Origin of the sequence: Catellatospora sp. KI3, from assembly GCF_029948125.1 — a bacterium.
In the GTDB taxonomy this organism is placed as follows: Bacteria; Actinomycetota; Actinomycetes; order Mycobacteriales; family Micromonosporaceae; genus Catellatospora.
Map to the genome: position 1 here is coordinate 113,724 of NZ_JASAMB010000003.1, position 57,671 is coordinate 171,394.

The 57,671-nt window shown below is 71.7% G+C and carries 49 protein-coding genes and 2 pseudogenes (2 of these 51 cut by a window edge); 27 read left to right on the plus strand and 24 right to left on the minus strand.

Going from position 1 to position 57,671, the window contains the following annotated elements:
- The 3 genes in view from QEZ54_RS07085 to QEZ54_RS07095 are tightly spaced (at most 51 nt apart) and all read left to right on the plus strand, a layout consistent with a single transcriptional unit that may run on beyond the window.
- Window positions 1-2,372, plus strand: the 3' portion of a protein-coding gene (locus QEZ54_RS07085; RefSeq protein ID WP_281303666.1) for an amino acid adenylation domain-containing protein. Its footprint begins 1,057 nt before the window's first position; 2,372 of the gene's 3,429 nt are visible here — the last part of the coding sequence; its start codon lies off the left edge, out of view; the stop codon is at window positions 2,370-2,372.
- Window positions 2,373-2,423: 51 nt separating this feature from the next.
- Window positions 2,424-3,452 (plus strand): guanitoxin biosynthesis L-enduracididine beta-hydroxylase GntD, encoded by a 1,029-nt coding sequence (gene gntD / locus QEZ54_RS07090; RefSeq protein ID WP_281303667.1) that lies wholly within the window; start codon window positions 2,424-2,426, stop codon window positions 3,450-3,452.
- Window positions 3,453-3,468: 16 nt separating this feature from the next.
- Window positions 3,469-4,710 carry an alanine--glyoxylate aminotransferase family protein gene (locus tag QEZ54_RS07095; protein WP_281303668.1) on the plus strand — a complete coding sequence of 414 codons (1,242 nt, stop codon included), beginning with the start codon at window positions 3,469-3,471 and terminating at the stop codon, window positions 4,708-4,710.
- Window positions 4,711-4,748: 38 nt separating this feature from the next.
- Here the strand turns inward: QEZ54_RS07095 and QEZ54_RS07100 are convergent, their stop codons facing one another.
- Window positions 4,749-5,975, minus strand: a complete 1,227-nt coding sequence (locus QEZ54_RS07100; RefSeq protein WP_281303669.1) for an RNA-guided endonuclease TnpB family protein — start codon at window positions 5,973-5,975, stop codon at window positions 4,749-4,751.
- Window positions 5,976-6,109: 134 nt separating this feature from the next.
- Between QEZ54_RS07100 and QEZ54_RS07105 the strand changes: the two genes are divergently transcribed.
- From QEZ54_RS07105 to malQ, 8 genes are read left to right on the plus strand one after another with little or no spacing between them, the layout of a single operon-like run.
- The gene (locus tag QEZ54_RS07105) at window positions 6,110-8,377 is read left to right on the plus strand and encodes a non-ribosomal peptide synthetase (protein WP_281303670.1); all 2,268 of its coding nucleotides are present in this window, start codon (window positions 6,110-6,112) and stop codon (window positions 8,375-8,377) included.
- A gap of 37 nt (window positions 8,378-8,414) precedes the next feature.
- A complete protein-coding gene (locus QEZ54_RS07110; protein WP_281303924.1) occupies window positions 8,415-9,659 on the plus strand; it encodes a cytochrome P450 in 1,245 nt (414 codons plus the stop codon).
- Between the two features lie 18 nt (window positions 9,660-9,677).
- Window positions 9,678-10,454 carry a thioesterase domain-containing protein gene (locus tag QEZ54_RS07115; RefSeq protein ID WP_281303671.1) on the plus strand — a complete coding sequence of 259 codons (777 nt, stop codon included), beginning with the start codon at window positions 9,678-9,680 and terminating at the stop codon, window positions 10,452-10,454.
- Window positions 10,451-11,743, plus strand: coding sequence for a cytochrome P450 (locus QEZ54_RS07120; protein ID WP_281303672.1), 1,293 nt, complete (start codon window positions 10,451-10,453; stop codon window positions 11,741-11,743). Before QEZ54_RS07115 ends, QEZ54_RS07120 begins: the two co-directional genes overlap by 4 nt.
- Window positions 11,740-12,504: a thioesterase domain-containing protein gene (locus QEZ54_RS07125; RefSeq protein WP_281303673.1), complete on the plus strand. Its 765-nt coding sequence runs from the start codon at window positions 11,740-11,742 to the stop codon at window positions 12,502-12,504. The genes QEZ54_RS07120 and QEZ54_RS07125 overlap by 4 nt, the downstream gene beginning before the upstream one ends.
- Window positions 12,501-13,754, plus strand: a complete 1,254-nt coding sequence (locus QEZ54_RS07130) for a crosslink repair DNA glycosylase YcaQ family protein (protein ID WP_281303674.1) — start codon at window positions 12,501-12,503, stop codon at window positions 13,752-13,754. Before QEZ54_RS07125 ends, QEZ54_RS07130 begins: the two co-directional genes overlap by 4 nt.
- A gap of 26 nt (window positions 13,755-13,780) precedes the next feature.
- Window positions 13,781-15,157, plus strand: a complete 1,377-nt coding sequence (locus tag QEZ54_RS07135; RefSeq protein ID WP_281303675.1) for a glycogen/starch synthase — start codon at window positions 13,781-13,783, stop codon at window positions 15,155-15,157.
- Entirely contained in the window at window positions 15,154-16,641 is a 1,488-nt protein-coding gene (gene malQ, locus QEZ54_RS07140) for a 4-alpha-glucanotransferase (RefSeq protein WP_281303676.1), read from the plus strand. Before QEZ54_RS07135 ends, malQ begins: the two co-directional genes overlap by 4 nt.
- On the opposite strand, the gene QEZ54_RS07145 is transcribed toward malQ, so the two are convergent.
- On the minus strand, window positions 16,592-16,912 hold the full coding sequence (locus tag QEZ54_RS07145) for a DUF1203 domain-containing protein (protein ID WP_281303677.1): 321 nt from the start codon (window positions 16,910-16,912) through the stop codon (window positions 16,592-16,594). The genes malQ and QEZ54_RS07145 overlap by 50 nt on opposite strands.
- A gap of 158 nt (window positions 16,913-17,070) precedes the next feature.
- Window positions 17,071-17,481 (minus strand): helix-turn-helix domain-containing protein, encoded by a 411-nt coding sequence (locus QEZ54_RS07150; RefSeq protein ID WP_281303678.1) that lies wholly within the window; start codon window positions 17,479-17,481, stop codon window positions 17,071-17,073.
- 82 nt (window positions 17,482-17,563) lie between these two features.
- On the opposite strand from QEZ54_RS07150, the gene QEZ54_RS07155 reads away from it, so the two are divergent.
- The 8 genes and pseudogenes from QEZ54_RS07155 to QEZ54_RS07190 form a co-directional block, all read left to right on the plus strand.
- Window positions 17,564-18,496, plus strand: a complete 933-nt coding sequence (locus QEZ54_RS07155; RefSeq protein ID WP_281303679.1) for an NADP-dependent oxidoreductase — start codon at window positions 17,564-17,566, stop codon at window positions 18,494-18,496.
- A 278-nt stretch (window positions 18,497-18,774) separates the two neighbouring features.
- Window positions 18,775-19,494, plus strand: a complete 720-nt coding sequence (locus QEZ54_RS07160; protein WP_281303680.1) for a hypothetical protein — start codon at window positions 18,775-18,777, stop codon at window positions 19,492-19,494.
- A 120-nt stretch (window positions 19,495-19,614) separates the two neighbouring features.
- Window positions 19,615-20,934 carry a hypothetical protein gene (locus QEZ54_RS07165; protein WP_281303681.1) on the plus strand — a complete coding sequence of 440 codons (1,320 nt, stop codon included), beginning with the start codon at window positions 19,615-19,617 and terminating at the stop codon, window positions 20,932-20,934.
- Between the two features lie 213 nt (window positions 20,935-21,147).
- Entirely contained in the window at window positions 21,148-22,077 is a 930-nt protein-coding gene (locus tag QEZ54_RS07170) for a polyphosphate polymerase domain-containing protein (RefSeq protein WP_281303682.1), read from the plus strand.
- Between the two features lie 4 nt (window positions 22,078-22,081).
- Window positions 22,082-22,759 carry a DUF4956 domain-containing protein gene (locus QEZ54_RS07175; protein WP_281303683.1) on the plus strand — a complete coding sequence of 226 codons (678 nt, stop codon included), beginning with the start codon at window positions 22,082-22,084 and terminating at the stop codon, window positions 22,757-22,759.
- Entirely contained in the window at window positions 22,759-24,345 is a 1,587-nt protein-coding gene (locus QEZ54_RS07180; RefSeq protein ID WP_281303684.1) for a CotH kinase family protein, read from the plus strand. The genes QEZ54_RS07175 and QEZ54_RS07180 overlap by 1 nt, the downstream gene beginning before the upstream one ends.
- 790 nt (window positions 24,346-25,135) lie before the next feature.
- On the plus strand, window positions 25,136-25,366 hold the full coding sequence (locus QEZ54_RS07185; protein WP_281303685.1) for a hypothetical protein: 231 nt from the start codon (window positions 25,136-25,138) through the stop codon (window positions 25,364-25,366).
- Window positions 25,324-25,794: pseudogene (locus QEZ54_RS07190) on the plus strand (GGDEF domain-containing protein); the annotation flags it as partial. The gene QEZ54_RS07185 and the pseudogene QEZ54_RS07190, both read left to right, overlap by 43 nt.
- A 135-nt stretch (window positions 25,795-25,929) precedes the next feature.
- Here QEZ54_RS07190 and QEZ54_RS07195 read toward each other — a convergent pair.
- Window positions 25,930-26,100 carry a hypothetical protein gene (locus QEZ54_RS07195; protein ID WP_281303687.1) on the minus strand — a complete coding sequence of 57 codons (171 nt, stop codon included), beginning with the start codon at window positions 26,098-26,100 and terminating at the stop codon, window positions 25,930-25,932.
- 39 nt (window positions 26,101-26,139) lie between these two features.
- Here QEZ54_RS07195 and QEZ54_RS07200 point away from each other — a divergent pair, with 39 nt between their 5' ends.
- Entirely contained in the window at window positions 26,140-29,046 is a 2,907-nt protein-coding gene (locus QEZ54_RS07200) for a tetratricopeptide repeat protein (protein WP_281303688.1), read from the plus strand.
- Between the two features lie 41 nt (window positions 29,047-29,087).
- Here QEZ54_RS07200 and QEZ54_RS07205 read toward each other — a convergent pair whose 3' ends face one another.
- The 3 genes from QEZ54_RS07205 to QEZ54_RS07215 are packed head-to-tail and all read right to left on the minus strand — an operon-like array spanning window position 29,088 to window position 30,402.
- Window positions 29,088-29,870 carry a peptidoglycan DD-metalloendopeptidase family protein gene (locus tag QEZ54_RS07205; protein ID WP_281303689.1) on the minus strand — a complete coding sequence of 261 codons (783 nt, stop codon included), beginning with the start codon at window positions 29,868-29,870 and terminating at the stop codon, window positions 29,088-29,090.
- A gap of 12 nt (window positions 29,871-29,882) precedes the next feature.
- The gene (locus QEZ54_RS07210) at window positions 29,883-30,185 is read right to left on the minus strand and encodes a fibronectin type III domain-containing protein (RefSeq protein WP_281303690.1); all 303 of its coding nucleotides are present in this window, start codon (window positions 30,183-30,185) and stop codon (window positions 29,883-29,885) included.
- Window positions 30,186-30,240: 55 nt separating this feature from the next.
- On the minus strand, window positions 30,241-30,402 hold the full coding sequence (locus QEZ54_RS07215) for a hypothetical protein (protein WP_281303691.1): 162 nt from the start codon (window positions 30,400-30,402) through the stop codon (window positions 30,241-30,243).
- 504 nt (window positions 30,403-30,906) lie between these two features.
- Here QEZ54_RS07215 and QEZ54_RS07220 point away from each other — a divergent pair.
- Window positions 30,907-31,157 (plus strand): annotated as a pseudogene (locus QEZ54_RS07220) (trehalose-6-phosphate synthase); the annotation flags it as partial.
- Between the two features lie 100 nt (window positions 31,158-31,257).
- Window positions 31,258-31,437 (plus strand): hypothetical protein, encoded by a 180-nt coding sequence (locus tag QEZ54_RS07225; protein ID WP_281303692.1) that lies wholly within the window; start codon window positions 31,258-31,260, stop codon window positions 31,435-31,437.
- 224 nt (window positions 31,438-31,661) lie between these two features.
- Here the strand turns inward: QEZ54_RS07225 and QEZ54_RS07230 are convergent, their stop codons facing one another.
- Window positions 31,662-33,575, minus strand: coding sequence for a hypothetical protein (locus QEZ54_RS07230; RefSeq protein ID WP_281303693.1), 1,914 nt, complete (start codon window positions 33,573-33,575; stop codon window positions 31,662-31,664).
- Window positions 33,576-33,834: 259 nt separating this feature from the next.
- On the opposite strand from QEZ54_RS07230, the gene QEZ54_RS07235 reads away from it, so the two are divergent.
- The 4 genes from QEZ54_RS07235 to soxR all read left to right on the plus strand — a co-directional run bounded on the left by QEZ54_RS07235 (window position 33,835) and on the right by soxR (window position 37,660).
- Complete coding sequence (locus QEZ54_RS07235; RefSeq protein WP_281303694.1) at window positions 33,835-35,169, plus strand: PLP-dependent aminotransferase family protein; 1,335 nt, start codon at window positions 33,835-33,837, stop codon at window positions 35,167-35,169.
- A 79-nt stretch (window positions 35,170-35,248) separates the two neighbouring features.
- The gene (locus QEZ54_RS07240) at window positions 35,249-36,136 is read left to right on the plus strand and encodes a hypothetical protein (protein WP_281303695.1); all 888 of its coding nucleotides are present in this window, start codon (window positions 35,249-35,251) and stop codon (window positions 36,134-36,136) included.
- Window positions 36,137-36,385: 249 nt separating this feature from the next.
- Window positions 36,386-36,955 (plus strand): hypothetical protein, encoded by a 570-nt coding sequence (locus QEZ54_RS07245; RefSeq protein ID WP_281303696.1) that lies wholly within the window; start codon window positions 36,386-36,388, stop codon window positions 36,953-36,955.
- Window positions 36,956-37,177: 222 nt separating this feature from the next.
- Window positions 37,178-37,660: a redox-sensitive transcriptional activator SoxR gene (gene soxR, locus QEZ54_RS07250; protein WP_281303697.1), complete on the plus strand. Its 483-nt coding sequence runs from the start codon at window positions 37,178-37,180 to the stop codon at window positions 37,658-37,660.
- A gap of 2 nt (window positions 37,661-37,662) precedes the next feature.
- Here soxR and fdxA read toward each other — a convergent pair whose 3' ends face one another.
- The 6 genes from fdxA to QEZ54_RS07280 all read right to left on the minus strand — a co-directional run bounded on the left by fdxA (window position 37,663) and on the right by QEZ54_RS07280 (window position 42,915).
- Window positions 37,663-37,998, minus strand: coding sequence for a ferredoxin (gene fdxA, locus QEZ54_RS07255; RefSeq protein WP_281303698.1), 336 nt, complete (start codon window positions 37,996-37,998; stop codon window positions 37,663-37,665).
- 181 nt (window positions 37,999-38,179) lie between these two features.
- Window positions 38,180-38,332, minus strand: a complete 153-nt coding sequence (locus QEZ54_RS07260; RefSeq protein WP_281303699.1) for a hypothetical protein — start codon at window positions 38,330-38,332, stop codon at window positions 38,180-38,182.
- Window positions 38,333-38,395: 63 nt separating this feature from the next.
- Window positions 38,396-39,046 (minus strand): hypothetical protein, encoded by a 651-nt coding sequence (locus QEZ54_RS07265; RefSeq protein WP_281303700.1) that lies wholly within the window; start codon window positions 39,044-39,046, stop codon window positions 38,396-38,398.
- A gap of 237 nt (window positions 39,047-39,283) precedes the next feature.
- On the minus strand, window positions 39,284-41,071 hold the full coding sequence (locus tag QEZ54_RS07270) for a glycosyltransferase (RefSeq protein WP_281303701.1): 1,788 nt from the start codon (window positions 41,069-41,071) through the stop codon (window positions 39,284-39,286).
- A complete protein-coding gene (locus tag QEZ54_RS07275; protein ID WP_281303702.1) occupies window positions 41,056-42,672 on the minus strand; it encodes a DUF692 domain-containing protein in 1,617 nt (538 codons plus the stop codon). The genes QEZ54_RS07270 and QEZ54_RS07275 overlap by 16 nt, the downstream gene beginning before the upstream one ends.
- A 9-nt stretch (window positions 42,673-42,681) precedes the next feature.
- Complete coding sequence (locus tag QEZ54_RS07280; RefSeq protein WP_281303703.1) at window positions 42,682-42,915, minus strand: hypothetical protein; 234 nt, start codon at window positions 42,913-42,915, stop codon at window positions 42,682-42,684.
- A gap of 89 nt (window positions 42,916-43,004) precedes the next feature.
- Here QEZ54_RS07280 and asnB point away from each other — a divergent pair, with 89 nt between their 5' ends.
- Window positions 43,005-44,765, plus strand: coding sequence for an asparagine synthase (glutamine-hydrolyzing) (gene asnB, locus QEZ54_RS07285; protein WP_281303704.1), 1,761 nt, complete (start codon window positions 43,005-43,007; stop codon window positions 44,763-44,765).
- 111 nt (window positions 44,766-44,876) lie between these two features.
- On the opposite strand, the gene QEZ54_RS07290 is transcribed toward asnB, so the two are convergent.
- The 10 genes in view from QEZ54_RS07290 to QEZ54_RS07335 are tightly spaced (at most 58 nt apart) and all read right to left on the minus strand, a layout consistent with a single transcriptional unit that may run on beyond the window.
- A complete protein-coding gene (locus tag QEZ54_RS07290) occupies window positions 44,877-46,514 on the minus strand; it encodes a helix-turn-helix domain-containing protein (protein ID WP_281303705.1) in 1,638 nt (545 codons plus the stop codon).
- Between the two features lie 33 nt (window positions 46,515-46,547).
- Window positions 46,548-47,672 (minus strand): o-succinylbenzoate synthase, encoded by a 1,125-nt coding sequence (gene menC / locus QEZ54_RS07295; RefSeq protein ID WP_281303706.1) that lies wholly within the window; start codon window positions 47,670-47,672, stop codon window positions 46,548-46,550.
- Window positions 47,669-48,478 carry a GNAT family N-acetyltransferase gene (locus QEZ54_RS07300; protein ID WP_281303707.1) on the minus strand — a complete coding sequence of 270 codons (810 nt, stop codon included), beginning with the start codon at window positions 48,476-48,478 and terminating at the stop codon, window positions 47,669-47,671. Before QEZ54_RS07300 ends, menC begins: the two co-directional genes overlap by 4 nt.
- Complete coding sequence (locus tag QEZ54_RS07305) at window positions 48,475-49,596, minus strand: M20 family metallopeptidase (RefSeq protein WP_281303708.1); 1,122 nt, start codon at window positions 49,594-49,596, stop codon at window positions 48,475-48,477. The genes QEZ54_RS07300 and QEZ54_RS07305 overlap by 4 nt, the downstream gene beginning before the upstream one ends.
- Window positions 49,597-49,599: 3 nt before the next feature.
- The gene (locus tag QEZ54_RS07310; RefSeq protein ID WP_281303709.1) at window positions 49,600-50,988 is read right to left on the minus strand and encodes a serine hydrolase domain-containing protein; all 1,389 of its coding nucleotides are present in this window, start codon (window positions 50,986-50,988) and stop codon (window positions 49,600-49,602) included.
- 58 nt (window positions 50,989-51,046) lie between these two features.
- Window positions 51,047-51,817: an ATP-binding cassette domain-containing protein gene (locus tag QEZ54_RS07315; protein ID WP_281303710.1), complete on the minus strand. Its 771-nt coding sequence runs from the start codon at window positions 51,815-51,817 to the stop codon at window positions 51,047-51,049.
- On the minus strand, window positions 51,814-53,721 hold the full coding sequence (locus QEZ54_RS07320) for a dipeptide/oligopeptide/nickel ABC transporter permease/ATP-binding protein (protein WP_281303711.1): 1,908 nt from the start codon (window positions 53,719-53,721) through the stop codon (window positions 51,814-51,816). Before QEZ54_RS07320 ends, QEZ54_RS07315 begins: the two co-directional genes overlap by 4 nt.
- Window positions 53,722-54,723 carry an ABC transporter permease gene (locus tag QEZ54_RS07325; protein ID WP_281303712.1) on the minus strand — a complete coding sequence of 334 codons (1,002 nt, stop codon included), beginning with the start codon at window positions 54,721-54,723 and terminating at the stop codon, window positions 53,722-53,724.
- Between the two features lie 54 nt (window positions 54,724-54,777).
- On the minus strand, window positions 54,778-56,367 hold the full coding sequence (locus QEZ54_RS07330) for an ABC transporter substrate-binding protein (protein WP_281303713.1): 1,590 nt from the start codon (window positions 56,365-56,367) through the stop codon (window positions 54,778-54,780).
- 35 nt (window positions 56,368-56,402) lie between these two features.
- Window positions 56,403-57,671 carry the 3' portion of a serine hydrolase domain-containing protein gene (locus QEZ54_RS07335; protein WP_281303714.1) on the minus strand. 114 nt of this gene lie beyond the right edge of the window, so 1,269 of the gene's 1,383 nt are visible here — the last part of the coding sequence; the start codon falls outside the window, past its right edge; the stop codon is at window positions 56,403-56,405.

Sequence of the window (57,671 nt, forward strand, 5' to 3'; positions counted from 1 at the left end):
TGGCGCGCGGCTACCACGGCGCACCGGCCAAGACCGCGGCCGCGTTCGTGCCGGACCCGTTCGGGGCCGCCGGCGGCCGCCTGTACCGCACCGGCGACCTGGCGCGCACCCTGCCCGACGGCACGGTCGAGTTCCTCGGCCGCAGCGACAACCAGATCAAACTCCGGGGGGTACGGATCGAGCCGGCCGAGGTCGAGGTGGCCCTGCAGGGGCACCCGCAGGTGCGGCAGGCGCTGGTCACCGTGTCGGCCGACGACGAGCCCGAGGACCGCCACCTGGTGGCGTACCTGACCACCGCCGACGGCGTGCTCGACCAGGCCGGCCTGCGCGGGTACCTGGCGGCGATCCTGCCCGCGCACTCGATCCCGACCGTGTTCGTGGTGCTCGACCAGATCCCGCTGACCCCCAACGGGAAGGTCGACCGCCGGGCGCTGCCGCCGGTGACGGCGTCGCGGCCGGGCACCCCGTACGTGGCCCCGCGTCAGGGCACCGAGGCCGAGATCGCCTCGCTCTGGGCCGACGTGCTGAAACTCGACCAGGTCGGTAGTGCCGACGACTTCTTCGCCCTGGGCGGCAACTCGCTGCAGGCCGTCCGCATCGTCTCGCTGGCCCGCCGCCGTTTCGAGGTGCGGCTGCTGCCGCACGACCTGCTGCAGGATCCCACGGTCGCGGCCTTCGCCACCCGCATCGACGGCCTGCGCCAGGAGCAGGCGGCCGACGGCGGGCAGGGTGTGCCGGACTGGGCCGCCTGGCGCGAGCGGCGCCGGCAGGTCGAGCGGGAGCTGCATGACCGGACGGGTCAGGCCGGGGCGGGCCCGATCGCGATGTCGCAGCAGAGCCTGTGGATGCTGAGCAAGTTCATGCCCCGCATCCCGCTCTACAACGAGGCGTGGCAGTGCCGCCTGCGCGGTGTGCTGGACGTCGCGGCGCTGCGGCGGGCGCTGTCGGCGATCGCCGCGCGGCACGAGACCCTGCGCACCCGGTACGCGATGGTGGGCGGGCAGCCCGTCCAGGTGGTCGACGACGAGGTGGACATCCGGCTGGAGCACCGGGACCTGTCCGGAGTGGAGCCGGCTGATCGCCTGGCGGCCGCCCAGGCCGAACGCGACGAGCTGATCCTCACCCCGCTGAACCCGGCCGAAACGCCGCTGGCCAAGGTGTGGCTCTACCCGCTGTCCGAGGACGACCACCTGGCCGTGTTCGTGATGCACCACATCGTCTTCGACGGGATCTCCAAGGAGGTCTTCCTGGACGAACTCGTGGCGCTGTACGAGGCGTTCCGCACCGGCGCCGAACCCGAGCTGCCCGAGCTGCCGCTGCACTACGGCGAGTTCGCCCTCTGGCAGCGCGCGCACCTGACCGGCGCCACCCTGGACCGGCTGGTCGGCTACTGGCGCGACCGGCTGGCCGACCCGCCGCCGCCGCTGCCGCTGCCGCTGGACCGGCCCGCGCCGGCCAGCCAGGACTACACCGGCGCCAAGATCGTGGTGCCGCTGCCGCCCGAGCTGCGCGACCGGGTGATCGCCCTGGCCCGCGCCGAGAGCGTCACGCCGTACATGGTGCTGCTCACCGCGCTCTACGGGCAGCTGCGCGGCAGCACCGGGCAGCACGACCTGTGCGTGGGCTCGCCGCTGGCCAACCGGGTGCAGCCCGGCCTGGACGCGCTGATCGGGTGCTTCATCAACTCCATCGCGCTGCGGGTCTCGGTCGACGGCGACCCGACCTACCGCCAGGCGCTGGGCCGGGTCCGGGCCGCGTGCCTGGACGCGATCGAGCACCAGGAGCTGCCGTTCGACAAGCTGGTTGAGGAGCTGCGGCCGCCGCGCCACCCGGGGCGCAGCCCGTACTTCCAGGTGTGGTTCGCGATGTCGGACGACACCCTGCTGCGGCGGCAGACGCCGGGGCTGACCGTGGACGGGTTCGACGACCTGTCCACCGGGCTGTCCAACGGCATGGCCAAGCTCGACCTCAACTGGATCGTCGTGGACCGGGGCGACCACTACGCGCTGTCGCTGGCATACCGCACCAGCCTGTTCGACGAAGGGACGGCCCGGACCATGGTCGACCAGTTCACCCGGACGCTGACCGAACTCGTCACCGAGCCCGACGCGCCGCTGGCCGGCCCGCCCGCCGCGGCCGCCGAGCCGTCGGCGCAGGAGCAGCTGCTGGCCATCTGGCGGGAGGCGTTCGAGGTCGACGACATCGGCCTCGACGACGACTTCTTCGAGCTCGGCGGCTACTCGATGCTCGCGGTGCAGGTCGTGACCCGGATCCAGGAGCAGTTCGGGGTGGAGGTGTCGTTCGTGGACTTCTTCGAGACGTCGAGCATCACCGAGATCACGAAGTTGATCGAACAGAGCCGTACGGCCTGACCGCAGGTCCCCGCGCCGGTCCCGGCACGCAGAGTTGGAGGAGTCAGCACAGTGTTCGTCATCGAGTTGTCAGACGACGACCGCCGGCAGGTGGACGGCCTGCTGGACGAGGTCATGGACTCGTGCGCCTCGGTCGAGGCCGCCGAGCTGCTCGACGATCTCACCGTCCTGGCGCAGGAGCTGCCCCGGGCGGTCCGGCGGCAGGCCAACCGCTACCGGCTGCACGAGCCGTCGGGCGGCTGCCTGTTCACCGGCTACCACGTGCGCGACGACCGGATCGGGCCCACGCCCGCCGCGTGGAACGGGGCGGCCGAGGGTGCCCGCTCCACCCTGCGCGAAGACATCTACCTGCTGCTGTGCGGCTCGCTGCTAGGCGACCCGATCGGCTGGGCCACCCAGCAGGAGGGGCGGCTGGTGCACGACGTGATCCCGATCAAGGGGCACGAGCACGAGCAGATCAACTCCTCGACGGCGGCGCCGCTGTGGTGGCACACCGAGGACGCCTTCCACCCGTACCGGGCCGACTACGTCGGGCTGATGTGCCTGCGCAACCCCGACGCGGCCGAGACGACCCTGGCCCACTTCGACGACCTGGAGCTGGACGCCGAGCGGGCGGCGGTGCTGGCCGAGCCCCGCTTCACGATCCGGCCCGACGAGTCGCACCTGCCGAAGAACCGCAGCGACGGCCGGCTGGACGCCCCCGCCGACCTGATCGAGCGCAGCCTGGCCCGGATCGAGCGGCTCAACGCCACCCCGGAGCGCAACGCGATCCTGTTCGGCGACCCGCGCCGCCCGTACGGGCGGCTGGACCCGTACTTCATGGACGCCGAGCAGCTCGACGCGGTCGCCGCGGACGCGTTCGACGCGCTGGTCAAGCAGATCGACGACAAGATCGGCAGTGTCGTGCTCACCCCCGGCGACGTGATCTTCATCGACAACTACAAGGCGGTCCACGGGCGCAGGCCGTACACCGCCCGCTTCGACGGCGCCGACCGCTGGCTGCGGCGCATCAACATCGCACGCGACCTGCGCAAGTCCAGGGACGCCCGGACCGGGCCGGCCGCCCGGGTCATCTTCTGAGCCGAGAGGAAGCGCCATGTTCAAGTACCGGCTCGCGGTCCCCGGGCCCACGCCGCTGCCACCCGAGGTGGTGGCCGCCGCGACCATCCCGATGGAGGACGAGCGCACGCACAGCTACGCCGCCGTCTTCAACCGGGTCCTGGACAACCTGAAGCGGACCCTGCTGACCCGCAACGACCTGCTGCTGTTCGCCTCCAGCATGACCGGCGCGTTCGAAGGCGCCGTGCAGAACCTGTTCTCGCCCGGCGACCGGGTCCTGGTGGTCAACAACGGGGCGTTCGGGCAGCGCTGGGTCGAGCTGGCCACCACGTTCGGCCTGGACGTGGTCGAGGTCGCCGAGCAGTGGGGCCGCCCGGTCGACATGCGCCGCGTCGCCGAGGCCGTCGCGGCCCACCCGGACCTGGTGGCGGCCATCGCCGTGCACTGCGAGACCTCCACCGCCACCGTCAACGACATGCGCGCCTTCGGGCAGGCCACGCGCGGGATCGTCAGTGTCGTCGACACGGCCTCGGGGGTGGGCGCCTGCGAGCTGCGTACCGACGAGTGGGGCCTGGACGTGGTCGTCGCGGGCTGCCAGAAGGCGCTGATGACCCCGCCCGGCCTGGCGTTCGCCAGCATCAGCCCGCGCGCCTGGGCGCTGCACGAGCGGGCGGCGCTGCCGCGCTACTACTTCGACTGGGACCGCACTCGCGACGCGCTGCGCGCCGACATCGCCCGTACCCCCTGGACACCGGCGGTGTCGCTGATCAACCAGCTGGACGTCGCGCTGCGCCGCCTGCACCACGAGGGCATCGAGAACGTGTTCGTCCGGCATGTGCAGCTCGGCCGGATGGTCCGCGCCGGGGTGCTCGGCATGGGCCTGGAGCTGCTGTCGGCCGACGACGACCGCAACGCCGCGGTCACCGCGGTGACCCTGCCCGCCGCCATCGACGCCCGGGTCCTGGTCGACCACCTGCTCGACCAGTACGGCGTGCAGATCGTCGACAGCGGCGGCCCGCTGGCCGCCCGGGTCGTGCGCCTGGGCCACTGCGGCTACGTGGACCTGCTCGACGCGGTCGCGCTGCTCAGCGCGTTCGGGCTGGCCCTGCGCGACCTCGGCTGCGCCGCCGACGTCGGCGGCGGCGTGGCGGCGGCCCTGGCCGTCGCGGCCGCGCACCGCGAGGAAGCCCGCCGCGCCCCCGCGCTCACCGCCCAGCTGCGCCCGCACGACCGGGCCGACCGCGCCGACGCCTACGAACTCGTGAGGAGCCCAAGTTGACTTCCTCCCCGCCTGAAGGCGGCGGATTCCCCTCAGCCTCACAGCTGAGCCGCACGCAAGCGTGCGGTCGGGACGACTTCCTGCTTCACAGCCGACAGCCCTGTCCGGGAGGACTCCCGTTGAGGTCTTACACCAGCTCCACAGGCAGACACCGCCAGCCCGGCGGCCAAGATATTCCTAGCAGCGTTGACGTCCCGATCATGGGTGGTGCCACATCGGGGGCACGTCCACTCGCGGACGTTCAACGGCATCTTCTCGTTCAGGTAGCCGCACTCCGGGGTGGAACACAGCTTCGAGCTGGGAAACCAGCGGACCAGCGGGACGAACGTCCGCCCATGCCAGTCGCACTTGTACTCCAGCATCCTGCGCAACTCGCCCCACGCCGCATCGGAGATGACCCTGGCGAGTCTATGGTTCTTGAGCATGTTGGACACAGCCAGTCCTTCGACTACGACCACTTGGTTTTCGCGGACGAGTCGCGTGGACAGTTTGTGCAGGTTGTCGCGTCGCCGATCGACGATACGCGCGTAGATCCTGGCGACTTTACGTCGAGCTTTGGCCCGGTTGGCTCCGTCGCCTTCAGCCTTGCGGGCCAGGTCGCGTTGGGCTTTGGCCAGCCGCACCCGGTCGGCGCGTTCGAACTTCGGGTTGGTGATCTTCTCGCCGTCGGACAGGGCCAGCAGGCAGTCGATACCCACGTCGATGCCCACCGCCGCGTCCACCGGCGGCAGCGGCGTCACCTCGTCCTCGCACAGCAGGGACACGAACCAGCGCCCGGCCGCGTCCTGCGACACCGTCACTGTGGACGGCGACGCACCCGCGGGCAACGGCCGCGACCACACGATGTCCAGCGGATCCGCCATCTTCGCCAGGGTCAGCTTGCCGTCACGGAACCGGAACGCGCTGGTCGTGTACTCCGCCGAGCGCCGCGACCTCTTCCGCGACTTGAACCGCGGTTGTTTGGCCCGCTTGGCGAAGAAGTTGGTGAACGCCGTCTGGAGGTGCCGAAGTGCTTGCTGGAGCGGCACCGAGGATACCTCGCGCAGGTAGGCCAGTTCCTCGGTCTTCTTCCACGCCGTCAACATGGCCGAGGTCTGGTGGTAGTTGACCCGCTCGGCCCGCTGCTGCCACGCCTGGCTACGTGCCGCCAGCGCGAGGTTGTAGACCTTCCGCACGCACCCGAACGTGCGCGACAGCTCTGCCGCCTGCGCATCCGTCGGATGGAAGCGGTATTTGAACGCCCGCTTCACGTGCTTGGTCGTCACGGTCGCAACCTAACGACGGGGTGTGACAGACGACGGCGGCCCGCCGTGCAGGCGAATCGCCTTTCCCTGGCCCGCTATGCGGGCAGTCCGATTCCTCCCCGGTCTGAAGGCCGGGGCCTCCTCGGAGGTTCACGATGACCGCGCTGCACCTCACCACGGCCACCCCGGTCGTGCCCGCCCCGCGCCGGCACCGGGAGGCCATCGGGATCGAACCGGCCCTGGTCGCCGCGTTCCTGGCGGTGCTGCACCGGTTCACCGCGCAGGCCCGCGTCAGCGTCGACTGCGCGGACGCCGACGGCCGCAGCTGGGCCGTCACCGCCGACTTCGACGTGCTGCCCACCTTCGGCGACCTGGCCGACACGATGTCCGCGCAGCTCGACGAGGTCGGAGCGGACGGTTTCACCGAGTGCAGATACCAGGCGGCGGCAGGGTTCACGCTCACCCCCGACCCCGGGGCGCCCGGCGGTCGGCCATACCGCGTCACCGCCATTGGCACGACTGACCCGCGACTGGCCGCGGCAGTCGACGGCGCGCTCGCGGTCGTCGCCGCGCACGGCGCGGCGGCGCGGCGGGAGCCCGTCGCGCGGCTGCGGCTCACCGACGACGAGGACCTGCTGCGGGCGCTCGGCGTCAGCGACGACGCCCCGCCGACCGCGCGCTGCATCCACGACCTCGTCGCCGAGCAGGCCGCCAGGTCACCCGAGGCGGTCGCGGTCAGCCACGGTGCCCGGACCCTGACCTACGCGCAGCTGGACGAGCAGGCCGACGCCCTGGCCGGGCGGCTGCGCGACCGGGGCGTCCAGGCGGGCGACGTCGTAGCGGTGCTGCAGCGGCGCTCGCCGTCGATCGTCGTCACGCTGCTGGCCGTCCTGAAGGCAGGCGCCGCGTACCTGGTCCTGGACGTGCAGGACACGCCGGTCCGCCGCGCGGCGCTGGTCCGCACCGCCGGGGCGCGGCTGGCCGCCGTCGAGAACGCGCTGCTGGAGCTGGTGCCCGAGGGCGTCGAAGTGCTCGACCTCGACGCGGCCGAGCCCGGGGCCCCCGCCGTGACCGACGGCGCGCAGCATCCGGACACCCTGGCCTACGTCAGCTTCACCTCCGGCACCACCGGCGAGCCGCGCGGCGTGGGCGTGCCGCACCGGGCCGTGTCCCGGCTGGTACGCGATCCGAACTGGATCGACATCGCCCCCGACGACGTGTTCCTGCTGCTGGCCCCGATCGCGTTCGACGCCTCCACCCTGGAGATCTGGGCGCCGCTGGTCAACGGCTGCCGCCTGGCCGTCGCCCCCGACGGGGTGCTCGAACTGGACCGGCTCGCCGACGTGCTCAAGCAGGAGGCGGTCACCGTGCTGTGGCTCACCGCGGGGCTGTTCCACCAGCTCGCGGCCACCCGCCTGGACGCGTTCGGCGGGATCCGGCACCTGGTCGCCGGGGGTGACGTCATCTCGCCCGGCCACCTGGACCGGCTGCTGCGGGCCCACCCGAACCTGGTCTTCACCAACGGGTACGGCCCCACGGAGAACACCACGTTCACCACCTGCTGGACGACCACCGCCGCACCCGCCGCCGGTCCGGTGCCGATCGGGCACCCGATCACCGGCACCCGGGTCGCCGTCCTCGACGCCGCGCTGCGCCCGGTCCCGCCCGGCTGCTGGGGCGAGCTCTACGCCGCGGGCGACGGCCTGGCCCGCGGGTACGTGAACTCGGCGCAGGCGACCGCGGACCGGTTCCTGCCGGACGCGTTCTCCGGCGAGCCCGGCGCCCGGATGTACCGCACCGGCGACCTGGCCCGCTGGTCGGCCGACGGCGCCCTGGAGTTCGGCGGCCGGGTCGACAACCAGCTGAAGATCCAGGGGTTCCGGGTGGAGCCCGACCACGTCGAGGCGGAGCTGACCCGCCTGCCCGAGGTCCTCGACGCCGCGGTGGTCGCCCAGACCGACGACGCGGGCGGCAAGCGCCTGCTGGCCTACGTCGTGGTGGCCGAACACGACCACCCCGACGGTGAGGACCTGGGCGTACGGCTGCGCGAGCGGCTGCGGCAGACGCTGCCGCCGTACGCGGTGCCGTGGGCGATCGTCGTGCTCGACGAGCTGCCGCTCACCGCCAACGGCAAGGTCGACCGGCGCGCGCTGCCGGTGGCCTCGCGGATGCCGCGCAACGTCGGCAACGACTTCGTCGAGCCCCGCGACACCGTCGAGCGGCGCCTGGCGGCGCTGTGGGGCGAGGTCCTCGGGGTCGAGCCGGTCGGCGCCGACGACGACTTCTTCGACATGGGCGGGCACTCGCTGCTCGCCGCGGAGCTGCTGGGCACGCTCAAGGAGGGGTTCGGCGTGGACGTGCCCGCCCGGGTGCTGTACCTGCAGCCGACCATCGCCGAACTCGCCCAGCACCTGCGCGACTAGACCACCTCACGAAACGAAGGGAGAAGGTGCCGTGAAGATGGCGACGGGCTGCCCCGTGTCGGGGGCGTTGCCGGATCTGACCGACCCGATGCTCTACAGCGACGGCGACCCGCACGACATCTTCCGCCGGCTGCGGCGGCACGATCCGGTCAGCTGGCAGGAGACGGCGACCGGTCCGGGCTTCTGGTCGGTGACGACCTACCACGACGCCGACCTGGTGCTGCGCGACCACAGCATCTTCACCTCCGAGCGGGGCACGCTGCTGAACATCCTCGGCACCGACGACCCGGCCGGGGGCAAGCAGATGGCGGTGACCGACCCGCCCAGGCACACCCGCATGCGCGAGCCGCTGCAGCGGGCGCTGTCGATCAAGGCGGTGGAGCGGCACCGGGAGAGCATCCGGGAGAAGGTCCTCGCGCTGATCGAGCCGCTGTACGACGGCGGCGTCTTCGACTTCGCCGAGGCGATGGTCGCCATGCCGATGGCGGTCACCGGCACGCTGATGGGGCTGCCGCCGGCGGACTGGTCGCGGCTGACCACCATGACGACCTCGGCGATCGCCCCGGACGACCCGGAGTACACGCTGCCCGCCGGGCCGCAGGCCACCCTGGAGACGGCGCACCGGGAGCTGTTCGCGTACTTCCAGGAGATCGTCCACCAGCGCCGCAAGGCGCCCGGCGACGACCTGATCAGCTTCCTGATGGAGATCGACCTCGACGGGCGGCGCATGTCGCTGGGCGAGATCATGTCCAACTGCTACAGCCTGCTGCTGGGCGCCAACGTCACCACCCCGCACGTGGCCAGCGCGGCGATGGCGACGCAGACCGGGACCGGGGTGTTCGAGGACTGGGCCGCCCATCCGGAGCTGACCGTCGGCGGCACCGAGGAGGCGCTGCGCTGGGCGTCCCCGGCCAACCACTTCATGCGCTACGCCGTACGCGACGTGACCATGCGGGACCGGCAGATCAAGTCCGGTGACGCGGTCGTGGTGTGGCTGGGGTCGGCCAACCGCGACGAGGAGGTCTTCGCCGACCCGTTCACCTTCGACATCCGCCGCAAACCGAACCGGCACATCGCCTTCGGCATCGGGCCGCACTACTGCGTCGGCCACACCGTGGCCAAGGTGACGCTGCGGCTGCTCTTCGCGGAGCTGCTCAGCCGGTTCAGCGACTTCGACCTGGCCGGGCAGCCGCAGCGGCTGCGGTCGAACTTCGTGGCCGGATACAAGCACCTGCCCATCGTCGCCAAGGTCCGGCCGGTGGCCGGGACCGTCGCCTACTAGCCGTCGAGGAGCGACCCGATGTCGAGCACCCGCGGGCGCAGCAGCACCAAGTGGCTGCTGCGCGACCCGAGCCCGGACGCGAAGGTCCGGCTGTTCTGCATCCCCTACTCCGGCTGCGGCGCGAGCATGTACCGCCAGTGGCCGCAGTTCGTCGGGGACATCGAGATCTGCCCCGTGCAGCTGCCGGGGCGCGAGAACCGGCTGCGGGAGTCCGCGCACCCGACGTACCAGGCGATGGGCGACGACCTCGCCGACGCGCTGCTGCCGTACCTGGACCGGCCGTACGGGCTGTTCGGGCACTGCGGGTCGGCGCTGGGCGCGTACGAGACCGCGGTGCGCATCGCCGAGCGCGGCTACCCGAACCCGGCCCGGGTGTTCGTGTCGTCGCAGCTGGCACCGCAGGACGGGCCGGGCGGGCGGTTCCTGGAGATGACCGACGCGGAGCTGCTCGACGAGCTGGCGAAGCTGACCGTCAAGCTCGGCGGCACCCCGGTGCCCAGCCTGCTGGAGCTGCAGCTGGGCGTGCTGGTGGGCGACATCGACGCCAACAAGCTCTACCACGTCGCGCAGCCGGCGCGGCTGCCCGGCCCGCTGACCGCCATCGGCTGGACCCGCGACGTCGAGGTGCTGCACACCGCCATGGGCGGCTGGCCGGTGTGCGGCGACACGACGTACGAGCTGCTCGACGGCGAGCACTACACGTTCACCGAGGCGCCGCCCTCGCTGCTGGAGGTGTTCGCGGCCGGGCTGGCCGTACCCGGTGACCGGGCCGTTCCGGCGGTGTCGGCGCCATGACGGCGAGCCCGGCCACCGCCGTGACGCCGACCGGCTGCCCGTACGCCGCCGACGTGCCCCGGGTCGGCTTCGACAGCCACGACCCGGCGCTCGCGCGGGACCCGTTCGCGGCGCTGGACCGGCTGCGCGAGGACTGCCCGGTGGCCTGGAGCACCGCCTGGGACGGCTTCTGGGTGGTGACCGGGCACGCCGACGTCGGCGCGATCACCCGCGACCGCCGCTTCCACACCGGATACGAGCAGCGGGACGGCAGTTTCCAGGGCATCAGCATCCCGGCGATCGGCCAGACCGGCCGGCTGGTGCCGCTGGAGCTCAACGTGCCCGAGTCGCTGCGCTACCGCAGGCTGCTGGCCGCCTACTACACCCCGAACCGGGTCGCCGCGCGGATGGCGGAGTTCCGGCAGTTGGCCGACGAGTGCCTGGACGAGGTGGTCGAGCAGGGCCGCTGCGACCTGGTGCGCGCGCTCACCGAGCGGATGGCCGCCATGCTGACCCTGCGCGACATCGGCCTGCCGGAGCAGCAGTGGGCGCAGGTCGACGCGGTGCTAGAGCAGGCGCTGCTCAACGGGCCGTCCGACCCCGACGCGGCCCGCCGGGCGGCGCAGGAGCTGTGCCTGATGATCGTCGACGCGATGGAGGAGCACCGCGACACCGGCGCCGGCTCCGGGCTCATCGCGGTGCTGCTGGACACGGTCCTGGACGGGCAGCCGGTGCCCGACGAGGCGATCGTGTCCATGATGTACACCCTGCTCATCGGCATCCACCCGACGTCGTGCCTGGTGTCCACTTCGCTGTGGCACCTGGCCCGCGACCCGGCACTGAGACGGCGCCTGGCCGCCGACCCGGACCTGGTCCACCGGTCCGCCGACGAGTTCCTGCGCTGGGTGACGCCGATCCCGTCCACCGTGCGCACCGTCGCGCAGGACGTCCGGCTCGGCGGACACGACCTGCGCGCCGGGGACCGGGTGTACGTGTCCTGGGCCGGGGCCAACCGGGACGACTCGGTGTTCCCCGACGCCGCACGGGTGGACGTCGACCGCGACGCCGGTGCGCACCTCTCCTTCGGCGGCGGCCCGCACTACTGTGTCGGTGCCGGGGCGGTGCGGGCGATGTTCACCGCGATGGTGGCGGCGGTGCTGGCCCGGATGCCGGACTTCGAACTGGCGGACCCCGGCGCCGTCACATGGTTCCCGGACGTCAGCTTCTGCTACGGGGTCACCTCGCTGCCGGTGGTGTACACCCCGACGCCGCGCGCGCGAACCGGAGGAGGACGACCGTGGACGTCATGACCAGGGCCACCGCGGACCGCTGGCTGCGCCGCTACCACCGCGGCGGTACGCCGCGGCTGCGGCTCTACTGCCTGCACTACGCCGGCGGCAGCCCGTCGATGTTCCGCGACTGGCCCGCGCTGCTGCCCGCCCACGTCGCAGTGGAGGCGTTCATGCTGCCCGGCCGCGACGGCCGGTTCCGCGAACCCGCGCTCGAACGCATGGACGCCCTGGTCGGCGCCCTCGTCGAGGCGCTGCGCCAGCAGCCGGACACCCCGTACGCGCTGTTCGGCTACAGCTTCGGCGCCCAGGTGTCGTTCCACCTCGCCCACGCGCTGCGCGAGGCGGGGCTGCCGCAGCCGCGCACGCTGTTCGTCGCCGCCAGCGCCGGACCCAGCGAGCTGGGCCACGTCCCCGGCGTCGACGAGACCGACGAGGAGCTGGTCGGCTACATGCGCTCGCTGGGCGGCACCTCCTCGGCGGTGCTGGACAACCCGGAGCTGCTGGACCTGGTGCTGCCGACGCTGCGCGCGGACCTGCGGACGGTCGCGACCCTGCCCTACACCCCGCGCCCGCCGCTGGCCGTGCCGATCCACGCGTTCTCCGGCGAGGCGGACCCCACCTCCGCCAACCCGGAGCTGATGGCCGCGTGGCAGCGCGAGACGACCGGCCCGTTCCGGCAGACCGTCTTCCCGGGCGGCCACTTCTTCATCGACGACGCGCTGCCCGAACTCGCCGCCGCCATCGGCGCCGACCTGGACGAGCCGGCGGCGGCGCGGTGAGCCGCAGTGTGGGGCTGCGTGAGGCCCGCCGCCTGGCCGTCAGCTGCCAGCACCTGGCCGGGCCGGTGCCGCCGCCCGGCCAGGGGCGCCTGTGGGACGTGCTGGCGACCCTGCGCTGCCTGCAGCTCGACCCGATCGACGTGGTCGCGCACAGCCACCGGCTGGTGCTGTGGAGCAGGCTCGGCGCGTACGACGAGCAGGAGCTGGCCAACCTGCGCTGGAAGGAGCGGCGGCTGTTCGACTACTGGGCGCACGCCGCCTCGATCGTGCTCAGCGAGGACTACCAGCTGCACCACGCCATGATGCGCGGCTACCCCGACGCCGGGCAGTCGGTGCCGATGGCCCGGATCGGCGACTGGCTGCGGGCCAACACCGGCCTGCGCGACGCCGTGGTCCAGCGGCTGGCCGAGGCGGGCCCGCTGCCCACCGACGGCTTCGACGTCCGGGCCGACGTCGCGTGGGAGGGCGGCGGCTGGTCCGCGGGCCGCAGCGTCGAGCGGATGCTCGACATCCTGTGGAACCAGGGCGTCGTCCTGGTGGCCGGCCGCGACGGCAAGAAGCGGCGGTGGGACCTGGCCGAGCGCTGCCTGCCCGACGGGCTGGACCGCACGCCGCTGCCCGAGGCGGAGATCGTGTCCCGTGCCGCGGAGCATTCGCTGCGCGCACTGGGCATCGGCCGCCGGCGCGACATCGAACTCCACTTCATCCGGTCGCGCTATCCGGGACTGCGTGAGGTCGTCGCCACGCTGGTGGAGGCCCGCCGCTTCGTGCCGGTGACGCTGGAGGGCGCCCCGGCGGGCGAGCAGTGGTATGTGCACGCCGACCGGCTGCCGCTGCTCGACCGGATCGCGGCCGGTGACTGGAGTCCCCGTACCGTGCTGCTGTCGCCGTTCGACAACCTGATCTGCGACCGCGACCGCACCGCCCGCCTGTGGGGTTTCGACTTCCGCACCGAGATGTACGTGCCCGCGGCCAAGCGCGAGTACGGCTACTACGTCCTGCCGATCCTCGACGGCGACCAGCTCATCGGCCGGGTCGCGCCCCGCCTCGACCGGCGCCGCGGCGTGCTCGAACTCGAGGGCGTGTACGCCGAACCCGGCGCCCCCGCCACCCCGGCCGCCGCGGCGCGGGTCGGGCAGGCGATCACCGCGCTCGCCTCCTTCGTCGGCGCCCGGCGCGTCGAGCACCACGACCGCCTACCGGCCGGCTGGCGGGAACACCTCGGCCCGGCCCTCGACGGGCACGGCTGAACGTCCAGGCAGGAGCGGCGAGCCCGATGCGGATCCACTTCGCGACCTCGGAAGTGTTCCCCTTCGTCAAGGTCGGCGGACTGGGCGACGTCGCCCAGGCGCTGCCCAAGAGCCTGGCCCGGCGCGGCCACCGGGTCGACCTGTTCTTCCCCCGGTACACCGGCCTGCCCGCCGGGCGGACGGTGGCCCGGCTGGAGGTGGCGGCGGGCCGCGCCAGAGCCCGGTTCGAGGTCGCCGACCAGGGCGATCACGACGGGGTGCGGTACTACACCGTCGGCGCTGCCGAGCAGCGGCTGTGGGACCGCCCTGAGGGGTACGTGGAGAAGAACCTCGCCTCGTTCGTCCTGTTCTCCCGGGCCCTGGCCCGGCTCGCGGTCAGCCCCGGCTGGCGGGCCGACGCGGTGCACTGCAACGACTGGCACGTCGGCCACATCCCGGCGTACCTGCGCCGGCGCGGCGCCCGCTGCCGGACCGTGCTCACCATCCACAACCTGGCCTACCAGGGGCTGTTCCCGCAGAGCCTGGCCGACCGCCTGGGCCTGACCGGCTACGGCGCCGGGAACCTGCTGGCCCAGGGCATCGCCCATGCCGACGCGGTCACCACGGTCAGCGACCGCTACCGCGACGAGACCCTGTCGCCGCTGCACGGCTGCGGGCTGGACGGCCTGCTGCGCAGCCGGGGCGAGGACTACACCGGTGTGCTCAACGGCGTCGACTACGACCACTTCCATCCCGGCGCCGACCGGCACCTGCCCGCCCGGTACGACGTCGGGGACATGGCCGGCAAGGCCGTGTGCAAGGCCGAGCTGCAGCGGGCCAGCGGCCTGCCCGTCGACGCGGACGTGCCGCTGATCGCGTTCGTCGGCCGGCTGGTCAAGCAGAAGGGCGTCGAGCTGCTGCTGGACAGCATCGACGAGCTGGCCGGGCTTGAGGCGCAGTTCGTGGTCGTCGGCACCGGCGACCGGTTCGAGCACGCTTTCGCGCGGGCCGCGCGCTTCTATCCGAACATCGGGTTCCACCCCGACAGCGCCGAGCGGGTCGCCCGGCTGGCGTACGCGGGGTCGGACATGTTCCTGGCCCCGTCGGAGTTCGAACCGTGCGGCCTGGCCCCGCTGATCGCGCTGCGCTACGGGTCGGTGCCGGTGGTGCGGCGGGTCGGCGGGATGGCGCAGACCATCGTGGACACCGGCCTGGGCCTGTCCTTCCCCGGCAACGACCGCGCCCAGCTGCTCGGCGCGCTGTGGGAGGGCATCGAGCGGTACCGGGCCGGGCAGGGCTGGGCCCGGCTGCGCGACCGGGCGATGCGGGCCCGGTTCACCTGGGACGAGGCTGCGCGGCGGTACGAGCGGCTGTACCGGCCCGCGGCCGTCGACGCCGCCGGTGGGAAGGAGCGGGGACGATGAGCGTGGTCCGGCGCAGCGGCGTACTGCTGCACCCCACCAGCCTGCCGGGCCGCTTCGGCGTCGGCGAGTTCGGCCCGGCCGCCGACGAGTGGCTGGATTTCCTGGCCGCTGCCGAGCAGTCGGTGTGGCAGATGCTGCCGCTGAACCCGGTCAACCGGGTCGGCTGCCCGTACCAGTCGTATGCGGCCCTGGCCGGCAGTCCGCTGCTGATCAGCGTGGACCGGCTGCGGGACGCCGGGCTGCTCAGCCGGGCCGACCTGGCCGGTGTGCCGGACCTGTCGGCGGGCCCGGTCGACTTCGCGGCCGCGACGGCGGTCAAGGACCAGCTGCTGGCCAGGGCGTTCGCGAACTTCACGCCGACCGCCGACAGCGACCGGTTCGCCCGCGAGCACGGCTGGTGGCTCGACGACTACGCCCACTACATGGCGCTGCGCCGCCGCCACGGCAGGACCTGGACCGACTGGCCCGTGCCGCTGGCGCTGCGCTTTCCCGACGCCCTGGCCCGCTCGGCCGACGACCTCGCCCGCGAACTCGACTTCTTCCGGTTCGAGCAGTACCTGTTCGCCACCCATTTCGCGCAGGTGCGCGCGCGGGCGGGCAAGCTCGGCATCGAGATCGTCGGCGACCTGCCCATGTACGTCAGCCCGAAGAGCGCCGACGTGTGGGCCCGGCCCGACCTGTTCCAGGTGGACGCCGCCGGTCGGCCGACCGCGCTGGCCGGTTTCCCGCCCGACGCCTACAGCCGCGAGTCCCAGGTGTGGGGCAACGCGCTCTACCGCTGGGACGCGCTGGCCGCCGAGGACTACCGCTGGTGGGTCGACCGCTTCCGCCGGATGCAGGACCTCTGCGACACGGTGCGGCTCGACCACTTCCACGGCTTCCACCGCTACTGGGCGGTGCCGGCCTCGCGCGACGCCGCCCGGGGGCGGTGGGAGGACGGGCCTGGCGCGGACCTGTTCACCGCGGTCCGCAAGGAGCTGCCCGACCTGGACCTGATCGCCGAGGACGTCGGGCCGCAGTCGGCTGGCATGCAGCGGATCCGCGCGGAGGCGGGCATCCCCGGCATGCGCCTGCTGCAGTTCGCGTTCTCCGGTGAGGAGAACCAGTACCTGCCGCACCGGTACCCGGTCGACTGCGTCGCCTACACCGGCACCCACGACAACGACACCATGGCCGGATGGTGGCACAGTGCCACGGTCGACCAGCGGGAACGGGCGGAGCGCTACCTCGGCGGCGTGGCCGACGGGATCTGCTGGCCGGCCGCGCGGGCGGTGTTCGCGTCGGTGGCCTACCTGGCCGTCCTGCCCGTGCAGGACGTGCTGCAGCTGGGCAGCGAGGCCCGGATGAACACGCCGGGGCGGACCGAGGGCAACTGGCAGTGGCGGCTGGAGCCCCGGTCGCTCACGCCGGGGGTCGAGTTCCGGCTGCGCCGCCTCACCGAACTCTACGGCCGCGACCGGGCCGCCCAGCGGTACCCGGGCTGACGCCGTCGCACGGTTCGGCGTGGATGAACACCGGGCCCACCTCGTCGTACGGGCCGGGATCGGCGCCGGTGTCGGCCGCCCAGCGCCGCAGTGGCGCGTACGACACCAGTGCGAGTGTCTCGCCCGCCCGGCTGCGCCGCAGGCAGCACCGCAGCGGAGCCCCGCCCTCGGCGTCCACCGACAGCCGGGGCGGGCGCCTGGCGTCATCGAAGCGCCGCAGCTGCCCGACGACCTCGGCACTGATGGCCTTGACCACGTAATCGCCTGTCATGTCCCCAGCATCGCCGCCACCGGCCGCAGGGTCCGGCGGAGATCGGACACGGCATGCACCTACCGGCTCACCTCGGCGGACCTCGCCGTCCAGATCGTCAAGAGCCAGATCCGCGACCAGGACGGAGCCGTCGTCGCCGAGATCGGCTGAAAGCCCGCCTACGGCGCGTCGGCCATGGCGTGGTCGTAGGTCTTGCGGGCGAGGTGGACCTGCTCGATGTGGGTCTCGGCCCAGCTCTTGATCGCCCGCTGGACCGGCAGCAGGCTCTGCCCGAGCGCGGTCAGCTCGTAGTCCACCCGGACCGGGACCGACGGTGTCACCGTGCGGGTCACCAGCCCGTCGCGTTCGAGTTTGCGCAGGGTCTGCGTCAGCATCTTCTGGCTGGCGCCGGGGATGGTCCGGGACACGTCGCGGTAGCGCAGCGGCCCGTCGGCCAGGGCGCTGAGCACCAGGGTCACCCATTTGTCGCTGAGGGTGGCCAGCAGTTCGTGCCCGGGGCACTCCGACAGGAACGCGTTGTACTCCCGGCGGTCCTGCTCCCGCCGCTCGGCGGCGCGCATCGTCGTCACCGCCCCAACCTACCCCGGGGAGACTTACGCACTCACAGGTGCCTACTTACCGAAAGAGAGTGCTACGCCTAGCGTTCCTGACATGAGAACCGTGATCGTCCGCCGGTTCGGCGGCCCCGAAGTCCTGGAGATCGCCGACGTCCCGCAGCCCGAGCCCGGCCCGCGACAGGTGCGCGTCCGGGTCGCCGCCGCCTCGGTCAACCGCATCGACCTGTCCACCCGCAACGGCGCGCTCACCCAGGCGGGCCTGCTGGCCCCGGCGCCGCAGGCGTGGCTCGGCTGGGACGTCGCCGGTCAGGTCGACGCCCTCGGCGCCGGCGCCGCCCGGTTCGCGGTCGGTGACGCCGTCATCGGCCTGCGCGACCTGCTGTCGGCGCCTGGCGCCCAGGCCGAGTACGTCGTGCTCGACGAGGACGCCCTGGCTCCGGCGCCGGCCACGGTCACCCTGGCGCAGGCGGCGACCCTGCCGCTGATCGGGCTGACCGCCGACCGGGCACTGGCCCTGGCCGGGCTGGAACCGGGCCGGACGCTGCTGGTCACCGGCGCCGCCGGGGGCGTGGGCGGGCTGGTCCTGGAGCTGGCCGCGCTGCGCGGCATCCGCACGCTGGCCCTGGCCGACGCCGAGGACGAGCAGCTGGTACGAGGCTTCGGCGCCACCTGGTTCCTGCCCCGCACCGAGCACCTCGCCGCCGACGCCCGGCGGCTGGTGCCCGGGGGAGTGGACGCGGTCATCGACGCCGCGACCCTCGGCATCACCGCGCACGAGGCCCTGCGCGGCGGCGGCGTCTTCGTCGCCCTGGTCGCGCCGTACGCGCCACCGGCGCTGCGGGGCACCCGGGTGGTCGTGCAGGAGGTGTACGCCGACGGGGCGCGGCTGGCGGAGCTGGCGGGGCTCGTCGACGCCGGGCGGCTCACCCTGCGCGTCGCCGACGAGCTGCCGCTGGAGGAGGTGGCGCGGGCGCACCAGCGGCTGGCGGCGGGCGGCCTGCGCGGCCGGCTGGTACTCGTGCCGTGACCGGGGTGGCGGGTCGCCGGTCCGGCGACCCGCGTCAGCGGGGGGTTCTACCACGCTCGACCGAAGTCCAGGTAGGAGCGGCACGCGACCACAACCCTTTCGCGGACACGTCGGTCGGCTTCCCCCTCGGCGAACCGCGCCAGACCGGGAGCCGATGACCGGGCAGGCAGGCGGTCAGGCAACGCGCATACCGGGTGACTGTCAAGGATCGAAATGCGACAGTTCGTCGGCGGCATGTCAGCACGGCTGCCGCACCGGCGCGGCACATCATCGAAGACGTGAGCCGGCCCGGAAACCCAGTCGCAGTCGAAGTCGCCGAGCAGCTTGACTACTACCTGGTCTTCCCGAGCAGCGGCGCGGTCGCGCGCGGCCTGGCGCCGGAGGGCCTGGTCGTCGAGGAGTTCGTGCTGCGGCCTGACGGCACCACCTCAGGCCTGGACAGCGCGGGCTGGACCAGGGCCGGAGGCAGCTGGTGGACGGCGGCCGCGTTCAGCCGCACCCTGCGCGAGGACGCGCGCCTGCGCGCCAAGGTGCTGCCCGTGGGCCGGGCGGTCGCCCAGGCGGCATACCGGACACTGAGCGGCGCCGAACTACCCGCCGAGCCGCAGCTGCGCCGCCACTTCCTCGACCGGCTGGAACTGCCCGCCCCGACCGGGCTGGTGCCGGCGCAGGCCACCGCCGGCCAGCTCGGCTACCGGCTGCTGCTCGCGGGCGAGCTCACCGAGCACGGGCTCGCGCAGCTGCGCGGCGGCTGGCGGATGCCGCCGTTCGACCGTGCCGGCGACGCCGCGCACGGGGTCGCCGGACGCACCCGCTGGACGGTGGACGGCCAGCTGGTGTCCTGGACGCTGCGCCGCCTGGACGCCGGATGGGCCGTCGACCTGGCCGTGGACCGGGTCGACCGCGCGCCCGCGCACACCGAGCCGCTGCTGCGCCGGCTCCGCGCCGAAGCCCGGGACCAGGGCCTGATCCCGGTCACCGTCACCCGGCTGCGCTGACCCGCCCGCGCCCTGCCGCTGGCCGGGACGCGCCGCCGTTGTACGCGGGTTGTATGTCCCTGGACGTAGCATCCGCAGCCGGACTTCACCGGTCGTACCACGACATGAGGAGTGTCAGCTGTGCGGAAATCCCTCACCGCGGCGCTGGTCGCCGCCTTGCTCGCCGTCGTCGCCGTGCCCTCGGCCGCGTCGGCGGCGCCCGCGACGCCGGACTTCGGCCCGTCCATCGACGGCTACGCCGCCTACGACGGGCAGCGCACCTGCGACGCCAGCGAGAAGCCCGGCGTCGCCGGCTTCCGCGACATCCTGAACGCCGCCTACGGCTGGCACAACAGCGGCATCGGGCGCGCCTGCAACGACGGCGGGCAGAGCGAGCACAAGGAGGGCCGCGCCCTCGACTACTCGCTGGACTACTACAACACCGGCCAGCGGGCGGTCGCCAACGACATCCTGAACTGGCTGCTGACCACCGACCGCTACGGCAACACCAACGCCAACGCCCGCCGGCTGGGTCTGATGTACATCATCTGGAACCGCCAGATCTGGTACGCGTCCAATCCGTACGCGGGCTGGCAGACCTATGCCTGCAGCGGCGACCCCAGCGACTGCCACATGAACCACATCCACTTCAGCTTCAGCTGGGCCGGGGCGTTGAAGCAGACGAGCTGGTGGAGCGGCTCGGCGCAGGTGTTCGAGGCGGCCAGCAACGCGGCCTGGCGGCCGCTGCCGGTCAGCGGCAGCGCGGGACCGGTCAGCGGCAGCGCGGTCGCGAGCTTCTCCGCCGGCGGCGTGAAGTACGTCTACACCGTGCGCGGCGGGCAGGTGTTCGAGGCGGCCAGCAACAACGGCTGGAAGAACCTGTGGACCGGGATCGGCGGCGTCGACGGCGGCGCGATCGCGGCGATGAGCCATGAGGGCGTCAAGTACATCTACACCATCGCGGGCGGTGTCGTGTACGAGGCCAACAGCGCCAACGGCTGGCGCAACCTGCCGACCGGGATCAGCGGGGTCAGCAATACCGCGCTGTCGGTGCTCAGCCTGGGCGGCGTCAAGTACATCTACACGATCGTCAACGGCATCGTGCACGAGGCGCACAGCGCCAACGCGTGGCGCAACCTGCCCACCAACATCCCCGCCTCGGCCGTCGCCGTGACCGCCCTGAACGGCGTCAAACTCATCTACACCGTCAACGGCGGGCAGGTCTTCGAGGCGGCGAGCAACGCGGGCTGGCAGAACCTGTGGACCGGCATCAGCGGGGTCAGCGGCTCGACGCTGTCGGCGATGACCCTCGGCGGCGTCAAGTACATCTACTCGGTGGCCGGCGGTGTCATCCACGAGGCGCACAGCGCCAACGCCTGGCGGAACCTGCCCACCGGCATCGGCGGCAGCCGGGTCAACGTCCTGGTCCTGAACGGCGTGAAGATCCTCTACACCCTGTGACCCGCGTGCGGGTCCGGCCGCCCAGGCGGTCGGGCCCGCACGTCCGTGCCGTTTCCGGTGATACGCCCATTTCTTAGGCGGCTCTCAGCCTTCTCCGAAGCCGCTCCGAGGATGCCCCGCCACGCTGACCGCGTTCACCCGTAGGTCACCCGTGGCTCGGTCTTCGTTCACCTCGGCGATGCCGAGCCGCGGGGCGAGAGAAATGGTATCCGCATGCGACTGCGTCCGCGTCCCAAGCCGGGCGGGCCCGACCGAGGCGGCGGGGCGGTCCCGCAGCCGACCGCGCGAGCAGCCGACGACCGCGGCGGTCACGCGCTGCGTGCCCCGAGCCCGCTGCACGCCTTCAACCGGTACGAGATCAAGTACTTGGTGCACGCCTCGCGGCTGGCGGCGATCCGCGACGAGCTGCGCGCCCGCCTCGATCTCGACAGCTACTGCCCCGAGGGCGGCTACGGCGTGTGGAGCGTCTACTACGACACCCGGCTGCTGCGCTTCTACTGGGAGAAGGTGGAAGGGCTGCGGTTCCGCCGCAAGCTGCGGGTGCGGCACTACGGCGACCGCTTCACGATCGCCGACGACACCACCGTCTACGTCGAGATCAAGCAGCGGGTCAACCGGGTCACCCAGAAGCGCCGCGTCGGCATGCCGTACGCCGATGCCAGGCTGCTGTGCGACGGCCGGCAGCTGGTCCGTCACGAACCTGGTCAGACCGCCTTCGTCCAGGAGGTCCTCGGCCTGGTCCAGGGCCTGGACCTGCGGCCGGTGGCGATGACCGGCTACCAGCGCGAAGCCTATGTGGGCCGCGACGCCGACCTGGGGCTGCGGGTCACCCTCGACCACCGGGTACGCGGCCGGGACCGCGAGTTCGACCTCGGTGCCGACGCGCAGAACCGGCTGATCATCCCGGCGTCGATGTCGGTGCTGGAGGTCAAGGCCAACGACCGCGTCCCGTACTGGCTGACCGACCTCGCGGCCCGCGCCGACCTGTCGGTGGTGCGGGTGTCGAAGTACTGCCAGAGCGTCGAGGCGTTCGGCCGGGCGCCGCGCTCGATCTTCCACATCCCCGACCACGACGCCGAGCCGCAGCTCACCACCCCCACCACGCACGAAGCCGCAGTGGCGGCACCGACCGTGAAGGCCTGATCTGATGAACTTCGACCTGCAAGACCTCACCGGCACGTTCAGCGTCACCGACATCGTCATGGCGATGGCGCTGGCGTTCCTGCTCAGCGCGATCATCGGCTGGGTGTACCGGGCCACCCACCGCAACGTGTCCTACAGCCAGTCCTACGTGCAGACCCTGGTCATCCTCGGCATGCTCGTGTCACTGATCATGCTGGTGGTCGGCTCCAACATCGCCCGCGCGTTCGCGCTGGTCGGCGCCTTGTCGGTGGTGCGGTTCCGCAACGCGATCAAGGAAACCCGCGACGTCGGCTTCATCTTCCTGGTCATGGGCGTCGGCATGGCCGTCGGCACCCGCTTCTACAGCCTCGCCGTGATCGCCACCGCCGCGATCTGCCTGGTCATCTTCGTGATGTTCCGGTTCAGCTGGTTCCGCCTGTCGGTGCAGCGCCAGGTCGTCAAGGTCCAGGTGCCGGCCGACGGCAACCACACCGCCACCGTCTCCGACGTGCTCATCGTGCACACCACCGAGTTCGAGCTGGTCAGCATGGAGTCGATCCGGGGCGGCGCCCTCACCGAGCTGATGTACACGGTCCGGCTGCGCAAGGGCAGCGAGCCCGGCGACCTGGTCACCGCCCTCGGGCAGGTGACGGCCGGTCAGCGGGTCACCGTCCTCACCGGGTACGACCAGACGGACCTGTGATGGCGGCCGACCTCCAGCCCGGCTCGCGGGCACCGGCGAGCCGGCTCAGGCACCGCGTCCCGGTGCGGGTGCGCCACCACTGGAAGCTGCTGGCCACCTGCGCGGCCGTGGTCGTGGCACTGGTCGTGCTCGCGGGCAACGTCCGGGTGGCCCCGATCGTGACCAGCCAGGCAGCGGCCAAGCACGACGAGGTGGTCATCGACGTGGCGGGCACCGTCGACCTGTTCGACCCCTCCGTCGCCCACACGGTCACCCTCACCTACGACGAGGCCGACTACCAGCGCATGTTCGACGAGTACATGGAGTCGGGGGACAAGGAGTACCTGCGCGCCGACGCGACCGTCGACGGCACGCTGCTGCGCGACGTCGGCATCCGGCTCAAGGGCAACTCGACCCTGTCCGGGGTCACCCACAACGGCCAGGCGAGGTCGATGTTCGGGGACCGGGACGGCGACGGCGGCATGCCGCAGCCCGCGGGCGGCGGCGGGCAGGGCCGGCCCGGTGGCGGGATGATGGGCGGCGGGTTCGGCCGTACCAGCCTGGACAGCAGCAGACCCGAGGAGCTGCCGTGGCTGATGAGCTTCGACGAGTTCGTCGACGGCCGCCGCTACCAGGGCCGCAGCGAGATCGCCGTGCGGGTCGCGGGCATGGGCGGCGGCAGCACCGTGGTCAACGAGGCCGTCTCGCTGTCCGTGCTCGCCGCGGCGGGGCAGCCCACGCAGCGGTACACGTACGCCGGGTTCCGGGTCAACGGGGCGCCGGCCAAGGCGCGGCTGCTGGTGGAGCACCCCGATGAGGACTTCGCCGACGGTCTCGGCAACGGTGTGCTCTACAAGTCGCTGGCCACCAGCCAGTTCACCTACCAGGGCGAGGACCCGACCGAGTACGAGGACGACTTCAAGCAGATCAACGACAAGGGCAGCCACGACCTCAAGCCGGTGATCGACCTCGTGAAGTGGGTGAACGAGGCCTCCGACGCCGACTTCGACGCCCATCTGGCCGACCACGTCGACATCGGCTCGTTCGCCTCGTACACCGCGCTGCAGAACCTGCTGCTGAACTTCGACGACATGGCCGGGCCGGGCAGGAACTACTACCTCTGGTACAACCTGGACACCGAGCGGTTCCAGGTCATCGGCTGGGACCACAACCTCACCTTCAGCGGCAGCGCCACCACCGGCCCGCACGACTCCACCACCATGGGCGGCGGCCGGGGCGGCTTCCCCGGCGGCGACTTCCAACCTCCCGAGGGGATGCAGCTCCCCGACGGCGTGCAGCTGCCGGAGGGCATGCGGCCCGGCGGCGGGGGACGAGGCGGCTTCGGCGGGCTGGGCGGCAACAAGCTCAAGGAGCGGTTCCTGGCGTCCGAGGCGTTCAAGAAGGCATACGAGGACGCCTACCGGCAGCTGTACCAGAAGATCTACGCCGACAAGGCCGCCGAGAAGGCCCTCGATCAGATCGCGGCGACGTTGGCCAACGTCGCCGGAGCCGACGCCACCGCCGTCAAAACCGACACCGACCAGCTACGCGCCTTGGTCCAGGAGCGTACCGCCGCACTCGCGAAAGACGCGGTGATCACGTCCTGACCGGGGCTGCTTCCGCCCGCCTTGAACGACAGCGGCGTGCCGCCGGTACCGAGCACATGCTCGGTACCGGCGGCACGCCGCTGCGCCGATGGCACGCCGCAGCCGACCTGCGCGGTTCTGCAAGCGGTTGATCGACGTCCGGTGTGGAAAGCTCGCCGTGAGCTGTGGATTCTGACCGCGAGCGACGATCATCGGCGGTGAGTGGTTCCAAGATCGCGGTTGGGTTGCGTTGTCACGCTGATCGTGGACCAGAACCGACTATTCGACCCCAAGCGGCGTTTACGTTCTTGCCGCACCGACTCGCCCGCGCCCCGACCGAACCACTCGATGTTCACGCCAATCCGGCCGCGCCGCGACCGATTACCGGGATGTTCGCGCCGACCCGACCCGACCCGACCCGACCCGACCCGCGTGCGATCGAAGTCGTGATGTGTAGTCACAGCACCACGTACCTAACCCGGACCCCCACTATCCGTCCCGAGCGGGTGATCATCGTGACCCCAAAGCCCAAAGATCGCCGTGCGGGGTCGGAAAGTCGGCGGCGGGCGGAGCTTCCGGCCCGAGACAGTGATCGTCAGCCGCCAGCTGTCCCGGCGTGGCACGGACGCTAGCGGCCCCGACGTAACTTCGCTGGTCGGGTGGGCGATGTGGATCGGGACCTGCATCATCACCCGCGTCGGCGCCGCGGTCCATCTCGACCAGCACGGCGACACGGCGGGCTGCGTCAACGGCCTGGAGTCCCTGATCACCAACTGCCGGCGCTACTGCGACGACCTGTCCGTCATGCAGGGTGCCGCTGCGCTACGCCGCCAAACGCCTCATGGCTCTGGGCCGCCGGGTCGATCTCGACCTGACCGTCGACTCCCACGTCGACGTCATCCTGGAACAGGTCAACGTCCTGGCCGACGTGTGTGACGCACTCGCCGACCGGCAGCCCGACAAAGCGCTCACCCTGCTGGACGACGCCCGGACGCCATCGACGCCCTCGGCGTGGCCGAACCCCTGCGGCTGCGCTCGCTAGCGCTGGCCGGGACCGGAGAGCACGCCGCCGCATCGCTGGCAGATCGTGACGGCACAGCGGTTGTCGGTGTACTGGACGTGGACGGCTTCAAGGCGGTCAACGACACGCACGGCCACCACTCCGGAGACCTTGTTCTGCAACGCATCGCCGGGGTGCCGGCCCGCGCTGTCCGGCACGGCGACATGGTCGCCCGCTACGGCGGGGACGAATTCGCGCTCATCCTGCCCGGTACTATCCCAGCCGAAGCCGAACGCATCGGCCAACGCATCGGTGACATGATCGCCGACGAAGACTGGATGTCGATGGTGCCGGGCACACCGGTGTCCGCGACGATGGGCTGGGCGCCGCTCACTCGCGAACCGCAGCGAGCCCTCCACGCCGCAGACGCCGCTCTGTACGCTGCTAAGAAGCGGTGTTCGAGCCGGTGATATGCCACCGCAGAAGAGGTCCCTGAATCAACGCGGCCAGGCGGGCACTGGTGGGTGTTGTCGGTGACGCCGTCGGTGGCCTGGCGCAGGTAGAGCTGTGCGGACGACCCGCACCGACGCCTGCCTGCCGCGAGCTCAGCAGCGGGTGCGCGGCGAGGTCGGGTTCGTGGCTCCGGCCGCGGCCAGGCGCACGACCGGCAGCTCCGGTGCCGTCGACGGCACCCTGCCGACGGGGCGGATGTGCGGATCAAGCTCCTGGCCGGATGCCCGGCGAGCGACCGGCGGTCGTTGCCGGACATTTGTCATCGTGCATATACTACCTGCTCGCGAAGGAAGGACGGCGCATTGCGGTTCGGCATTCTGGGGCCGTTGGAGATCCTCGCCGATGAAGGTCCTGTCCTCCTTCGCCACCCGAGACACCGGGCGCTGCTGGCATATCTGCTGCTGCACCGCGGTCGCCTGATCACCACCGATGAGCTGGTCGGGGCGGTGTGGGGACTGCGGGCGCCCGCTACCGCGCGCTCCCAGATCCACGCGGGCATGTCCGCGTTGCGGCGGCACCTGCGCGCGGCCGGGGCGGACGGCACCGTCGCGACGCGGCCCGGCGGCTATCAGCTGTCCGCCGAGAAACTCGACGCCGACGCCTTTGAGCGGTGCCTGCGGCTGGCGCGGGCAGCCGACGACCCGGCCGAGACGGCCCGCCTGGTGCGTGACGGGCTGGACCTGTGGCGCGGGGAGCCGCTGGCCGACGTCGCCGCAGCGTACGCCGGCGAGGCGCGGCGACGGCTGCAGGACCGGCGGCTCGACGCCCTGGAGCTGCTAGCTGACGCGGAGCTGCGGCGCGGGCGGCCCGAGCAGGTGCGGGCGCTGCTGGCCGAGGCCGTCGACCGGCACCCCGAGCGGCAGCGGCTGGCCGCGCAGCTTGCGCTGGCGGCGCAGCGCTGCGGACCCGGTGACGAGCCAGACCAGCCGCTGCCGCGCCAGCTCCCGGCACGGATCCCCGCGTTCTGCGGCCGCGCGGCGCAGCTGTCGGCCCTCGACGGGCTGCTGACCGCGGGGGACGGGGCGATCGCGGTGGTGGCCGGGACCGCGGGGGTCGGCAAGACGGCGCTGGCCGTGCACTGGGCGCACCGGGTCGCCGACCGGTTCCCCGACGGGCAGCTCTACCTCAACCTGCGGGGGTACGACCCGGCCAACGAGCCGATGCGGCCGGAGGAGGCGGTGCACAGCCTGCTCGATGCGCTGGCCGTGCCGCGGCTGCCCGAGGGCCTTGACGCGCAGGCCGGGATGCTGCGCAGCCTGCTGGCCCAGCGCCGAGTGCTGATCCTGCTCGACAACGCCCGCGACGCCGAGCAGGTGCAGCCGCTGCTGGTCGGCAGTCCTGGCTGTCTGACGCTGGTCACCAGCCGCGACCAGCTCACCGGGCTGGTCGTCGCGAATGGGGCGAGCCCGGTCAACCTGGACCTGCCGTCCGGACCCGATGCGCACGCCATGCTGACGGCCCGGTTGGGCGCGGCCCGGGTCGAGGCCGAACCGGACGCGGCTGAGGAGATCATCTCGCGGTGTGCGCGGCTGCCGCTGGCACTGGCGACGGTCGCCGCCCATGCCGCAGCCCGGCCCGACTTCACGTTGCGGGCCCTGGCCGACGAGCTGCGCGAGGCCCAGTGGGGCCTGGACGCCTACCGGGGCACCGACCTTCGCGCGGTGTTCTCGTGGTCCTACCGGGCACTGCGGCCGGCCGCGGCCACGCTGTTCCGTCTGCTCGGCCTGCACCCTGGCCCGGACCTGGGCATCGCCGCGGCGGCGAGTCTGGCGGGGTTGCCTGTCCGCGAGACCCGTACGTTGCTGCTCCAACTGGGCCAGGCGAACCTGCTCACCGAACCCGCGCCGGGCCGCTTCGCGATGCACGACCTGCTGCGCGACTTCGCTCGCGAACTGGCCGGCGCTCTGCCCGACGACGGCGCGGACCTGCGGATGGTGCAGCACTATCTGCACACCGCCTACCGGGCCGACCGGCTGTTGCAGCCGTTCCGGCAGCCGATCGCCGTGGGAGCGCCGGACCCCGGGGTCACGGTCGACGGACCGGCTGAGGTCGCATCGGCGTTGGCATGGTTCACCGCCGAGCGCAGTGTGCTGGTCGCGTGCGTCGGCTGGGCTGCCGAGCACGGCCTGCCGGCGCAGGCCCGGCAGCTGGCGTGGACCCTGGAGAACTTCTTCGACCTGCGCGGTCGCTGGCAGGACTGGGCCGCCACGCAGCAGATCGCCGTGGCCGCGGCCCGCAGCCTCGGCGACCGCGACGCCGAGGCGCACGGATACTGCAGCCGAGGGATGGCGCTGAACAAGATGCGCCGCCACGCCGAGGCGTACGAGCATCTGCGGGAGGCGCTGCGGCTGTTCACCGACAGCGGCGACAAGGCCAGGCAGGCGTGGTGCCATCGTGGTCTGGCCAACGTCTACGAGAGCCAGGGGCTGTACCGGCAGGCGCTGGAGCACGTGCTGGCGGCGCTGCCGCTGTCGCAGGAATTGGGCGACACGATGACCGAAGCCCGAACCCGCAACATGATCGGCTGGCTGCACGCGCGGCTGGGGGAGCACGGTCCCGCGCTGGCCTACAGCCAGCGGGCGTTCGAGCAGCTCAGTGGCTCGGGCAACCGGCACGCGCTCGCGCACGTGCACCACAGCCTCGGCTACATCCACCACCATCGCCGCGACCTTGACCGTGCCGCGACGCACTACCGGCAGGCGGCGCTGCTTTTCCAGGAGATCGGCAACCGGTACGAGGAGGCCGAGGTGCTGCTGCACGAGGGCGACACGCGCCACGTCGGCGGCGACCACGCGGGCGCGGCCGGATCGTGGCGGCGCGCGCTGGCGATCCTGGAGGACCTGGGGCATCCGGCGGTACGCGACGCCGCCCGGCGGCTGAGCGGGAACGCCCCGGTGGCGGACCTGCCCGTCGCGCTGGCGGGGCGGCTGGACGGATTCATGCGCCGGGCGGGGATCGGCGCGAAGACGCTGAGCAAGCTGACCGGTGTGCCGCGCACGGCCATCGACAACTGGCGGGACGGCACGGTGCGCAGGCCCCGCGACTGGCGGCCGCTGGTGCGCATCGCCCGGGTGCTGTCGCTGACCCGGGGCGAGACCGATGCGCTGCTCACCTCGGCCCGACACGCCGATCTTGCCGAACTGCACCACGGCCTGCCCGCCGGTCATCCGGACCGGGCGAGCCTCGGCTGGTGGCTGGCGTCGACGTGAGGCCCGGGGTGTGCCGGCCCGCAGCACACCCCGGACCGGTGTCAGCAGCGCGGGACGCTGGGGATGAAGCCCGGGTAACCGGTGAGGCTGTTGGTGTCGGGCACGAACCGCGAGGGCCCGATGCGGTTCCAGACCGTGCTGGTGCCGTACTTGCCGGTGACCGACTGCCCGGTGATCTGGCAGTAGATCGTGATGTACGCGCCGTCGGCGATCGTGCCCTGCAGGCTGAACGTACTGCCCGGACCCGAGTACATCGGCTGTGCCGCCCCGCTGGACGTGTCGATCCAGCCGGCGCCGGTGTTCGCGCCCTGGCAGGCGTTGGTGCTGGTGTAGGAGGCGTTGCCGTAGTAGCTGGCCTGGACGCCGTCGAACTTGGCCTTCACGATGGCCCCGTTGAGCCGCTGCTCGTAGTGCAGGTGCGGGCCGGTGGAGTCGCCGGTGCTGCCGACGTAGCCGATGAGGGTGCCGTAGCCGACGACCGCACCCTGAGCGACGACGTACTGCTTGAGGTGGGCGTAGAGCGTCTGGTGGCCGGTGAGGTGCAGGATGCGCACGTGCTTGCCGTACCCGGCGGTGCCGTTGTCCTTGACCAGGTCGACAGTGCCGGGGGCGCTGGCGTAGACGGGCGATCCGTCGCCGCCCGCGCGGGTGAGGTCGATGGCCTCCAGTGGGTTGTGGTCGGTTCGGGTGTTGCCGTTCCAGACCTGCCCGCACGGGAAGGGCAGCTTGTAGACCGGCGCGGCCGCGGCGGGGGAGGCCGCGAACAGCACCGCGGCGCCCGCGAGCGCGGTGACCAGCGCTGCCCTCAGTGATCTGCGAAGCATCAGAGGTCCTTCCTAGAGGGTGGTCGCGCAGGTGTACGGCGTCCAGGCCGACTTGCCGACGAGGTTGTAGGCGCGCACGCGGTAGCACTTGTACGCCTTCGACGCCAGCAGCGAGTTGACGAAGCGGGTCGTGTTGGCCCCGACGGTCCAGGTGGCGACGCCGTCGGACACCTCGAAGCCGGTCTCGTTGCTGGAGTTGTCCTGCCAGATCACCCTGATCTGCGACGTGCTCAGTGCGGTGGCCTGCTGGTCCGACGGCGCCGGGGGCGCGGCCGGGACGGTGGCCAGCGCGGCGGCGAGCAATACCTTGATCATGTGGGCTCCTCTGCTAGAAGGTGGTGGTGGTGCAGGCGTCGGGCGTCCTCGCGGACTAGCCGTAGGCGTGGTAGGACCGCACGACGAAGCACGTGTACTTCTTCGACGGCAGGCCGGGGTGCGGTCGGACGGTGACGTCGAAGGTTCCTTCCCCGACGTCAACACCGAGCCCGATCGTCGTGCGGGCGCGGTCGGCCTTCCAGCCATGAATCTGCACCTGTTACTCACCGTGACGGCACATCGGGCATGGCGGGACCGGCCCCGGCGGCTGTGCCGGTCAGCTCTACGTCGCCGGCCTGTCGCGACCGCGGCCGTGGCGGCCGCACATCCGGTGCCGGCTGCGGCTCTACTGGCGCGAAGGCCAGGTGGTTCGATGGTCGAGTCCGGCAGGGCTCGCAGTGCTTCCCGTCGCCCTCTGTCGATCGATGTGGCGGGGCGTCGTCTCCGGGACCTGATGCCGGCCTGCCCGGGGTACGGGTTCGCGTCTCGCGGCGCGGAAAACCGGCGGAGTTGACCGAGGAGGACCGTGTTCGTCGCGTCGACGGGCCGACCGGGCGACGGCTGATGCCCGCGCCGCGTAGGCCGGAGGGGGTTTGTCGGACCGCGCCGGGCGGTATCGGCTGGACATGAGCCTTTCCGCCACCGCCCGTCGCACGGCGCAGTAGGCGACGATGTCGCCGACGCGGGATAGCAGGGCCGGATCCGTCGCGCCCGGGGCCGCGGCGACCCGAAGGCGGTCACGCTCGGTGCGGACCGGCTCGACTACACCAAGGGAGTCGAGCACCGGCTCAAGGCTACAAAGGGATCTTCTACCGTACCCCGAAAGGTCGTGGCGCAGGTCCGTCCCGCCCGGCTGAGAGTGCGCGCGACCAGGCATTACGTAAGGGTGGAGCGGGAGGTTGGCCGGATCAACGGTGATTTCGGCCGTGTCGGCGTGCCTGCCGTGCATTACTGCGCCAGCCGTACAGTCGGTGCGGGCGACCGACGTCCGCCCTCGGTCGGCTCCCGCTGCCTCCGCGGAGCAACGGGCTCCCCTTGCCTTCGGGCAGGGTCGACCGAAAGGTGGGCGCCCATGGCACGCGACCGGATCCGTCGCGGGCCTGGCCGGACATCCGGCCACCGCAAGACCGCCGTGATCGTGACGGCGGTACTGCTGCCCTGCATGACCAGCGTTGGAGTCGAGGCGATCCGCCAGGTCGCACCGATCGTCCGAGTGGTCGTCGGCAGCGAGAACGGGTGTGGCCCCGCCTAGGCGGGGCCACAGCGCGGAAGAGGGCTCCTGCTTCTGAGTTCGCAGCCCTGGGCAGGGGCTCTTCCGCAACGCGGTCCATCCGGCACACGTCCACGTAGATTGTGCCGCCGCCATGACCCGATCGCATCCCGCGCCTCCCAGACATGCCGCGCCGACACCCGCCGCAACAGACCCTGTCGAGGCACTCCCACCCTCCATCGCCGCCGGCACGGGTCACGCGTGGCTCAGCTCGGCCGGTAAGAGCAGCGGACTCCGGTCCGCACCGCCGCTCGCAGCTCCTCGCCGATGACCGGGTCGGCGGCCGCGATCCGGTCCAGGGCACGGCGGATCGCCTTGCCGACCGCGACCCTGGCGCGTTCGCCGCTGCCGGTGAAGCTGCGGACCCGGCCGTGCAGCCCGGTGGCGGCGGCCAGCTCCGCGATCAGCCAGTCCTTCTCCGCCCGGGTCCGTTCGGCGCGAGCCAGGTCGTTGGCGGCCTCGGCGCTGTCGAGCTCGTCCTGCAGCTCGGCCAGCTTGCGCCGGTAGGCCTGCTTGGCGGCGTCGTCGAGCACCGGCTGGGCGACGTCGGTGGTGGGCACGGGCCGACCGGGCCCGACGGCGAGATCGACGGCGGGTATCTCGAAGCCCGGATTGGCCAGCAGCGCGGCGAGGTAGCCCATGCCGACGCTGTCGTCGACGGTCGCGGTGCGGTGGCCGAGCTCGATCTCCCAGCTGGCGCCCTGTCGTCGACACAGCGCGGGCCGCTTGACGGCACGGCCAGGCGCGGGCCGGAACACGCCGGCGGGCAGCGACATGCCGAGGTCGGCGGCTTCGCGGTCGGCAAGGTGGTGTTCGGTATCGGCCTGGGCGCGGTCACCGGGGGCGGCACGCAGGCGCAGCGCCTCGGCGAGGCGGGCACGGGAGGTGGTGGCGGCCGGGAAGTGGCCCAGGACGAGGTTGTCGTGCACGGCGGCCCTGAGGTGACGGACAGCCCGGTCCGGCTCGCCCGTGGTCAGGGCGGCGACACCGAGAGCCTGCTGGACGGAGCCGAAGCAGCTGATGCCGACACTGGCGAGCATGGGCAGGTGGCCGTACGGGGCGAGCAGGTTGTAGGCGGCCGCGGCCGTGGCGGGGTCGCCGAGCAGGCAGGCGGTCTCGACGACGCCGTACAGGCACACCAGCCAGCTGCTGGAGCGGGGCAGACAGGCGAGGTCGGGGCCGGTGAGGCGGGCCAGGGCGGCGGTGGCCTGGCGGTGGTCTCCGGCGCGGGCGCGGGCCAGGGCCCACGCGGCGAGGAAGGAGTTGTCGGTGGCGCTGAGCGTGGGTGAATTGACCATCTCTTCGAGCATCGGCAGCAGTTCGTCGGTGCGACCCTGGTACCAGCGCAGGGCGAACAGGTGCGCGCCGTACCAGCCCGAGCTGTCGGCGTCTCCGGCCTGCCGGCCGCGGTGCGCGCAGGCGGTCGCCAGGGTCTCGGCGTCGGCGAAGCGGCCGGCCCGGATCAGCAGCATCACGTCGACGGCTTGCACGACGAAGGACACGGCCAGGTGATCCTGCTCGGCCAGCAACTGTTTCAGTTCGGTGAGGCTGCGTTCGGCGTGCGGATCGGCGTCGAGGAAACGCCCCGCGGTCTGCCACAGCATGCCCATGACCAGGTCGGAGCGGCAGCCGGCGTCCACGGCGGCGGCGAGGATCCGGCGGCTCAGCTCGCGGCGCTGCGGGCCGTGGTCGGGTCCGAGCAGGCAGTGGTACGCCAGGCTGATCGCCTCGGTGAGCACCACCGGGTCGCCGCTGCGTTCGGCCTCGGCCAGTGCGGCGAGGATGTCGGCGGTTCGGCCGCGACGGTAGTCGGCCTCGGCGGTCTGGCGCAGTCTGATCCGCAGGGCCAGCGGGGATCGCGGGTCGAGCGTGGACAGCGCACGGGCCAGGCGTGCCTCGACGGCGGCCGCCGCGGCGGCCCCGCGATGCTCGTGCACCCACAGACCGGCCTGGCCCAGCGCGGCCAGGGCCTGAGCCTGCGGGTCGCCTGCCTGCTCGGCCTGCCGGTAGGCGAGCTCGAAGTGGATTCTGCTGCGCCACAGGTCTCCTTCGGTCCACAGTGCTCGGGTGCCGTGGTCCAGCGGACTGCCCTCGGTGATGACGAGATCTGCGGGTCGCATGCGCCCTCCCCGGCAAAATGAACCGACCACTGCTGCCTATTGCTGTGATGCTGGCCTCGGTGCGCTCGAGGTGTCAATCGCAAATATCCGCCACCGTCTCCATGTATCAGCAGCTTGATGTACCGGTTGCGGTCAGCATATGTGACAGTGATTACTTTCGATACCTCAGTGCAATTTGCTCCGATGCAATGTATTGACAGCCCCGACCATGCGGTACATGATTCGGCCGTTGACCCGGTCCGTCGCGCAGAGGATTCCCATGGACGACTTTCGACTCGTGGCCGACGCGGTCGAGGCTGAGATCCGCTCGGGGCGGCTGGCGGCCGGTGACCGCCTCCTGCCGCAGCGGGAGTTCGCCCGGCACCGCGGCATGGCCGTCTCGACCGCCGCCCGGGTGTACCGGGAACTGGTCAGCCGGGGCCTGGTAGCCGGCGAGGTCGGCCGGGGCACCTATGTGCTGCCCGGCGGCTCCCGCCCGCCGACCGGTCCCGCCACCTCAGGCATCGTCGACCTGGAGGCGAACTTCCCGGTGCTGCCCGGCCAGGCCGAGATGATGGCCCCGACCATGGCGCGACTGCTGCACAGCCCGTCGTTCGCGGCCAGCCTGGAGCCCGTTCCGGCCGCGGGGACAGCCGAGGCCCGCTCGGCGACCGCACGGTTCCTCAGCCGCCGGGACTGGACGCCCGCCCCCGACCGGGTGCTGTTCACCGGCAGCGGCCGGCAGGCCATCGCCGCCGCGATCGCGGCCCTGGTCCCGCCGGGCGGCAGGCTCGGCGTGGAGGAGCTGACCTACCCGGTGGTCAAGGCGATCGCGGCGCGGCTCGGCGTCACCCTGGTCCCGATCCGGATGGACGAACACGGCCTGGAGCCCACCGACCTGCGCGAGTCGCACCGGCGCGACCCCCTGGGCGCCGTCTACCTGCAACCGACCCTGCACAACCCGCTCGGGATCACCATGCCCGACCGGCGCCGCGACCAGATCCGCGACCTGCTCGGCGAACTGGACCTCATCGCGATCGAGGACGGCGTCAACGCCTACCTCGCCCGGCAGGCCCTGCCGCTGGCCGCGACCGCCGGACACCGCACGGTGTACGTCGACAGCCTCACCAAGCAGATCGCGCCAGGACTGAGCCTCGGCGTCGTCGTGGCACCCCCCGGGCTCGACGCGGAATTGGCCGCGAGCATCCGGTCCGGACCGTGGCCGGCGACCGGTTTCGCGCTGGCCGCGACGTCCGCGCTGATGGACGACGGCACCGCCGCCCGCATCGTGGCGGCCAAGCAGGCCGACGCCTCCGCCCGGCAGCGGATCGCCGCCGAGCGGCTGGCGGGCTTCGACGTCAGCGCCGACCCGGACTCCTACCACTGCTGGTGGCGGCTGCCGGACCGGTGGCGCACCGACACGTTCGTCGCCGCCGCGGCCCGGCACGGCATCTCGGTGAGTCCCGGGGCCGCGTTCGCGGTCGATCCGCAGCAGGTCCCCAACGCGATCCGCATCGCCGTGTCCGCGCCGGACCTGCCGGGCCTGGCCGCCGCCCTCGACACGCTCGCGGGTCTCGCGCGGGCCCGGCCGGAGGACACGGGTCCGGCGTACTGAGCCGGGGTGGAACCGCGGGGAACGGCATGGAACGCCGTAGTGGCTGTCATGTGCCACAACGGATTCGGAAGGACCCGCAATGCCACGCAAACACGGTCTGCTCCTGGCCGCCGCAGCGCTGCTGCTGGCCACGATCACCAGCAGCCCCGCCACGGCCGCCGGCCCCGACCTCGCCGACACCGGCACGCTGGCGGACGCCCCGCCCGCCGCCGCGGTGGACTGGGAAGGCCTGCCGACCTGGAACCAGGGCTACGGGCCGCTGCGCAACCAGACCAACGGCCTCAAGGCGCTGCGCTACTCGGTACGCGACTACGGCATCAACCTGGGCTGGACGGACTGGCCCAACTCCAGGTGGGAGGTCTACGCCGAGGGCCTGGCCCCGGACGCCCCGATCACCTCCACCACGAAGGTGGCGCTGCGGGTGGCCGACAGCCCCGGCTACATCCGCTGGGGCGCCCAGAACTACGGCATCGACCTGGTCTGGTCGTCCACCCCCGTCTACGAGTGGAACCTGATCAGCACCCCGAGCGGCCAGGCGCTGTTCAACACCAACCGGCGGGACTACATGGTCTACGGCGGACGGTTCTGGGGCGTCAACCTGATCTGGCTCAGCGACATGGTCGCGTCGCCGTCCCCGACCCAGGGCGTGAAGACCTACACGCTGCAGAACTGCCACGACGCCAAGCGGGCGGTGCAGGTGTGGGTGTCGGACATGGACACCGGCGGCGCCTGGGTGGACAAGGGCCGGCTGAACTCGCAGTGGTCGGGCACCAGCTGCCCGGTGGTCGGGCAGCCGTTCACCTTCTCGCCCACGGTCAGCAACCACCGGTTCCGGGTACGGGCGATCGACTTCGGCGCCCCGGGCTGCACCAACGATCCGACCCTGTGCGTGATCTTCGAGAACGGCTTCATCAGCGACGTCAACGGCTACATCCCGGCTCCTGACCAGGTGACCGGCTCCCGGTAGCACGGCAGGCGGAAGGGGCCGGGGCCTGATCCCGGCCCCTTCCCGGCGCGGGTGCCGCATCGTGGCTGACGCAAGTGCTGCTGGCGGCAGTAGTGATGCCCGCCGTGGAACGGTCTGGCGGCATGCCGCGCTGAAACGCGGCGTGGCGACGCTGAGAGGAAGCCCATCACCTCGGGTTGCGGGCCGCCTCTCACCGCACGGCCGGACTGTCGGCTGGCGGCGTCACCCGCCTGTCGTAGCATTCGCCGCATGGCGCTCACCCTTGATCACATCTACGGCTACGTCGAGAACGGCCTGGACGACGACCTGGCCCGCTGGTTCCCGTCCGCGCCCCGGGTGAGCCTGCCCGCCACGACCCGCGCCGTGGAACCGTTCCTGTCGCGGCTGCCGTCGGGCGCCGCCGCGTCCCTGGCCGCCTTCGACCGCCGGGTGCGCTCGGGATCCATGGCCGACTTCCTCGACATCGCCGACTGGTCCTACGGCTTCGACTTCACCGCCAACGAGTGCGACCTGCTCGACGCCGACTACACCACCACCACCGTGTCGGGCGACGACGTCTGGTCGATCGGCGCCGACGGCAGCGGCAGCTACCACGTGGTGCTGGCCAGCGGCCAGGTGGCGCTGTGGTTCCACGAGGAGCAGGTGATCGAGGGCCACACCCGGTTCGACAACCTCGACGTGTTCGTGTGGTCGGTGGTCCGCTACCGCGCCGTCCGGGCGGGGGCGCTGGACCTGGCCTCGGTCGAGAACGACTTCCGCGCGCTGGCGCAGCCGGGCGTGCTGGCCGACGAGGTGGGCCTGCTCGCGATGCTGCGCTGACGCTGGGCCCACCTGCGCACCGTCGGCGAGCAGAAGGCCGACCCGGTTTGTCGCCCTGGCATGTCCCCGTCCGGTGGTAGGGCACGATCACTGGCGACGGCAGCTACCGCGAGCTCCGCCTGTCCACGGCCGACCTGCGCCTGCGCCGACTGCCCCCGGCACCGCACGGATACCCGCGATCCGACTTGATCTCAACTGCGGTTGAGGTCCTATGCTGCGGCCGTGTCATCGCCACCGCTGTCGCACCCCGACGACCTGCTCACCGTCCAGCAGGTCGTCGCCCGGACCGGCGTGATGCCCTCTGCACTGCGGTTCTACGAGGCGAGAGGGCTCATCACGGCCGAGCGCAACAGCGGTAATCAGCGGCTGTACCGGCGGTACATGCTGCGGCGCATCTCGCTCGTTCTGGCAGCCCGGCGCCTGGGCATCCCGCTGGCCGACGTGGCAGACATCTTCACCACGTTGCCGGTGGACCAACCACCGAGCCACCAGGACTGGGTGCGGGTCTCGCGGGTGTGGAAACGCCAGCTCGCTGAACGGCGACGCTTCCTCACCAATCTTGAACGCCAGCTCACCGCCTGCATAGGGTGCGGCTGCCTGTCCATGAAACTATGCGATCTGCTCAACCCTGATGACGGGCTCCGGACACGCGGCCAGGGACCGGTCCGCCTCCACGACGAGGGCGAGCGGAACGATCCGGGCTGACCTCAAGCCGATGTGCCGCCGGCAAGCCGTGGCGGCAGTGCCGCTACGAGAGCGTGGTCGCCGGCGACGCGCCCTTTCTGCGTGGCCCCTCCGGGTGAGCCGATCGAGCTGAAGAACTCGGCGTTGACAGCGGCGTACCCGGTGAACTCGGTGGGCAGGTCGTCCTCGAAGAAGATGGCTTCGACGGGGCAGGCCGGCTCGCAGGCGCCGCAGTCGATGCACTCGTCCGGCTGGATGTACAGCATCCGGTCGCCCTCGTAGATGCAGTCGATCGGGCACTCCTCGACGCATGCCTTGTCCAGCACATCCACGCATGGCAGCGCGATCACGTAGGTCATGCTGCGCAAGGCTAGGAGCTCAACCGCGCTTGAGCGCAAGGCAGTCCGCCCATCGACGCCTCCGGCCACGGCCACCCGGATGGCCTTCTACGGGAGCGACAGTCACCCACCAGAACGGTGCGCGGCCGCCGCGGCCGATGCGCCCGTGCCCGCGGTCCCTCCGGGCACGGGCGTACCCACCTCATCGGCTGGGCGACGGTGCGGGGATCAGCGGCCGGCCGTACAGCGCCCCGATGATCGCCGATGCCATCTGGTTGGCCGGCTGCTCGCCGTTCGCACCCGCGAACAGCGAGGTCAGTACGATGACGTCCTTGCGGACCGGGTCGTACGCCAAGGAGTTGTACCCGGCAACCCACCGACGGCCCCGAAGCCGAGCCGTTGGCCGTCGGCGTACGGGTCAGCTGCGCATCAGCGGGACCATCAGGTGGGTGCCCAGGACGTCGTTCATGACAGGCGGGGTCTGGGTGTCGTACTTGCCGGTGCCTGAGCGCACCGACAGGAGCATCCGGCCGAGCGCGCCCGGAGCGAGCTCATAGGCCTGCAACGCCGAACCCCGGAAGATGACCGGCTTGCCGTACTGCGCGGCCAGCCGAACCATCACCCCGCCGATGAGTTTCTGGCAGGTCGAGCACGGGCTGTTGGTCTGGTGCGCCTCGACGATGACGGCGAGCGCCGTCTCCTGGTTCAGGTTCACGGCAGCCGCCTCGAACCAGGCCAGCAGCGCCTGGAACTCGGAGTGCGCGACACCGGAGACGCCCTTGAGCTTGTGCGGTTCGACGGTGTCCTTGGCGGCGGCCGACTCCTGCTCGATCTCCCCACCGACGCGCCGGACCACGGTCAGGCCGGCCAGCAGCGAGTTTCCAGACGCCCCGCCGGGCAGCGCCGCCCGGTGCAGGGCGGGGGCGGTGACGGTGTAGTACGTCGCCGGGGCGGTCCGCAGCAGCACGTCGAGGGTGTCGGCGACGGCCCACAGGCTCCCGCCGGTATGGGTCACGCCACCCGCCTCGTACTCGTACTGCTCGCCGGTGAAACTCAGGTGATTGGGCATCTGCGCCTCCTGTGTCGGTCGGACGCCGAGTAAGAGGAGGCACGCAGGCCGGTTGATACGGCGTCCGCCCAGCGGCCGGGTCGGGTTGGCGACGCCGGGCGACGCGCCGCTGCGGGCGCCGGCAGCCGCGGCCGATCGGGCGGCTGTTCATCCAGACGGAGGTAGGTGCTGGCACCGACGTGCGCGGCCCTGCCCGCTACCAGCATTCATGGCGTTGAGCACCGGCAGCGACGGCTCCTAGTCGGCCATCGCCAATCCCGTGGGGTGAGGCGCGTTCAGGGCCAGGACGCCAAGCGCAGAGAGCTCCTCGGCCAGTGCGCGTGCCGGGCCCGGGGAGTCCCAGCCGACGCGTGATCCGACGTCGGCGATGCTCCTCGTTCCATCGCAGGCGATCACGAAAGCCGCGGCCCGGGCTGTCAGCGTGAAGAGTTTGATCGCCTGCGGCTGTGCGTATGGCAGCACGATCACCAGGGTCTCGGCTGTCGCGTCCGAGCTGGGGTCCTCGGTGAGCATGGCGATCGGGTCCCGCGCGTAGAGCTCCGCGCGCGCCCCGGGCACGAGCGAGGGCCGGCACCCTGCGGCCGCTTCGTCGCTCCAGGCCGGGCACCGCGTATCGAGTCGGAACAGGGAGCCATCGCAACTCACGGATGCCTCGTCGCACGCGCTCAGAAGCTGGTCGGCCACCCGGCTCAGATCTGAGAGCTCCGCGGGCGGCGAGTCCGCCTGTTCGAGCTTGCGGCGGATCGCGGCGAGCAGCGGAGGCAGCCCGTCGCTCGGTGAAGCCTCGACGACGTCCTCTGCTTCCGCGCCGGAGGCATCGGGATGGACAGCACGGTGAATCGCGGCTTCAAACGCCTGCGGGAACCGGCACTGCGCTTGCACGTGCTCGACGAACAGCCGGCCTCGCCTTCCCACCTCGGCGCGGAAGGGCTCGGCGAGGGCGAGGGCGAGGCACTCCGCGATCTCCTCATGATCGTTGGTATCGCGCACGATCCAGCAGTTGTACCCGTGCGCGAGCCGCTGGCGTTCCGGCTGCTTCGCCGCGATCTCGTGGGACAGCAGGACTGCAGTCCCTGTGGCCATGACCTCAAGCGCGATGACCGGGTTGTGCGCCGTGATCGGGAAGTCCTGCTCGAGGCAGCACGCCACATCGCAGCCGCGAAGGAACTCGGGCACTCGCCAGTGGGGCATGAACGGGATCCGAATGACGTGGTCGCGCAGGTCGAGCTCCTCGACGAGAGAGGCGAATGCCTCCTCCTCGGGTGCCTCGCCCTGGACCATGGCCGCGAGCCGGACCGGCACCCCTCGATCCAGGCAGTTCCGGATCGCGCGGACCAGGGGCAGGACACCCTTGAAGCGTCCGAGCTTGCCGAACACCCCGATGGTGGGCGCGGTCGATGCCGGCGCGACTTCGAGCGCTGGGCCGTCAGGAGCGAATTCGTCGAGAGGAACGAAGTGCCCGTCGTTCGGCATCATCCTCGAGCGCGGAACACCGATCTCCGCGAGCGCCTTGGGCAGGCCCCTGACGCCGATGACGACGTCAGCGGCGCGGAAGATCCCGTCGTACAGCGAGCGCATCCCAGGCTGGTGCCATAACCGCCCCACATCGCTGCCCGCGGTGTTGATGACATGGGGCCTGCCGGTGAGACTCGCGGCGAGGTGACCGGCGACGCCGTACGGCTCCAGGTACCAGGAGACCACGCACTCGAGATCGTGCTCCTTGATCGTCTCGATCGCGAGCCCGGCGAGCTTGGTCGCGTAGGGGTTGTGCCACGGCACATGCCACTGGCCATAGTGGTCGGCCAGCGTCTGGTGGATGCGGACCGTTCCAGGACCGTAGTGGCCGCCGAGGCGCGTTCGATCCTCCGGGCGCAGCTGGATTCGATACTGATCCTCGACCTCCGCCGCATTGGTGACCACGTGAACGGCGTGACCGCGTGCGGCGAGCCCGTGGGCGAGACGATATGTCCTCGCGCTGACGCCTCCCTGGATCGGAGGGTACTTCCCGATCAGGCAGATACGCACGGGCGGACCTCGATAAGGTGCCCCGCCGCCAGCGAGAGCACGAGTTCCTGGATCGGCTCTGCCTGCGCCGCATGGATAGTCGTCCAGTCGTCCAGCGTGAGCAGCAGCGCCGCGACGCCGGGATCGAGCCAGAAGACACGCGCGCTGTCCGCGCCGGGCACGACAGCCACGGTCTGATCGGGCCCGCGGTCGAGCGTCGCCGAGTCTGCGCCGTCGAGCACCCGCTTCAGATCGAACGGGGTCTTAAGGATCTTGAGATCGCTGGCGGAGCGCAAGTCAAAGCTCTCCCCGGCTGCGGGGGGCGCGAAGGGGTACCGCCGCTGCTCCCGCTCGCGCGAGGAGAAGGTCGCGGACGCGATCATGTGCTCGAGGCGTACAAGGTCGACGAGGTAGTCGGGTTCGACCCGGCCGGCTGATGCGACGATGAAATCGTGCAACTGCCGGGCGTTCTCGCGCCGGCCCGGGGACCGCGGTGGCTCGACGGCAGCGAACTCGCGGATCAGGTGCGCGGCGTGCGCGTCCAGGCAGCGGCAGGTCGCAGGCAATATGCTCTTGATCTTCTCCCAGCGTTTGGCCAGGACGAGGCTGCCGACGAGCGCCAGGCGATCCAGGTGGTCGCCGCGGACGCCGCCAGGGGCGCCGCGGAGCGGCTCTGCCGAGGCGTACCCCGCCGGGTTCGACAGATGTTCGAGGATCGAGCGCTGGCGGTCGAACAAGGTTCGTCGTCGCGCGGAAGCGCTGACCGTGGGCCGAGGCGGCGGCACCTCGCTCGTGCCCGCGGATCGGGGGAGATCCGCGGCGGCCTCGTCGCGGATGCGCCGGGCCTGCTCGACGTCGACCAGCACCTCCATGAAGCCCTCGAAGGCCTGGTCACGCTCGATGATGATCGCGTCAGGCTGATGTCGCCGCAGCGCCTCGGGCAGGAGCGCGAACGTCGCGGGGGACACCTGGCGGTCATGTGTGTCGATGGCGAGGTCGTGGCTTTCGCAGCCCCCCGCGAGGTGGATCGCCCGGACTGCTCGCGGCGGCAGGGCCGCGAGGAAGGCGCCCGCGTCATACCCGTGATTGCTGGAGTTGATGCGGAGATTCTCGAGGTCGAGCAGGATTCCCGCCCCGGTACGGTTGCAGACCTCCGCGAGGAAGTCGGCCTCGAAGACCTCGGAGTCATGGTAGTCGAAGTAGTAGGAGATGTTCTCGAGGACCACGGGGAGGCCGACGCCATCCTGCACGATGTCAATGTTGTCGCAGAGGATCCGCAGAGTCTGCTCGGTCCTCGGCAGCGGCAGGAGTTGGGCATGATCGAGACCGGGGACTTTGGTGAATGCCAGGTGCTCGCTGTACCACGGCACCCCCAGCCACTGCGCCCATTGCCTGACGTCGCTGAGATAGCCGGAATCCGGGCGCTGGGCCGTTCCTAAAGACAGGCCCACGCCGTGGAGGAACACCGGGCAGAGCTCCGGCAGCTGCCGGAAGTCCCGGCGGTGCTCGGGGATGCTCCGGATGCAGTGATCGACTGTGATTTCGAGCGCCTCGATGGGCGGCATGCTCTCGCGGATGAAGGGTCCGACCTCGCTGCGGTAACCGACCCCGATGAGCGGCACATGGTCTCCTTAGGCGATGCAGCTACATCCGCAGTTGGTGACGCACCTTCCGGCCACGGTCTCGGACGGGTCCTGCGGTCGGATCGTCCACTCGACGATCATCCCTTTGCTCGCCGCCTGGGTGAGCCGCTCGCCGATCGCACGGGTCTCGTCGGTCCGCTCGATGCTGAGGGCCTTGCGGCGCGCCTCGCCAGCCTCGATGAGCTGCTGCTTCAGTTCTGCGTACTTCTCCGCATCAGACATCGGGTCCTCCTCGAAGGCCGCATCGCGAAATCATGGACGCGTACAGCCAACTTACAAAACTAACTAATAGTAATCAAGGGAGACACAGAGTGTGCGGCATCGTCGGGTACCACGATCGTGAAAGCTCGCACAATCTGTCCGAAATCGCGCTAGCCTTGGCTCACCGCGGTCCCGATGGCACCGGCGTGTGGACCGGCGACGAGACCGGACTGGCGGTCACCCGGCTCAGCCTGCTCGACCTCGAGCACGGCGCCCAGCCGATGGCGACTGAGGACGGACGAGCGGCCGTGGCCCTCAACGGCGAAATCTACAACCACGCCAAGCTGCGCGCGGAGCTCGAAAGCGAGGGGATCTCGTTCCAGGGCCGCTCGGACACCGAGGTCCTCCTACGCGGTTTCATCCGCTGGGGACCACGAGTGGTGGAGCGTCTCGAGGGCATGTTCGCCGTGGCGATGAGCCAGGGCCGCAGACTGCACCTCGCGCGTGACACGTTCGGCATGAAGCCACTGTTCTGGTGGCTGTCACGCGACCGGCAGGCGTTGGCGTTCGGTTCGGAGATCAAGGCGTTGCTGCGCTTCCCCGCCGTGCCGCGCCGCCTCGACCCCACGGCGCTCGTCGAGGAGATGGTCTTCGGCCACACTCTGGGAGTCCGGACCCTGCTCCGCGACATTCAGCAACTCGCGCCCGGGACTCTCATGACCATCGAGCCTCGACACTCCCGGCTCGAGATCAGCACCGAGCGCTTCGCGTTGCCGCGCCTCGGCGCGACGCCCCCGACCGCGCGGCAGGCCGGTGAGCAGATCGGCGAGCTGCTGCGAGAGTCGGTCGCCCTGCACATCAACGCCGATCACCCCGTGGTTACATACCTGTCCGGAGGCGCCGACAGCACGCTTCTGGCATCGCTGCGGCGAGATCACCGAGGATCGAAGTCGTTCGTGGTCGCAGACGGCAAGCATGTCGCGGACCTGGCTTACGCGGCCGAGGTGGCGAATGCGCTCGGCCTCGAACACGAGCCGATCCTCACCCCCCGCGAACCTCAGCTCGCCTGGCTCGCGAACGCGGTCCTGGCCATGGAGGCCCCTCGCACTCCCACGCTCGCGCTCGTGTCGGCTCCTCGCGTGCGCTCCTTCACCAAAGCAGCGCTGTGCGGCGAGGGCGCGGACGAGCTGCTCTCGGGCTATCCCATGCACGAGCGGCCGGGGCCGTATCTCGATCGATTCGAGCAACGCCTCGCGCGGCTGCAGAGCACGAGCAGGCTGCCGGCATCGGCATTCGAAACCACCGAGGCGCAGCTCGCCGCGCTGCGGCCAGATCGTCACCGTGATCAGCCCTCGGCTGTCTACGACTTTCTCCTCCACCAAGTCATGCCCAACAAGCACCTGGCCATCTGGGATCGCGGCGCGATGGCCGCGTCGCTCGAGATTCGCATGCCGTACCTCACGCGAGGGATCCGCGACTTGGCGCTGAGCCTGCCGAAAGACCGGACTTCCGGATCACCGAAGGAGCTGCTCGCAGCGGCAATGCAGCGTGCCTTGGGCGCCCCACTCGCCGAGCGGATCGCGACACGCACCAAGACCGCCGCACCCGACGCGCTCGAGGTGACGCGCCGCCGCCTGAGCAATCTCGCCACCTCGGCGATGCCCTCGGCCTGGCACAGCCGGCATCCACTGCGGCGAATCTGCACGGCACCGCACATGCTGTTCATGCTCGACTTGTTCCTCATCGCTTTCATCGATCGCGATGGCTCATTTCCCCACGACTTCGCCGCCGAGGCCCTCTACACGCGCCATGAAAGCGACCTTCGGGCAGCCCACGAATCCGCTTGCGATGCGTTGCTGGAAGGGCGATGAGGCAGGGCACGTGATCATCGTGAACCCGACCGGCATCAGCCGGAGCAGTATCAAGCGTCCGTCGGGAGCCGGGTCACCGGCACGAAGGGCGGGTCATCGCCGGACCGGCTGTCACGAGTCGCCGGAGCGAGGCTGTCCGTAGTTGAGGATGCGCAGCTGGAGCATGGCCGCGAAGCGCTGGTCGGGATCACTGAGATCCAAACCGCTGACCTCAGTGATCCGCCGCAGCCGGTAGCGCAGGGTGTTGGGGTGGATGAACAGTGCGTTCGCGGCGGCGGTGACGTCTCCGAGAGCGTCGAGCCAGGCGCGCAGCGATTCGACCAGGCCGCTTTCGCCGTCGAGGTCGTAGTCGAGCAGCTTGGCCAGTGCGCCGCCGGGGCGCTCGCCGCGCGCGGCCGCGATGTCGCGCAGTTCCAGCATCAGGGATTGGGTCTGAACGTCGTCCAGGCGGGCCACGCGCTGGGTGGCGGGACCGTCGACCAGGACGCGCAGCACCCGGTCGGCGACCGCTCGCGATTGGACGAGTTCGCTGACGGCGCTGGCGACCGTGCCGATCGCCGCGACCAGGGGGAGCTTGTCGCCGACCCGGTCGGCGAACTCGTTGAGGATCCGCATCGTGCGTTCCTCCGGGTCGCCGGGCCGGCGCGGCGTGTGCAGGAGCGCGTACACGGTTCGGCCGACGGGGGCGACTGCCGCCTGCTGCGCGGTGGCGGTGAGGTGCACCGACATGGCGTCGGCCAGCCGCTGCTGCGCGGCGGCCCGTTCGGAGTCGCGTTCATACTCGGTCGGCAGCGCGGCTGCGACGACCAGGACCGGTTTGCCGCTGAGCCCGAGGCGGGCGAGTGCGTCGCGGGCGGCTGGTCCGCCTTCGAGCGCGGTGCTGACCAGGTCGGTCTGGAGCCGGCGTTGGACGTCTGCGCCGGCGCGGATGCGCAGCAGGTGCAGTGCGACGAGGTTCGCCGCTTCGCTGAGAGCCTTCGACCGCTGGGGGGTGATGTCGCCGTCCATGACGGCCCAGATCGAGCCGAGGATCTCGTCGCCGGCCCGGACCGCGATGGCGATGCGCTGCTTGGTCAGGCTCTCGTGGCCCAGCGCCCGGGGGTCCACGATGACGGGTCCGCGCTGGCGGTACAGGTCGCGGAACACGCCTGCCTCGGTGAGCAGCCGGGCATACCGGTCGGGCACCTGGCGGCCGATGACGGTCTCCACCCGCGAGGGGTCGGCTTCCTCCTGGCGGCCGGAGAACGCCAGGACGCGGGAGCTGCGGTCTTCGATGGTGACGGGTGCGTCGAGCAGGGCGGCGACCGCGTTGGCGACGGCGAACAGGTCGCCGGAGGGCAGGCCGCCGAGGGACTCCTGCGCGGTGACGGCGACGTCGTCCTCGGCCAGGACCGAGCGCAGCAGCGCGATCAGCTGGGTCCAGGTGGCCCCGCGGCGCAGGCCGATGAGGGCGATCCCGGTGCGGTCGATGGTGCGCCGCAGCTCGTCGTCGATCGCGGCGGAGCGGACCACGAGCCCGACCGCGCCGCGGCCGGCGACGCGGGCGATGACCTCGGGCAGGTGGGCGGCCTCGATGCCGAGCCCGAGGACGAGGGCCTGGGGTGGGAAGACCGGCTCGTCGGTGGGGTCGTCGATGACGACCCCACCGATCTCACCGTGGTGGTCGGGATCGCCGTGCAGCAGTTCCAGCAGCGTGTCGCCGAGGTCGCCGAGCACGCGGCCCAGGCTGGCTCGCGGTCGCTGGGTCACGGGGTGCAGCTTACGCACTGGTGGCGGCACGGATCAGAATTCGAAGAGGTCCACGGCCGTGGTGACCTCCTCCAGGATCTCGGGGATCGGATCGACGCCCAGTCCGGCGCCGGTGGGTACGCGGATGTGGCCGTCCTCCAGGACGAGCGGTGCGGTGACGTCGACCCGGTAGAACCGCCCCGAGGCGGAGATGTCGCCCGGCAGCGTGAATCCGGGCAGGGATGCCAGTGCCGCGTTGGCGGCGCGGCCGAGACCGCTTTCGATCATCCCGCCGCACCACACAGGTACGCCGTGGGCCGCCGCGACGTCGTGGATGGCTCTGGCTTCGAGGTAGCCGCCGACCCGGCCGGGTTTGATGTTGATGACCTGGGTGGCGCCGAGCCGGATCGCCGCGGCGGCGGTCTGCGCGGAGGTGATCGATTCGTCGAGGCAGATCGGCGTGCGCACGGTCTTGGCGAGGTCGGCGTGGCCGAGGACGTCGTCCTCGGCCAGCGGCTGCTCGATCAGGAGCAGGTCGAAGTCGTCGAGCTTGGCCAGGTGCCGGGCGTCGCGCAGGGTGTACGCGGTGTTGGCGTCGACCTGCAGCGCGACGTCGTCGCCGAATCGCTCCCGCACGGCGCGGACCGGTGCCACGTCCCAGCCCGGTTCGATCTTGAGTTTGATCCGGCGGTAGCCCTCGCCGAGGTAGCCTGCCACCACGTCGAGCAGCGCGGGAATGGACTCGAGGATCCCCACCGACACGCCCGCCGGGACCCGGTCGACCACGCCGCCGAGTTCGCGGGCGAACGAGCGGCCCGTCTCGCGCAGTTCGGCGTCCAGGATCGCCATCTCAAGGGCGGCCTTGGCCATGCGATGGCCTTTGAACGGCTCCAGCAGCCGGGCGACGACCGGGGCGCCGAACTCGCCGACAGCGGCTGCGCCCTGGCCGGTGGCCAGCGCCGGCAGGAAGAACTGCCGCAGGACATCGCTCTGCCCGTCGACATACTCCGGTGAGTAGCCGGGGTCGGCAAGCGCGACGCATTCGCCCCAGCCGCACGCACCGTCGGTGATCACCTTGAGCAGCAGGATGTCGCGCTGATGCTGGGTGCCGAACGAGGTACGAAACGGGCTGACCAGCGGCATCGCGATCCGGCGCAGCTCCACTGCGCGTAGTTTCATGGCCTGTGTCCCATCGGAGTCGGGGGTTCGAGGTGGTATCCGGCAGTACGGTCGAAACCGGCGACCCGCCAGCCTTGCGACAGCAGCGGCTGTAGGCCGTCGCGCACGCGCACGCGCCACGCTCGAGCCTCGGCGTGACCACCGGCCCGCATCGCCTCGATGTCGGCCGGCAACGCCACGCGCGCGGCACGCTCCGACGGGCTCACCACCGGCAGCGCCCGCCCCGTGCAGGCGGCGACGGCGGCGGGGGAGAGCAGGTCCCAGCGCACCAGGACCCGGTCGGAGTCGTCGAAGCCGTTGATCGCGTCGTTCATCCGGCCGTAGAAGTTCGTCAGGTACTCCACCGGCCGGGCGCCGAGCTTGGCGATGTTGAAGTACGCGTTGCGGGCGACCAGCGGATCGTAGGTCCATTCGATCGCCGCGATGCCCCGGTGCAGCGCCCACGCCCGCTGGTGCAGCTTGAGCGCGTAGCCGACGCCGCGCCCCACCCGGCCCGGCAGCACCCCGGCGATGTGGCTGTGCAGCGCACGGACACGCGGTGCCTCGTGGAAGGCGACGCAGCCGCCGATCAGCTGCCCGTCGGCGTACGCGCCGACGACGTAGCTGCCGGCTTTGCTCATGGCCCGCAGCAGCTCGCCCGACATCATCGGGACCGAGGACCCCCAGATCTCGGTGAACCGGTCGGCCAGGGCGGTGACCTCGCCGATCTCGGTGAGCTCGCGCAGCTCGGTGCCCGCCTGAGCGGCGGCCTTGGCCCAGCCCGCCTCCGCTTCGGCGATGCGGCCGTCACAGTCGTCTGCGCTCATGTGCTTTCCTCGAGGAGTTCGGCGACCAGCGCGTGCAGCAGCGCGCACCGGTCGAGGAGACGGTCGACGAGGACGTGCTCACCGTCGGCGTGAGCCCCCGCCCCGACGGCGCCGAGCCCGTCCAGGGTGGGCGTGCCGACACCGGCCGTGAAGTTGCCGTCGCTGGCCCCGCCGACGGCGGCCGTCGACAGCGGCGGCAGGTGCAGCCGGTCGACGATCCGGTGCGCGCGGGCGACCAGCGGCGCGCTGGACGAGGCCTCCAGCGGCGGCCGGTTGACGCCACCGGAGACGGCCAGGGTCGCCCCGGCCAGCACCGGGGTGAGCGCCCGCAGCGCCGTATCGACCCGCTGCTGCTCCTGGGCGCTCCAGGCCCGCACATCCACGTTGAAAGCGGCCGCCGCCGGGACGGTGTTCGATGTCGTGCCTGCCCGTACGACCGTCGGGGTGACCGTCGTACCGGCCGCCGGATCACCGAGCGCCGCGACGGCGAGCAGCTGGTGGGCCAGCTCCAAACCGGCGTTGACGCCCTTGTCCGGTTCCAGGCCTGCGTGGGCGGCCCGGCCGGTCACCCCGACCTCGTACAGCGACACGCCCTTGCGGGCCGTCTTCAGCGCGCCGCCGTCGGCGGAGGCTTCCAGGACCAGCGCCGCCGCGGCGCCGCGGCACTGGTCCTCGATCAGCGCGCGCGAGGACGGCGAGCCGAGTTCCTCGTCCCCGGTCACCAGCAGGGTCACCCCGTCGCGCTCGGCCAGCCCCGCCACCACGTGGATGGCCATGGCCAGGCCCGCGAGCATGTCGAAGCAGCCCGGTCCGCGTATCACGCCGTCCTCGACGCCGAACGGGATGCGCCGCAGCGTCCCGATCGGCCACACGGTGTCGTGGTGGCCCAGTAGCAGGACCCGGCCGGTGGGCCGGTCGCCGAAGCGCCACCGCAGGTGGCTCCAGCCGTCGATGGTGATCCGTTCGGGTGCCTGGCCCAGGCGGGCGGTGCCGATCTCGGCGACCAGGTCGGCTGACCGGGCCACCGCCGCGTGGTCAGCCGACGGCGACTCGCATTCGACGAGCCGCCGCAGGTCCGACAGCAGCTCGCCGAGGTCAACTGGTGGAGGTGTGTGCACGGGTCAGGCTGTCTGCTTCGGGGTGGCGCGCGCGCCGAGGTGGATGTAAGCCTCGCCGGTCGGCAGGGTGTAGAACCGCACCGGGTAGTGGGCGTCGGACCCGTCGAGCTGGACGGCGAACAGCGCCTCCTCGACCGGGATCAGCGGGTGCGTCTCGGGCTTGGCGTCCTCCAGCTGGGCCACCGGGCCGGACAGGGTGATGCGGATCATCGGCCGGCCGTCCTCGAGGAATACTTCGAGGTTCACCGATTCGCGGCGGTACACGCCGGTGTACGGGGTGGCGTCGACCTGGACCGGTACGGCGGGCACGGCGAAGCGGGGCGGCAGGGCCACGCCGGCGAGCTCCTCGAAGATCTCGCCGAACAGGTCCCGGTACAGCGGGATCGCGCTGCCGATGTTGGCGTTGAGGGCGACCGCGATACCCGCTTCGGGCAGCAGCCGCAGGAACGCCGTCTGGCCGATGGTGTTGCCGTCGTGTCCGATGGCGCGGTGGCCGTTCCAGTCGCACCGGAACCAGCCGAGCCCCCACGAGTCGCCGAGCAGGATCTTCTCCGGGCAGTCCACCTGGAAGGCGGACATCGCGGCGGTGCTCTCCGCCGACAGCACGGCGGTGCCGTCCTTGGCGCGTCCGCCGGTCATGTGCATGCGGGCGAACGCGAGCACCTCGGCGACGGTGGAGTTGATCAGCCCGGCCGGCCCGACCGAGCGCGGCAGCGCCCACACCGGTGCGACGACCGGCTCATCGCCGCCCTTGAGATGCCCGACCGAGTGCGCGAACACCATCGCCTCCTCGGGCAGGGTGCCGGTACGGGTGAGCCCCAGCGGGACGAACAGCTTCTCCTTGATCGCCGCGTCCCAGGTCTGCCCGGTGACCACCTCGATGATCCGGCCGAGGATCGAGTACCCGGAGTTGCAGTACGACCAGGTGGCCCCCAGCGGATGGTTCTGCGCGGCGGTGCTCAGCGCGGCGACGTACTTCTGCAGGGCGTCGTCGCCGCGGCCGGTGTCGGTGAACACGTCGCCGTCGACGCCGCTGCTGTGGGTCAGCAGGTGCCGGACGGTCACCTCCCGGGTCACGTCCGGGTCGCGCAGCTGCAGGTCGGTGAGGATGTCGGCCACCGGGGTGTCGAGGGTGAAACGGCCCTCGTCGACCAGCTGCATGATGACGGTGGCGGTCCAGACCTTGCTGATAGAGCCGATCTGCCACACCGAGTCGGTGGTCGCGGGCTGGCCGGTCCCGGCGTGCAGGACCCCGGTGGCGGTGACGAACAGCTCGTCGTCGGCACCGTCGGTGCCCAGGCGCAGGATGCCGAGCTGGGCACCGGGAACGCCGTACTGGGCCACCAGTTCGGCCAGGCGGCTCTCCCAGTGGGCGTGGTTGATCGTGGTCATCGGGTCTCCTCCGAACGGACGGGATGGGTAGGGAAAGGGCAGCCGGTACCGGCCATGGTCAGTCGCAGCCGCTCTCGGCGGACCGGACGGGCCGGCGGCCGCCGGCCCCGGTCGGCACCGCGGCCAGCAGCTGTCGGGTGTAGTCGTCACGCGGGTCGGCGAGGACCTCGGCCGTGGGGCCCTCCTCGACGATGCGGCCCTGGTACATGACGGCGATCCGGCTGGCGACATACCGCACGACCGCGAGGTTGTGCGAGATGAACAGCATCGACAGGCCCAGCTCGCGCTGCATGTCACGGACGAGGTTGAGGATCGCGCCCTGCACCGACACGTCCAGCGCCGAGGTGATCTCGTCGGCGATCAGCACCTCGGGCCGCCCGGCCAGCGCGCGGGCGAGCGCGACGCGCTGACGCTGGCCGCCGGACAGCTGGCCCGGACGGTGACCGGCACGCGCCGGATCGAGGTGGACCAGGTGCAGCAGCCGCTCGACCTCGGACCGGCGTGCGGCCCGGCCCAGCCGGTGCGGGATGGCTTCGGCGATGCTGTCGCCGACCGTCATACGAGGGTCGAGCGAGGAGTACGGGTCCTGGAAGACCATCTGCACCGGGCGCCGCCGCCCCCGGCGGGGCAGGTCACGGCCGTCGAGTGCGATCCGGCCGCCGCTGACGGGGGCCAGGCCGACGACGGCGCGGGCGATGCTCGACTTGCCCGAGCCGGATTCCCCGACCAGTCCGACGATCTGACCCTCGGGAACGACGAGGTCGACGCGGTCGACCGCGACCGTGTGCCGGTAGCGCACGGTGAGGTCGTGCAGGCTGAGAATGCTCACGCGTCGACCTCCAGGGCCGCCAGGTCGGACAGGATCGGCAGCGGCTCGCCGGCGTGCCAGCACGCCACCCGCGATCGGTCGGCCGCTGTCCGCAGCGGCGGGTCCTGCGCTCGGCAGCGGTCGTCGGCCAGCGGGCATCGTGCCGCGTAGGCGCATCCGGCCGGTACGTGGGCGGGGTCGACGGGCTGGCCGGGGATCGTGGCCAGCGGTGCGTCGATGTCGCTGCGCATGTCGGGTACGGCGGCGACCAGCGCTCTGGTGTAGGGGTGGCGGGCGCCGTCGGCCAGCTCACCGGCGGGCAGGTCCTCGACGACGCGCCCGGCGTACATCACCAGGACCCGGTCGCAGACCTCGGCGATCACGGAGACGTCGTGGCTGATCAGGATGACGGCGACGCCGTCGGCGGCCCGTACCTCCTGCAGCATGTCCAGGACCTGGCGCTGGACGGTGACGTCGAGTGCCGTCGTCGGCTCGTCGGCGACGATGAGCTTCGGCGTCCCCATCAGCCCCATCCCGATCATCGCGCGTTGGCGCATGCCGCCGGAGAACTCGAACGGGTACTGCCGTGCCCGTCGCCGCGGGTCGGGGATGCGGACCGCCCGCAGCCGGTCGACGGCCCGCTGCCACGCCTGTGCCCGGGTCGCGCGCTGGTGGGCCCGGGCCGCTTCGGCCAGTTGCGCCCCGACCCGGTGGGCCGGGTTGAACGAGGTCATCGGGTCCTGGAACACCACCGCCAGCGACGTGCCGAGCAGGTGCCGGTGGCCGGTGCCGTCGCGCAGGTCGGCGCCGAGGAACGTGAGCCGTTCGGCGTCCACCCGTGCCGGGAACTCCAGCAGGTCGGCCACTGCCAGCGCGGTGAGCGACTTGCCTGAGCCGGACTCGCCGACGATGCCGACCGCTTCGCCGCGGTGCACCTGGAACGTGACGCCGCGTACCGGGCTGATCTCCGCATCGCCGTGCGGGAAGGCCACGCGCAGGTCCCGGACGTCCAGGACGAGGTCGGTGTCGGTGTCCGGGCCGGTGCGGGCGCCTGCGGCCGGTGCCCGCCGTCGGCGCGGCGTGACGGCCGCGCGCCACGGGACGTCGATCTGCACGCCCAGCGATCGGGCCACGGCTTCGCCGCTGAGGTTGAACGCGAGCCCGGCGATGATCACCGCGGCGCCGGGCGCCAGCGCGGCCAGCGGGTGGACGTAGATGCCGGTCAGCCCGTCCTGCATCATGCGCCCCCAGTCGTAGGCCGGCGACTGCACGCCGAGGCCGAGGAACGACAGGCCCGCGAAGGACAGCAGCACCCCGCCGGCGCCGATGGTGGCGTTGACCATCAGCGGCTCGGCGATGTTCGGCAGCACGTGCCGGATGAGGATGCGGCCCGAGCCCACCCCTGAGACCCGGGCGGCGGCGACGAAGTCGCGGCCCGCGACACCGGCCATCAGCGTGTGGCACAGCCGGGCGAAGACCGGCGCTCCGGCGAAGCCGACGGCCAGCACCGCGCCTTGGGCCCCGACGCCGAAGACGACGGCGAAGAAGAGCACCAGCAGCAGGCCGGGGAACGCGACGACCGTGTTGACCAGTCCGATGATCGGCCGGCCGAGCCAGCGGCCCAGCAGCATGGGGGCGGACCCGAGCACGATGCCGACGGCGACGGAGATGGCAGTCGCCGACACCGCCAGGGCGATCGACAGGCGGGTCGCGACCAGTACCCGGAAGAAGATGTCCCGGCCGAGGTTGTCGGTGCCGAACCAGTGCTGGGCAGAGGCCCCGGCCAGCATGTTGTCGGTGTCGAACGAGGTGGCCTGGTGGCCCCAAAGCAGCGGGGCGAACACGGCCGTGAACAGGGTGAGGGCGAGCAGCCCGAACCCGGTGAGGCCCAGCGGTGTGCGCACGGCCCGCGACCAGTTCTTCATTCAGTCGACTCCGATCGTGGAGCGCGGGTCGAGCACGGCCAGCGCGACGTCGACCACGGTGTTGATCAGCAGCACTCCGATCCCGTAGACGAGAACGGTGCCCTGCACCAGCGGAAAGTCCTTGTTGGTGATCGACCCGACGATCGAACTGCCCAGCCCCGGCCAGGCGAAGACGTTCTCGACCAGGACCGTGCCGGCCACCAGCGACCCCAGCAGCAGCCCGCTGAGGGTCAGCGTCGCGGTGACGGCGTTGGGCAGTGCGTGCACCAGGTGGATGCGCAGCCCCGACAGCCGTTTCGCCCGCGCGGTACGCAGATAGTCGGTGTCCAGGACGGCCAGCATCTCCACCCGCACGATCCGGGACAGGATCGCCGCCGGGCCGATCGCCAGGGCCAGCACCGGAAGGACGTAGGAGCTGGGCGCGTCCCGGCCGGCCACCGGCAGCCAGTGCAGCTGGACGGCGAAGACGAACACCAGCAGGACGCCGAGGACGAAGTCCGGGACGGCCCCGAGGACCACCGACGATCCGGCGAAGGCCAGTTCGGTGCGGCGTGCGCGCCCGTGCCGGGTCAGGGCCGCGATCGCCGCACCCAGCGGTATCGCGATCGCCATTGCCACCGCGAACGCCAGCAGCGCCAGCTCGGCGGTGGCCGGCAGCCGCTGGCCGATGATCTGGCCCACCGGCAGCTGGGTGCCGATGGAGTCGCCGAGCTGCCCGGTGCACAGGTCACGCAGGAAGTGCCAGTACTGGACCAGCAGCCGGTCGTCCAGACCGAGCGCGTGCCGGCGCGCGGCGACCACGTCGGCCGCTGCCAGCGGCCCCAGCGCGGCCCGGACCGGATCGCCCGGTACCAGGTGCACCATGAAGAACGCCGCCGTGACGAGCACCCACAGCGACACCAGCAGCCGCAGGAGCCTTCGGGCCGCGAAGCGGACCCACCGGTTCTGCCACCATGCGGTGGCCCGGCCGGGCTCCGCGGCGGCTGCTGGTGTCGCTGACATGAGGGCGTTCTCCCGGGGGTTGAGGTGACGGTTGCGGCGTGGTCGGGCCGGAGGTCAGCCGAGCATCTTGATCGAGGTGGGCGCGATCGTTCCGGCCTGCTCGAGAGTGGCGCCCTTGAAGAAGGTCGGTAGCAGGCTGTTGGCGAACGGCACCACATCGGCCGCCTTGAACAGGGCCGCCTCGGCCGCGAGCCAGTCGGCGCAGCCGGCCGCGCCGACCTGGGCCGCGGCCTTGGTCGCGGCGGCGGTGTACGCGGCGTTGTCGATGGCGGCGAAGTTGGTGCCGTTGGGTGCGGCCAGCCCGGACAGGAACGCCAGGAGCTGGTCGGGGGTGTTGACGTTCAGCGCCTCCCACGCCACGTCCCAGGCGCCGGTGCCGAACATCGCGCCCTGCATCGCCGCGGTCGGCTGCGACGTCGCCGTCACCTCGACGCCGATCGCCTTCCACTGGCTGGCCGCCAGCTCGGCGGCGGCCGACGCCCCGGTCCCGAGTGCCGAGTCGTACAGCATGGTCAGGGACAGCTTCTTGCCGTCCTTGGTCAGGATCCCGTCGGAGCCGGGCGTCCAGCCGGCTGCGGCGAGCTTCGCCTTGGCGCCGTCGACGTCGGTGGCCGGTACGTTGCCCTGCACCGAGTCGCCCTGGCAGCCGGCCGGCGGCAGCACCGCGAGCTGGGTGGCCGGTCCGCCGGTGTTGCTGGTCAGCACCTTCTGCAGCTGCGCCAGGTCCAGTGCCTCGGTCAGCGCCAGGCGTACCTGCGGGTCGCTGGTCACGTGCCCGGCGGCGTGGTTGTACCACTGCTGTCCGAGCAGCAGCGGGGTCGATGACGAGGCGACGCCCGCCGCGCTCAGGCGGGTGCGGTCGGTGCCGACGATCTGTGCGGCGTTGATCTGGCCGGCGAGGAGCTGGTTGGCGGCGGTCGTCTCGTTCTGGATGACCTTGACGACGATCTTGGCCGGAGTGCCGTCCGCCGCGGTGCTCGCCCCGCCGGGGCCCCACGTGTAGTCCTTGCGGACGGTGTAGACGTACTGGTCGCCCGGGCTGGCCTGGGACAGCGTGTAGGGGCCGGTGCCGTCGGTGGCGCCCTTGAGCGAGGCACGGTCCCGCATGCCCTTCGGGCACACCATCGGCAGGTTCGACAGGCTGCTCAGCAGGAACGGCGCCGGCTGGGCCAGCTTGAGCTGCACGGTCGAACCGCTGGCGGTGGCGGTGGCACCGGCGGGGATGAACGCGCCGAGCAGCGGGCTCTTGTTGGCCGGATCCTCGACGTAGGTGATGTTGTCGGCGACCGTCTGCGCGGTGAAGGCCGTGCCGTCGGCGCAGGTGACACCGGACTTGATGGTGAATGTGGCCGACGTGCCGTCGACGGTCCACGACGAGGCCAGCTGCGGCTGGATGTCGCCCTTCGCGCCGAGGCTGACCAGCGCGTCGTACGCGAAGGCGTTCAGCTGGATCAGCGAGCTGCCCGCACCGGCCTGCGGGTCCAGGCTGCCGGGGTCGGACGTCGCGGCGAGGGTGAAGGTGGCCCCGTTGACATACTTCTGCGACGGCGCGTCATCACCGGAACCGCCGCTGCACGCGGAAAGGCACGCCGCGACGAGCGCCGCGGCGCCCACGGCCCGTGCCCTGCTCGGGTAAGACCTCATTATGGAGCCTCCTACTGGGGTGTCGTGCGGAACCATCAATCGGCGGTCCGGGCAACAGCCCGGCCGTAGTGGATGTACTGGCAGCGCCCGGCACCGTCGCGGCCGATGAAGGCGAAGACGAGATGGACGCCGTGGTGCGGCTCGGCAGAGATCAGGCAGTCCGGGGAGTAGCGCACCAGCCGCGTACGCAGGGGCTGCTCCAGCCCGGCGAGCACGTCCTTGGGCACCCGGTCCAGCCAGACCGTGCCGTCGGTGTCCCGGCTCACCGTGATGTCGTAGATCGTGTCGGCGTAGCGGCCCAGGTACGGCGCGGCATCGAACGCGACCGGTGCGGCCGGCGGAACTCGCGGGCCCGGCAGCACGATGCCCGCGAGCTGCTCGAGCAGGTGCCCGACGACGTCGCGGTAGAGCCCGATGACATCGCCGCCGTTGGTCAGCAGCGCGACCGCGACACCGGCGTCGGGCACGACCCGCAGGAACGCCGCCTGACCGATGGTGCCGCCGTCGTGGCCGACGACCGTGCGGCCGTCGTACACGTCGCGCTCCCAGCCCAGGCCCCACGAACCGCCCATCATGGCCAGCTCCGGGACCGTGACCTGCGGCTGCTGCATGGCGGCGACTGTCTGCGGTGCCAGGATCAGCGTGCCGTCCGCGGCCGTGCCGCCGGCCAGGTGCATGGCTGCGAAGCCGACCAGATCGCCGGGGGTCATGGCCAGCATCGAGCCCGCCGGTGCGTTCGACCGCGGCAGCGCCCAGGTCGCGGTGGGTACGGGGCGGCCGTCGTCGCCGGTGAGGTGGCCGACGGCGGCCCGGTGCACGATCGCCTCGTACGGGCTCGGGCACACCCGAGGCAGGGCCAGCGGTGCCGCCAGCCGCCGCATCAGCACCTCGTCGTACGGCAGCCCGCGCAGCACCTCCACCAGCCGCCCGAGCACCACGAACCCGGTGTTGTTGTAGGAGAAGAACTCGCCCGCCGGGAACAGCTGCGGTATGCCGCCGATGGAGGCGACATACCGCTCGACCGCGTCCTCGCCGCGGCCGGTGTCGGTGAAGACGTCGCCCTCGAAACCGGCGGTGTGGCACAGCAGCTGGCGCGGCGTGATCGCTGCGGCGGCCACCGCGTCGCCGACCGCGAACTCCGGCAGGTGAGCCCGGACGGGCTGGTCCAGGTCGACCAGCCCGTCGTCCACCAACTGCATGACCAGGGCACTGGTCCACAGCTTCGTGATCGACCCGATCTGGAACACGGTGTCCGTGTCGACCGGGACCCCCGTGGTCGTACTGGTGACCCCGGTCGCAGCCGC

Bases quoted from the DNA above. Each gene is read 5' to 3' on its own strand.
- QEZ54_RS07180 (WP_281303684.1), top strand. From the start codon at position 22,759: ATGGCGGCCGACCTCCAGCCCGGCTCGCGGGCACCGGCGAGCCGGCTC.
- QEZ54_RS07325 (WP_281303712.1), bottom strand. From the start codon at position 54,723: ATGTCAGCGACACCAGCAGCCGCCGCGGAGCCCGGCCGGGCCACCGCA.
- QEZ54_RS07330 (WP_281303713.1), bottom strand. From the start codon at position 56,367: ATGAGGTCTTACCCGAGCAGGGCACGGGCCGTGGGCGCCGCGGCGCTC.
- QEZ54_RS07115 (WP_281303671.1), top strand. From the start codon at position 9,678: ATGTCGAGCACCCGCGGGCGCAGCAGCACCAAGTGGCTGCTGCGCGAC.
- QEZ54_RS07205 (WP_281303689.1), bottom strand. From the start codon at position 29,870: ATGCTTCGCAGATCACTGAGGGCAGCGCTGGTCACCGCGCTCGCGGGC.
- QEZ54_RS07170 (WP_281303682.1), top strand. From the start codon at position 21,148: ATGCGACTGCGTCCGCGTCCCAAGCCGGGCGGGCCCGACCGAGGCGGC.
- QEZ54_RS07300 (WP_281303707.1), bottom strand. From the start codon at position 48,478: ATGAGCGCAGACGACTGTGACGGCCGCATCGCCGAAGCGGAGGCGGGC.
- menC (WP_281303706.1), bottom strand. From the start codon at position 47,672: ATGAAACTACGCGCAGTGGAGCTGCGCCGGATCGCGATGCCGCTGGTC.
- QEZ54_RS07145 (WP_281303677.1), bottom strand. From the start codon at position 16,912: ATGACAGGCGATTACGTGGTCAAGGCCATCAGTGCCGAGGTCGTCGGG.
- QEZ54_RS07235 (WP_281303694.1), top strand. From the start codon at position 33,835: ATGGACGACTTTCGACTCGTGGCCGACGCGGTCGAGGCTGAGATCCGC.
- QEZ54_RS07135 (WP_281303675.1), top strand. From the start codon at position 13,781: ATGCGGATCCACTTCGCGACCTCGGAAGTGTTCCCCTTCGTCAAGGTC.
- QEZ54_RS07265 (WP_281303700.1), bottom strand. From the start codon at position 39,046: ATGCCCAATCACCTGAGTTTCACCGGCGAGCAGTACGAGTACGAGGCG.
- QEZ54_RS07105 (WP_281303670.1), top strand. From the start codon at position 6,110: ATGACCGCGCTGCACCTCACCACGGCCACCCCGGTCGTGCCCGCCCCG.
- QEZ54_RS07095 (WP_281303668.1), top strand. From the start codon at position 3,469: ATGTTCAAGTACCGGCTCGCGGTCCCCGGGCCCACGCCGCTGCCACCC.
- QEZ54_RS07110 (WP_281303924.1), top strand. From the start codon at position 8,415: ATGGCGACGGGCTGCCCCGTGTCGGGGGCGTTGCCGGATCTGACCGAC.
- malQ (WP_281303676.1), top strand. From the start codon at position 15,154: ATGAGCGTGGTCCGGCGCAGCGGCGTACTGCTGCACCCCACCAGCCTG.
- QEZ54_RS07280 (WP_281303703.1), bottom strand. From the start codon at position 42,915: ATGTCTGATGCGGAGAAGTACGCAGAACTGAAGCAGCAGCTCATCGAG.
- QEZ54_RS07120 (WP_281303672.1), top strand. From the start codon at position 10,451: ATGACGGCGAGCCCGGCCACCGCCGTGACGCCGACCGGCTGCCCGTAC.
- fdxA (WP_281303698.1), bottom strand. From the start codon at position 37,998: ATGACCTACGTGATCGCGCTGCCATGCGTGGATGTGCTGGACAAGGCA.
- QEZ54_RS07310 (WP_281303709.1), bottom strand. From the start codon at position 50,988: ATGACCACGATCAACCACGCCCACTGGGAGAGCCGCCTGGCCGAACTG.
- QEZ54_RS07230 (WP_281303693.1), bottom strand. From the start codon at position 33,575: ATGCGACCCGCAGATCTCGTCATCACCGAGGGCAGTCCGCTGGACCAC.
- QEZ54_RS07125 (WP_281303673.1), top strand. From the start codon at position 11,740: ATGACCAGGGCCACCGCGGACCGCTGGCTGCGCCGCTACCACCGCGGC.
- QEZ54_RS07155 (WP_281303679.1), top strand. From the start codon at position 17,564: ATGAGAACCGTGATCGTCCGCCGGTTCGGCGGCCCCGAAGTCCTGGAG.
- QEZ54_RS07195 (WP_281303687.1), bottom strand. From the start codon at position 26,100: ATGACAAATGTCCGGCAACGACCGCCGGTCGCTCGCCGGGCATCCGGC.
- QEZ54_RS07225 (WP_281303692.1), top strand. From the start codon at position 31,258: ATGGCACGCGACCGGATCCGTCGCGGGCCTGGCCGGACATCCGGCCAC.
- QEZ54_RS07320 (WP_281303711.1), bottom strand. From the start codon at position 53,721: ATGAAGAACTGGTCGCGGGCCGTGCGCACACCGCTGGGCCTCACCGGG.
- QEZ54_RS07210 (WP_281303690.1), bottom strand. From the start codon at position 30,185: ATGATCAAGGTATTGCTCGCCGCCGCGCTGGCCACCGTCCCGGCCGCG.
- QEZ54_RS07240 (WP_281303695.1), top strand. From the start codon at position 35,249: ATGCCACGCAAACACGGTCTGCTCCTGGCCGCCGCAGCGCTGCTGCTG.
- QEZ54_RS07245 (WP_281303696.1), top strand. From the start codon at position 36,386: ATGGCGCTCACCCTTGATCACATCTACGGCTACGTCGAGAACGGCCTG.
- QEZ54_RS07175 (WP_281303683.1), top strand. From the start codon at position 22,082: ATGAACTTCGACCTGCAAGACCTCACCGGCACGTTCAGCGTCACCGAC.